Raw genomic sequence first — 52356 nt, forward strand, 5'->3', positions numbered from 1 at the left:
GTGCTGCTGGTGATCGATCCATCCGGCCAGGCACAAACGGCGGCGGCAATCGCGGCGGGCCTTCGCGACTACCGCCCCGGTGTGCGCCTTGCGGGCGTCGTGCTCAATCGCGTTGCGAGCCCGCGCCACGAAGCTCTGGTGCGGCGTGCGCTGCTGGACGCCGGCATCGCCGTGTTCGGCGCGCTGCCGCGCCATGCCGAGATCAGCCTGCCGAAGCGGCATCTCGGGCTGGTCCAGGCCGAGGAGCAGGCGGAGATCGGCAAGCTGATCGACGAGGCCGCGCGCTTCGTCGCCGAGCATGTCGATCTCGATGCGGTGCTGCAATCGGCCGCCACCTGGTCGCCGCAACCTGCCGCAAGCGGCGTCAACGTGACGCCGCCCGGCCAGCGCATTGCGTTGGCCCGCGATGCCGCGTTCTCCTTCGTCTATCCGCATATGCTGGAAGCTTGGCGCGCGGCGGGCGCCGAGATATCGACATTCTCGCCGCTGGCTGACGAAGGCCCTGATCCGGGCGCCGATGTGTGCTGGCTGCCTGGCGGCTATCCCGAACTGCAGGCCGGCAGGATCGCGGCCAATGCGCGCTTCCGCGGCGGATTGCGCGCCTTCGCCGAAACGCGGCCGGTGCACGGCGAATGCGGAGGCTATATGGTGCTGGGCAGCGCTTTGACCGACGCCGACGGCATCAGCCACGAGATGACGGGCCTGCTCGGCCTTGAGACAAGCTTTGCCAAACGCCGCATGCATCTGGGCTATCGTTTGGCCGAGCTTGCCGCGCCGATGCCGGGCCATCAGGCCGGCGCACGCCTGCGTGGCCACGAATTCCACTATTCGACGATCGTCGCGCAGCCCGACATGGCGCTGGCGGTCGTCCACGACGCGACAGGCGCGGTCATCGCCGAGACCGGCTCGCGGCGGGGACAAGCCACCGGCACGTTCTTCCATCTGATCGCGGAGGACCGGTGAGCGGTTTTGTGTCCTTCGTCTCCGCCGGCCCCGGCGATCCCGAGCTCCTCACGCTCAAGGGTGCCGCGCGGCTGCGCGAGGCCGACGTCGTGCTCTATGACGATCTTGCTTCGGGCGCGATCCTCGATCTGGCCCGGCCCGGCGCCAATCTCGTCGCGGTGGGAAAGCGGGCGGGACGGCCCTCGACCAAGCAGCACCACGTCAATCGATTGCTGGTCGACTACGCCGTAACAGGCGCGCGCGTGGTGCGATTGAAGTCCGGCGATGCCGGCATCTTTGGCCGGCTTGAGGAGGAGGTCGAGACCCTGCGTGAAGCCGGCATCGGCTACGAGATCATTCCAGGCGTCACCACGGCCTGCGTGGCTGCGGCTCAGGCCGGCATTCCACTGACCCGGCGTCACACCTCGCGCCGGGTGCAGTTTATTACCGGAGCGGACGTCACCGGCGAGCTGCCGCCAGACCTCAATTGGGTGGCGCTGGCCGATCCCGAGGCGACGACCGTGGTCTATATGGGCCGGCGCACATTTCCGGCGCTCGTCGCAAAATTGATCGAGCACGGGCTCGCCCCGACCACGCCGGCGTTGTTTGCCGAATCGCTCGGCCGTCCCGATGAGCGACTGGTCCGCACCACCATTTCGGAACTTGCCGAGCAGCTTGCGCGGGGCGGAGCGGCATCCACGGCGGCCGTCATCCTGTTCGGCGCGCTGGCGGGGGATTATCCGTCATGACGCTCTCGGCCGCCCTTCGCCCCTTGACGCCCGGCTGGCGAAAGGGGCACACAAGAGAGGCATGGTGCTCGACGCGGCGCAAAGCGCCGGAGCATAATCGGGAATGGGGGTGGGCGGACCAAGTTGCGGCGTCCAAAACCCCAGCCGCCCCCGCGACTGTAAGCGGTGAGGGACTTCGATCAGCCACTGGGCCGCAAGGCCCGGGAAGGCCGGAGACTCCCAGTGAACCGCGAGCCAGGAGACCGGCCGTGCACGTTTTGAGGCCAAGGCCGTCGGGTGTGACGGCAAGAAGGATCTGAGCCATGCATATCGAACCCGGACTAGTCTCGGACGCCAAGCTTGTGCTGAGTTATGCAACCGGCATCGCCGTCGGCGGCGTTGCCTTGAAGCTCGCGGTCGAGACCGTGCGCGAGCAGGGCATCACGTCGTTCGCAGCGCGGACGCTCGCCACCACGGGCCTCGTGTTCGTCTTCTTCGAGATCCTGCCGCACTTCCCGGTCGGCGTCTCCGAAGTGCACTTCATCCTCGGCTCGACCTTGTTCCTGCTGTTTGGAGCGGCGCCTGCGGCCTTCGGCCTCGCGTTCGGCCTGCTGTTCCAGGGCATCTTCTTCGAGCCGCCCGACTTGCCGCAATATGGCATGAACGTCACCACGCTGCTGGTGCCGCTGTTCGGGATCCAGGCAATCGCCACGCGGATCATTTCGCGCAACACGGCCTATGTCGATCTGAAGTACCGCCAGGCGCTGGCGCTTTCGACGACCTATCAGGCCGGCGTCATCGCCTGGGTGGCGTTCTGGGCGCTCTATGGCGCCGGTTTTGCCGCGACCAACCTTGCCAGCATCGCGACCTTCGCGGCGTCCTATGCGCTCGTCATCGTGATCGAGCCGATCGCCGATCTCGGTGTGTTGGCGCTGGCGAAGTCGCTGCGCGGCGTCACCGCGGCCGGCCTCGTCACGCCGCGTTTGCACAACGCGGCCTAGAGACAAGCGAACGGGCGGCTGTTAATGGCCGCCCCTCGCAGGCACGATGCTCACGCTCTCCCTGATAGGCATCGGTTGCGGCGATCGCGGGCAGCTCACGCGCGCCGCCATCGGTGCCATCAACGCGGCCGATCTCGTCCTGATCCCGCGCAAAGGGACGGCCAAGTCCGACCTCGCCGATCTCAGGCGGACGATCTGCGCGGATGTGCTCGCCAGCGACAAGACACGTATCGCCGAGTTCGATCTGCCCGTGCGCGACGCCGCTGAAGCGGACTATCGCAAGGGCGTGGACGATTGGCACGATGCCGTGGCCGCTGTCTGGTCGCAGACGATCGCAGATCATCTCGAAGGCAAAGGCAAGGTCGCGCTGCTGATCTGGGGCGATCCCTCGCTTTATGATTCTTCGCTGCGCATTGCGCGGCGGCTCAATCCCTCGCCAAAGATCGAGGTTGTGCCCGGCATCACCTCGATCCAGGCGCTGTGTGCGGCGCATGCGCTGCCGCTCAACGATATCGGCGAGCCTTTTCTGGTCACGACCGGACGTCGCTTGCGCGAGGGCGGCTGGCCGCGAGGTGTCGATACCGTGGTGGTGATGCTCGACGGCGGCACGGCGTTCCAGTCGCTTGATCCCGCGGACCTGCACATCTGGTGGGGGGCCTATCTCGGCATGCCCGATCAGATTATCATGTCCGGCGCGCTGGCCGAGATCGGCCCGCGTATCGTCGCCGTGCGGCAAGAGGCGCGCGAGCGGCACGGCTGGATCATGGACAGTTACATCCTCAAGCGCAGGCCGTGAGGCAAGCGAGGCAGCATGCTCCCCGAATGGGTCACCCAACAATGCCCGGATATCTCCGCAGTCCACCGCGAGGCGGCGGTGGCGCGGCAGGCGCAACTGACGAAACCGACCGGCGCGCTCGGCCGGCTCGAGCAGCTCGCGATCGAGCTTGCGGGCCTGCAAGCAACGGAGCAACCGCGCGCGGCGCGGGTGCCGATCATCATCTTCGCCGGCGATCACGGCATCGTCGCGCAGGGCGTTTCGGCCTATCCGCAAGAAGTGACCATCGCGATGCTGGCGAATTTTGCCTCCGGCGGCGCCGCGATTTCGGTGCTCGCGCGTGAGCTGGGCTCCAGCCTGGAGGTCGTCGACACCGGCACGCTGGCGCATGAGGAGATGGCTGGAATCGTGACCGACAAGCCGCGCAGCGGCACGCGCGATTTCAGCGTCGAAGCTGCGCTCACCCCCGCAGAGCTGGCATTTGCGTTCGAAGCCGGACGACGTGCGGTGACGCGCGCGCAGGCCGGGCAGCCCGATCTTCTGATCTTCGGCGAGATGGGCATCGGCAACACCACGACATCGGCGGCGATTGCGGCGAGCCTGCTCGGCATGGGTGCCGAGGAGATCGCGGGCAGCGGCACCGGCATCGACGCGGCCGGCCGTGCGCACAAGGCACGGGTGATCGACGCTGCGATTGCACGCCATGGCATTGCGGGCGCTTCGCCCGAAAAGATCCTGTGCGCCGTCGGCGGTCTCGAGATCGCGGCCATCTGCGGTGCTGTTATCGCAGCAGCGCAGCGCCGCATCCCCGTGTTGATCGACGGCTTTATCGTGTCGGTCGCGGCGCTGGCGGCGGCGCGGCTCAACCCGTCGTGCCAGCCGTTCCTGCTGGCCTCGCATCAGTCCGCGGAGCAGGGGCATCGGCTGGTGCTTCGCGCGCTCAACGTGCAGCCGCTGATCAGCCTCGATCTCAGGCTCGGCGAAGGATCGGGCGCGGCCATCGCGCTGCCGCTGGTGCGGTCGGCCTGTGCGCTCCACAACGGCATGGCGACCTTTGCGCAGGCCAATGTGCCAGATCGTCCGGCCTGATCAAATCATCGGCTGATTGACGCAGACCACGCGCCAGCCGGTCGCGAGCCGGTCGATCCGGGTCAGCGACAGCGGATCGATCACAAAGCGCAGGGCCGCTTGTGGCGTCAGATCCAGCGCGATGCACAGCGCCGCGCGGATGGTGCCGGAATGCACGACGAGCGTTGCGGCCCCGGCGCCGATCTTCGACAGACCCAGCCGGACCCGCGCGACTTGATCCTCAAAGCTTTCGCCGCCCGGCGGCCGTCCGCGCGCTGGATCGCTCCAGAACCGTGCATAGGCCTCGCCACCGGTCGCGGCGAGTTCGTCATGCCGACGGCCGGTCCAGTCGCCAAAGCTCTGCTCGCTGAATTCGTCCAGCTGCAGAGGGTCGAGCCCAAGCGCGCGAGCCGTCTCGACCGTGCGCCGCGACGGGCTCGCATAGCTCGCGGCGTCCCGCGGCAGGCGCTGCCGCAGCGCCTCCAGCTGCGCGCGAGCGCCGAGATCGGCCGGCGCGTCGGCTGCATGGATCGTCCCCGTGACGCCATCGACGGGCGCGTGCCGTATCAGCCAGAGGAAGGTCTCGCCTTCCATGCTTATCTCCAAGGAAACTGGTCGTTGTGGCGATAACGCCGCAACTGGCACATTGACTCTGTCTGGATCGTAATCCTAGATGCTCGCGACGGTTTCCCCGAGAGGGGATGAAAAGGGAATGCGGTGCGGGGACGTTGTCCCCAATGCCGTGGCTGCCCCCGCAACTGTAAGCGGCGAATCTTGCGTCACGTGCCACTGGGTGTCTCGGTCCCGGGAAGGCGATGCAAGGTACTGACCCGCGAGCCAGGAGACCTGCCGTCAGCCGTGGTCACACGCGAAGATGTCGGTCGGGGAGTACAGACATTCGGCTTCATCGGAAGGCTTATGAGCCGGAAGATGGGACCTTGGTTCGCTGTGACGTGCCACTGACGTCATACCGAGGTCCAAGACCGTGTCTCCCGTTCGCATTGTACGACCGCGCGCGCTCCTGCTCGCATCCGCGGCGCTGACATCCTCTGTCATTCTTGATCTACCCGCCGCACTGGCGCAGCAGGCCCGCGAACCTCTGCCGCCGGTCGAGGTCACGCCCGCCCAATCCCGCAAGCCGGCCAGGCCCGCCGTACGGGAGGCGCAGGGCCCACGGCGCGCAGCTGCGCGCCGGCCAGCGGCCGGGTCTGTAGCGCCCAAGCCAGTCGTGCCAATCGCGGCAGCATCGACGCCGCTCAATACCAATGCCGTCGCCGAAAGCGCCTCGCGCCTTGGCCTGACCGTGCGCGAAACGCCCGCGACCGTGGAAGTGATCTCGGCCGCAACCATGCGCGAGCAGGGTTATCGCACCGTGTCCGACGTCGCCCAGGGAGCAGTCGGCGTCACCTCCGGCGACAATCCGGCTGAACCCTCGGCTTTCTCGATGCGCGGCTTCACCAACAGCCAGATCAACACGCTCTACAACGGCATCAAGATCGGTCCGCAGAACATGACCTCGCGGATCACCGACACGGCCAATCTTGAGGCTGTCGAATTCCTGAAGGGCCCGGCCTCGCTGATGTCGGGCGAGGGCGCCGCCGGCGGCGCGATCAACTTCGTCACCAAGCAGCCGCACACCGGTCCGATCCGGAACGAGGCCGATTTCTCCTGGGATTCGCTGAACTCGTTCCGGGCGCATTACGGCTCGGGCGGCAGCACCAATGTGCAGGGGCTGGACTATCGCTTCGACGTCAGCCGTTCCTCGCTCAACGGCTTTGCCGACGACACCAACACCAAGACGCTCGACGTGTCGGGCCAGCTCAATTACCGCATCTCCGACAGTCTCAAGGTCTGGGGCGCGATCGAGTACCGCGAGGACCGCTCGAAGGCCTATTGGGGCGCGCCGCTGGTGCCGATTGCCTTCAGTGGCTCGCATGCGACGACGGGGATCGTGTCCGGCAATTACATCTCGAACTACAACAAAACCAATCTCGGTGCGGTCACGATCGATGACCGCACCTTCAACACCAACTACAACGTTCTCGACAATCGCAACGTCGCACAGGAGGTCTGGCTGCGCGGCGGTTTCGAGCTGAAGCTGGCGCCCGACCTGACGCTGAAAAGCCAGGCCTATGGTTACGGCGCAGAGCGCACGTGGTTCAACAATGAGATCGAGGCGTTCAATTCCGGTACGAACCTGGTGGACCGTGAGCGCTTCTATGTCGCGCACAGCCAACGCCTGGTCGGCAACATCACCGACCTGATCTGGGATGCGAATATCGCCGGCTTTGACAACCGCTTGGTCACGACGCTGTCCTCGAGCTATCTTGATTTCGTGAGGCCGGGCGCCGCAAATTTCCCCGGCGATTCCGTTCCACTGGTCGATCCGCCCCGCGGCTACTACGGCCTGCTCACTATTCAGCAGCAGACCGCGCGCATCGACAATGAGGCGCTGTCATTCGAGGACCGGCTGAAGCTCACGCGCAGCTTTGCACTGGTTGGTGGCCTGCGTGTCGAGCATATTGGGCTCGACCGCAATTCGACCGACAAGTTCGGTCTGGAGAAGGCGAACTTCCCGTTCTCGCAATCGTGGGCCCCGACCACCGGCCGTATCGGCTATACGTGGGAAGCCGTTCCGGGCCTGACCTTCTTCAGCCAATATGCGACCGGCGCCGACATCGCAGCCAACAACATCTTCCTGCTCAATCCGACCGATCCGCTCAACCTGACCACCGCGCGCACCTATGAGACCGGCGTCAAGCATCTGTTCTGGGACAACCGGGCGGAGTGGTCGTTCTCGGCCTACGACATCCTGCGCAAGAACGTCTATGCCGCGGCCGGCGGCATGCAGCTCAATCTTGCCGGACGGCAGGAATCGAAGGGCGTCGAGCTTGCCGCGTCCGTGCGTCCGATCGAGCCTCTGCGTCTCTGGGGCAACATCGCCTATGTCGATGCGCGCTACGCCGACTACGATTTTGTCGGCGGCTCGTTCGCCGGCAACACGCCGCCGAACGTGCCGCGCGTCGTCGCCAATGCCGGCGCGTCGTACCGTTTCTTCACGCCCTGGGCGGTCGAGCTCGGCATCACCGGCCGCCATGTCGGCGACCGCTACAACACCGATGCCAACACCGTGACGCTGAAGGCCTACACCGTGGCCGATGTCTACGCCTTCGTCGACATCCCCAAGACCGTGTTCAACGCGGTCGACCAGGCCCGCCTGACCTTCCGGGTGCGCAACATCGCCGACAAGCGTTACGCGATCTGGGGCGATCCGTTCTATCCCGACCAGATCCTGCTGGGCGCGCCTAGGACCTATGAAATTTCGGCCGCGTTCAAGTGGTAGGACGCTGATCGATGATGCGCGCGATCGTCCTGCTGCATCGATGGCTCGGAATCGCGTTCTGCCTGCTGTTCGCGATGTGGTTCGCGACGGGGATCGTGATGCACTTCGTTCCGTTTCCCTCCCTGACGGAATCTGAACGCTTTGCCGGGCTCGTGCCGCTGGCTAGCGCTGAGACCAGGATTGCGGTCGCCGATGCCGTTGCCGCGAGCGGCATCGCGGATGCGACGCGCGTTCGCCTGATCCAGCGCAGCAACGGACCGGTCTATGTCGTCGCGGGGCCGTCGCGCGCGGGCGCAGTCCGCGCCTCCGACGGTGTCGACGCCTCGGTCTCGTCTTCCGAGGTCGCGCTGGCCATCGCGCGAGACCACGCACGCAGCCGTGGGCTGGATGCCGCGCAAGCCGCGATCGTCGCGCGCGCGGACTATGACCAATGGAGCGTGCCAAACGGCTTTGACCGCCATCGGCCCCTGTTTCGAGTTGCCCTGGGCGACGCCGCCGCAACGGAGGTCTATGTCTCCTCGCTCACCGGCGAGATCGTTCTGGATACGACGCGCAGCGAGCGGACCTGGAATCTCGTCGGCAGCGTGCTGCACTGGATCTATCCGACAGTCCTGCGAAGTAATTGGTCGCTGTGGGATCGCGTGGTCTGGACCTTGTCACTGCTGGCCCTGGTCGCAGCATTGTTGGGCGCTGTGCTCGGCCTCGCGCGGATCAAACCTCGAGGCGGTCTGATCGGCTCGCCCTATCGTGGCTGGCATGCGCTGCATCATCTCATCGGCCTCGCGGCGATGGTGTTTGTGCTGACCTGGGTTTTCAGTGGTTGGCTCTCGATGGATCACGGGCGGCTGTTCTCGCGTGGGCAATTGACCTCGGCTGAATCCAGCGTGATGAACGCTTCACCGAGTTGGACGGCTGCCCCATCGCTCGATCGGCAGCCTGTGTCGCCGTTGGCCCGTGAGATCGAATGGTTTGCCTTCAACGGCAATCTCTATCGGCGGGATCGGACGGGCCTTGCCGCTCAGACATTGATCAAGGCGGGGGGCGATGGACCAACGGGATCTCTGGATGTGCACGAAGCTCAGGAGCTGACCGCGCGTCTCGCGGCCGGCTGCGGCGTACCGTCTGTACTTGCCGGCAATGACGACTATCCCGCGCAGTCCACCGTTCCGGGTGCCCCGGTCTACCGCTCGTACTGCGGCGACCTCTGGTTCGACATCGACGGCGCCGACGGCAATTTGCTGCAAAGGCTGGATTCGTCGCGGCGGGTCTATCGCTGGCTCTACGGCGCGCTGCACACGCTGGATTTTCCCGCCCTCGTCGCGCGCCCGTTGCTGCGCGACGGTTTGGTCGTCGGGCTCTGCGCCCTCGGCTTTCTGTTCTCCATCACGGGCATTGCCATCGGCTGGCGCCGCCTCGTCGCGATGCGTTGAGCGGGGCAAAACCACCGCTTACTGATCGTACAATAAAGAGAGGCTGAGCCGACTGGCATGCATAGCTCATAAGCAATCGCATCGGCCGCAGCACCGGTCGATCGCCTGCAAATTAGACAGTACTCGCACCACGCCTGGATAGCAGTGCAGCGGATGTCGCGTTTCGTCCTGGAAAATTCGTGGTGCGCTGCACTTATCCTGGGTGGAACGATCCACACTGACGTGCTCTCCATGCGGGCAGCGCTGCACTAAAAAGTGCCTCGGCGCGTCGCGCCGGTCGCGGGCCGGTCCTGTGCGTTGCGACAACTCCGGCCCTATCCCGAGACCGTCGCTCTGTCGCACGCTCGCAAGCGGTGGCATGACAGGGGGATGATGAGCACTCTCGGTTTGGCATTGAACTTGGCGATGGACGGGAAGCACCCGGCGTCAGGTTCGAATGTCGTCCGCAGCTGACGCCACATGAGCACTGACGAAGATCACTGGGAAGTCGGCACCGATATCGGCGGCACCTTCACCGACATCATCGCGATCCGGCACTCCCCCGCGGAGGCGCGGATCGCGAAAGTACCGTCGCGACCTCAAGCTCCGGTTCAGGCGATGCTGGAGGCGATCGAGGCGGTGGGCCTGCGCAAGAGCGAGGTCAAGCGCTTCGTCCACGGCACCACGCGCGTGACCAACGCCATCGTCGAAGGACGTCTGCCGAAAGTGGCGCTGGTGGCGACCCAAGGCTTTGCCGACGTGCTGGAGATCGCGCGCTATCGCCGCCGCGATCTCTATCGTCTCGACGTCCCGCCGAAATCGCCGCCGCTGGTGCCGCCCGAACGATGTTTTGGCCTCGCCGAGCGCCTCGATCACGAGGGCCGGGTGCTGAAGGCGCTGGATGACGCGGAGATCGAGCGTCTGGTGGCCTGGCTGAAAATGACGGGCGTACAGAGCGTCGCGGTCGCACTGCTGCACGCCTACGCCAATCCCGTCCACGAGAAGATGCTCGGCGAGCGGCTCAAGGGCGTCGTTGCCCACGTCTCGCTGTCGCACGAGGTCAATCCCGAGGCGCGTGAATACGAGCGGACTTCGGCGACCGTGTTCAACGCGGCCGCCATGCCGATTGCGGTCGAATATCTCAGCGAGCTGGAGCAGCGGCTGCCGATCGGCCCCGGCCTGCAGGTGTTTCATTCGGCCGGCGCCATGGTCCCGATCTCGGCCGTGAAGCGGCGGCCGCTGGTGATGGCGATGTCAGGCCCAGCGGCCGGCGTCTCCGCATCCGTCAGCATCGCGCGCCAGCTCGGCACATCGCGGATGCTGACGTTCGACATGGGCGGCACCACGACCGACGTCTGCCTGATCGTTGACGGCCAGGCCGAGATGACAGACGGCCGGATGCTCGGCGACAAGCCGCTGCGCCAGCCGATGCTTGCGGTTCATTCGATCGGGGCGGGCGGCGGATCGATCGTGCGCAATGGTCCCGGTGGCCTGACCGTCGGACCGGAAAGTGCCGGCTCCGAGCCGGGACCGGCCTGCTACGGCCGCGGCGGTATCGAGCCGACCATCACCGACGCCAACGCGGTGCTCGGCTATCTCAATCCCGAAACCAAACTTGGCGACCGGATCGGAATCGACATCCAGGCAGCCAGCGAAGTGATCGCGCCGATCGCGCGCACTCTGGGGCTGAGCCCGACCGAAACCGCGCTCGGCATCATCAAGGTCGCGAATGCGACAATGGCGCGTGCGCTCCGCCGCGTCACGGTCGAGCGGGGCATCGACGGACGCGACTGCACACTTCTCGCTTTCGGCGGCGGCGGGCCGATGCACGCCGCGGGCCTGGCCGATCTCTACGGGATCGCCGAGGTCGTCGTTCCCAGTGCATCGAGCGCGTTTTCGGCGCTGGGTTGTCTCACCGCCGATTTCAGCTTCCTCCAGCAGCAAACCCTGCGCGCGGCGCTCGACGGCATCGACCTCGCCCGTGTGTCCGAGCGGATCCGGGTGCTGATCGACGATGCCTCGGCGCCGCTGATTGCCAACGGCGTTGCCGCGACCGAGATTCAGATCGAGCTGGTGGCCTTGATGCGCTACGCGGCGCAGAACGACGCCATTCCGGTGCCGTTCGCGCGACCGCTCGACGTCATCACGCTGAAGAGGGATTTTCTGGCCCGGCACCACGAGCTGTTCGGCTATGCGACGGGCGAGAGCTGCGTCATCGAATCCGTGCGGGTGCAGGCACGCCGTCCGTCGGCGACCGTCGTGAGCCGGCCGACCGTCGCGGTCAGGACGGTATCAACCGGCGAGCGCATCTGCTCGTTCGACGGCTTTCACGACATCGCGACAAGCATCATCGACCGCGCGTCGCTGACCGAAATCGTCAGCGGCCCGGCCATCATTGAAGACGCATGGTCGACCGTGGTGGTCCCGCCCGGCTGGCAGGCAAGGCCGGATGTTTCAGGCAATTTGTTCCTGACGCGGGGGGCGGCATGAAGCTCGATCCGTTCGTCGTCGAAGTCATCAGGCACGGGCTCTCGGCCGCGGCCGAGGAGATGAGCCTGGTGATGACGCGCTCGGCGCGCTCGCCGCTGCTGCGCGAGGCCGGCGACCTGTCGTCGGCGATCACGGACGGCCGCGGCGACCTGGTCGGACAGGGTCGCGACATTCCGATCCATCTCGGCGCAATGGCCTATACGGTCCTCGAATTGCTGAAGGTGGTGCCGCGGGACGGCCTAAGAGACGGCGACGCACTGATCTACAATGTCGGCCCGCTCGGCGGCAACCATCTCAACGACGTCAAGGTCGTGCGGCCCGTCTTCGTCGATGGCGAGATCGTCGCGTTCGCGGTCAGCCTCGCGCATTGGCCCGATATCGGCGGCACCTGGCCCGGCAGCTATTTTGCGAAAGCCATCGACACCTTCCAGGAGGCGATGCGCATTCCGCCGGTTCTGATCGCCACGGCAGCGGGCGTCAATACGCCGATCGTGCAGCTGCTCAAGGCCAATGTTCGCGATCCCGACTCCTGCGAGGGCGATCTTCTCGCCCAGATCGCCGCAACAAAAGCCGGCGAGAAGCGCATCGTCGAGCTTTGCCGCGAGCACGGCAAGGCCGTCTTCACGGCGGTGCAGTCGCGCCTGCACGATCTCTCCGAAATCGAGATGCGCGAGGCGCTGCGCGATCTGCCTGACGGCGTCTACGAGGGCGAGGATTATCTGGACGACGGCGGCGTCGACGACGCGCCTGCGCGCATTCATGTCAAGATCACCATTGCCGGCGACGAAGCGACCTTCGACCTCTCGGGAAGCTGCGACCGCGTCTCGAATTTCTGCAACACGACGCCGTTCATGGCGCGCTCGGCGGTGGCCTATGCCGCGCGCATCATGAGCGGGCGCGACATGAACCAGAACGCGGGCGCGCTGCGGCCGCTGACCATCATCACGCGCCCGGGCTCGATCCTGGAGCCGGGGTGGAATGCCTCGGTTGCGGCCGGCAACCACGAGACCTCGATGCGCATCGTCGATGCGATTTTTCGCGCGATGCAGAATACCATTCCGGAGCGCCTGTCTGCGGGCGGGGCGACCACGGCGGGCGTCCTCTTCTTCGCCGAACCTCGACAGAACGGTTCGTGGAAGATGCTCTACGAGGTCCACGGCGGTGGCGAGGGCGCGCGGCCTGATCGGGACGGCATCTCCGCGACGCGGGTGCACCTGTCCAACACCTCGAACACGCCGGTCGAGGTGATCGAGGCGAATTACGCGATCCAAGTGGAGCAGCAGGCCATTCGCCGGCAGTCCGGCGGCGCCGGAGCGCATCGCGGCGGGGACGGCGTCATCCGTACCTATCGTATCCTGGCGCCGTCGATGCATCTGACCACCTGCATCGAGCGCATGGTGATCGCGCCGTTCGGCATGCAGGGCGGCGAACCCGGCAAGACCTGCCGCATCTCGCTGATCAGGCAGGACGCGAGCGTCGCGATCGACGGCAAGTCGAACCTGGTGCTGCAGCAAGGCGATCTCGTCACGATCGAGACCTGCGGCGGCGGTGGCTACGGCGTCGAGGCTGCGGAATGAAGGGATTGCAATGAGCAGATTGTTGCGAACCGGGCTGAATGCCGGCGACTGCGCGCCCATGGCCGTGGTCGGTGGCGAGGGCGTCTATTTTCATCTGTCGGACGGCCGCAAGCTCATCGACGGCAGCAACACCGGCGGCGGCCTCGGACATCGTCATCCCGCCATGGTGGAGGCGATCCGCCGCGCCGCGGATACGCCCGTCGTGAACGAGGGGTGGACCTGGGTCGGCCGCGAGCAGGCGGCTGACGATTTGATGGCCACCGCGTTCCGTGGCGAAGAGGATTGGGTCGGCGCGGTGCGCTTCTGCATCAGCGGCAGCGAGGCCAACGACATGGCGCTGTCGCTGTGTCAGGCGCTGACGCAGCGGTCCGCGCTGGCGACGCGCGAGCGCGCCTATCACGGCATCACCGGCCTGTCGCGCAGCATGACGGTGCAGCCGCAATGGCATGGCGGTCTTGCGGTCCACTCGGGCGGCTCGAAGCTGCCGGCGCCGATGGCGCCGGTGCGGATATTGCCGGCGCCGGACGGCGCGATCTATGGCGCGCCAGCCAACAATGTTCCTCCCAGCGAATATCTTGCCGACGCCACGGGCCTGCTTTCGGATACCGCAGCGACGATCATCGACTACACGCAGGGCGGCATCTACTACGACGGCGCCTATCAGGACGAGGTGGCGCGGTGCGCGCGGCAGGCTGGCTCATACTGGATCGCCGACGAAGTGGTGACTGGTGCGGGTCGTGCCGGGCGCTGGTTCGCGTTCCAGGGTGCCGAAAGCCGCCCTGACATCGTGACGCTCGGAAAATCGCTCGGCGGCGGCGCGGCGGCGGTTGCCGCGGTGGTGGTGTCGAAAGATATCGTCGAACGGCTCAAGGGCACGAGCTGGCAGAATTACGGCACGTTGCGCGGGCATCCTATCGGCATGGCCGCCGTTAGCGCCTATCTCAAGGTCGTCAGCGAAGAGAAGATTCTTGAGCACGTGAAGAACCTCGAAAAGCTGTTCACCCGCCGCCTGCTCGTCATCGCGCAAAAGCATCCGAGCGTGCAGCGCGTGGCCGGGCAGGGGCTGCACTGGACCGTGGAGCTGCACGGGCCGGACTGGCGCTCCTGGCACGCTGACACTATCGAGGTGCCGATCGCCTCGCGCGTCGCGGAGCGGGCCCTGGAGGCAGGCGCCGTGATCGGCACCAGCGGTGAGCAGACCTCGCTGTTCCTCGCACCGCCGCTCGTGATCTCCGAGCATGAGGCCGGACAGCTTCTGGACGCGCTGGACCACGGCCTCGATGTTGCGGATGAGGAGCAGACATGAGGGTGCATCGTGCAACGCACGCTATGCCCGAGCCGCAGGGAGCGGCTGGAAAGTCCGGATGATGCTGCGTTATGCTGCCGCGCGCCGGCACATTATTTGAAATTCTAGCCTAGCCCAAGACACCACCAGGAAATCGCTGATGCGTATCGTCAATGTTGCCGCCGCCCAGATGGGCCCGATCCAGAAAGCCGACAGCCGCGAGGCGGTCGTCAAGCGCATGATTGCGCTGATGGACGAGGCCAAAAGCAAGGGCGCCGACCTGATCGTCTATCCGGAACTGGCGCTCACGACCTTCTTTCCGCGTTGGTACGTGGAGGACCGGGCCGAGTTCGACAATTGGTTTGAGCGCGAGATGCCCAATGCGGCGACCCGGCCGTTGTTCGAGCGCGCGGCGCAGCACCAGATGGCGATGAATTTCGGCTATGCGGAGCTGACGCCCGACGGGCATCATTTCAACACTGCTGTTCTCACCGACAAATCCGGCAAGATCGTCGGAAAATATCGCAAGATCCATTTGCCCGGCCATGTGGAATACGACACCAAACGCTCGCACCAGCATCTGGAGAAGCGCTATTTCGAGCCGGGCGATCTCGGCTTCAACGTCTGGCGCGAGCTGGGCGGCATCATCGGCATGGCGATCTGCAACGACCGGCGCTGGCCCGAGACCTATCGCGTCATGGGCTTGCAAGGCGTCGAGATGGTGCTGATCGGCTACAACACGCCGTCCGTGAATGCGGAGAGGAGCGACGAGGGCATCGAGAAACGCCTGTTTCACAACCGCCTCTCCGCGCAGGCCGGCGCCTATCAGAACGCGACCTGGGTCGTCGCGGTGGCCAAGGCCGGCAACGAGGACGGACACCCGCTGTTCGGCGGCAGCCTCATCGTTGATCCCAATGGCGAAATCGTCGCCGAAGCGAAGACGGAGGACGACGAGCTGCTGGCCCACGCCTGCGACCTCGACGCCACCACCTTCGGCAAGACCACGATCTTCAATTTCGCGCAGCATCGCCGTATCGAGCATTACGGGCTGATCACCAGCCGAACGGGCGCAGTGCCGCCGCCGGAGAAGTGACGTCGATGGCGGACAAGGGCACATCAGGTATTCCCCTGCGCGAGCTCGATCCACGCGATCGCTACAAACTGCTTTGCGGCGTGGTGGTGCCACGGCCGATTGCGCTGGTGACGACGCTCGATGCGAACGGGGCGGTCAACGCCGCGCCCTTCAGCTTCTTCAACGTGTTCTCGGAGAGCCCGGCGCTGATCGTGCTCGGTCTCCAGCACAAGCCGGATCACAGCCCGAAGGACACCACCCGCAACATCCATCGCGACGGCGAGTTCGTCGTTCACATGGTGGACGAGGCGTTGTCGGTGGCAATGAACGACTGCGCGGTCGATTTTCCGTCCGGTGACAGCGAGGTCGCCGCTGCAGGACTCGCGACCCTTCCCTCAGTCGACGTGAAGGTGCCGCGCCTCGCCGCCGCTCCCTTTGCGCTCGAATGCCGGCGCCATGTCGCGCTGAATTTTTCGCCCGATCGCGAACTGCTGGTCGGCGAGGTGCTCCGGATTCATGCCCGCGAGGGCCTCGTCGACGAGGCCAATATGTATGTCGATCTCGACGCCTACCGGCCGATTGGCCGCATGTTCGGCAATCTCTACACGACGCAGCGGGATACGTTCGCGCTTGTCCGCGAGAGCCACGCGCAATGGCTCGCGCGGCAGGACGCCAAAGAGCTGAAGGACGCCTAGTGATTCGAGAACTGCACCGTACCCAGCGCCATGGTGACAGCCGCCTGTGTCGGGTCGATCACGGCAACGCCGAGCGCGTCTTCGAGGGGACGGCGATGGCGCGCCATGCCGGCGCAGCCCATCACGATGGCGCGGGCGCCGTCCTCGTCGCGCAGCGCGCGGCCGATTTCGATCATCCTGGCCAGCGTGCCTTCGCCCGAGGCGGTTTCGGCAACGCTCATGTTGAGCGGCCGCTCGCCGGCAAGGCGTTCGGTCAGTCCCATCTGCCTGAGATAGCGCATGTGACGCGGGATCGAGCGCTGGGCGATCGCGATGACGCCAAAGGTTTCGGCGCGGGCCAGCGCGGTCAGCACGCCGCACTCGGCGATGCCAAACACGGGGCGATCGGTGCCTTCGCGGCAGACCTGAAGCCCGGGATCGCTGTAGCAGGCGATGACAAAGGCGGCCGAGCTGTTGTCGCCCTCGACCAGCCGGCGCAGCGGCATGGTGACGCCATCGACATCGGCCTGGCTTTCAATGCCGAACGGTCCCTCGGCCAGCGTCTGGCAGACCAGCTCTGGGCCGCCCTCGAAACCGAGCGGCTTCAGCGCGTCCTCCAGCCCCTGCGTGACCGCAGGGTTGGAATTCGGATTGATGACGAGAATGCGCGGTCGGGACATGCTGGTCTTCCTGCAAAATTTCGATCACTTGCCCTAAGCCTATCATGGAGTGCCTCATGACTGAACCCGCTTACGACCTGATCATTCGCGGTGGGCGCGTCGCGACGACGACCGACGTCTTTGAAGCCGATGTCGCCATCTCCGGTGAGACCATCGCCGCTATCGGGCGTGGGCTTCCGTCCGCGAAGCGCGAGATCGACGCGCGCGGGAAGCTCGTTCTGCCCGGCGGCGTCGACAGCCACGCCCATATCGAGCAGCTGTCCGCGGCCGGCATCATGAACGCCGACACGTTCGAGAGCGCGACCGTCTCCGCCGCTTTTGGCGGCACCACCACGGTGATCCCGTTTGCCGCACAGCATGTCGGCATGAAGCTGCCGCAGGTGGTCGAGGATTATCACGCGCTCGCGAAGAAGGGCGCCGTGATCGACTACGCCTTTCACATGATCATTGCGGATGCGACCAGGGAAACGGTCGAGGAGCATATTCCGGCGTTGGTGAAGCAGGGCCATGCCTCGATCAAGATCTTCATGACTTATGATCGGCTCAAGGTCGACGACGAGCCGTTGCTGGACATCCTTCTCGCCGCGCGCCAGTCCGGCGCGATGTTGTGCGCCCATGCCGAAAACCACGGCATCATCGCCTGGATGGTGAAGCGCCTGCTCGCGCGCGGCTACACGTTGCCGAAATACCACGCCGTCAGCCACGCCCGCGTGTCGGAGGCCGAAGCCTTTACCCGGCTGATCGGCATGGCGGCACTGATCGACCAGCCCATCATGATCTTCCATGTCTCGACCGCCGAGGGCGCCAAGGTGATCCGCGATGCGCGCGGGCAGGGGCTGAAGGTGTTTGCCGAAACCTGTCCGCAATACCTCTTCCTCACCGCTGCCGATCTCGACAAGCCCGGGGCGGAAGGCGCTAAGTGGATGTGCAGCCCGCCGCCGCGGACGCATGCCGACCAGGAGGCGCTGTGGCAGGCGCTGTCGCTGGGCGATCTCCAGACCATCTCGTCGGATCACGCGCCTTATCGTTACGACGAGACCGGCAAGCTGCGTGCCGGACCCAATCCCAACTTCAAGCAGGTCGCGAATGGCCTGCCGGGACTGGAGCTGCGCCTGCCGCTGCTGTTCGACGCGATGGTGTCGAAAGGGCGGCTCGGCCTGGAGAAGTTCGTCGAGCTGACCTCGACCGCGCCAGCCAAGATCTACAATCTGCATCCGCGCAAGGGTTCGATCGCGGTCGGTGCCGATGCCGATATCGCGATCTGGGATCCCGATCGCGAGACCGTGATCGCCGACGAGATGATGCACGACCTCGCTGGCTACACGCCGTTTGCGGGACGAAAGCTGAAGGGCTGGCCGGTGTCGGTGCTGTCGCGCGGGCGCGTCATCATCGACGGCAACAAGTGCGTCGCGAGCGCAGGCAGCGGCCTGTTCCTGGCACGCAGCGGCGGCGAGGCGGCCAAGCCGACGGGCCGGCTCGTCGCCGACATGGATCCGGAACGGAATTTCGGGGCGAAACTGCTGTGATGGTGGATCGCGCGCGATGAAGATCGTCATCTTCGGCGGCACCGGGTTTGTCGGCCTTAACGTTGCGGAGGTGCTGCTCGCGCGCGGGCATGACGTGACGCTGTATGACCGCGCAGAGTTGCCACCATCCGCGCGGCGATCTCTTGCCGACTACGGCGCCCGGCTCAAGGCGGTGCAGGGCGATATCACCGATGCAGATGCCGTCGATGCCCTCATCGCTGAAGGCGTCGATGCGATCGTGCTGGGCGCGGCGATCACCGCCGGTGATGAACTGGAGAGAGCGTCGACCGCACGCGTTCTCGAGATCAACGTGATGGCGCAGATCCCGATCCTGCTCGCCGCGATCCGTCATGGTGTCCGCCGCGTCGTCAATCTCTCGTCGGCATCGGCCTACGGCGCCGCGGGGGCGCGAGTCGAGATTCTCGACGAGGAAACGCCTTGCGATCCGGTCTCGTTCTACGCCATCAGCAAGTTCACCTCGGAGCGCTCTGTCGCGCGCCATGCCGAACTCTTCGGCGGCGATTTCCTGAGCGTGCGGCTGAGCGCCCTGTTCGGACCGTGGGAGCGACCGAGCTCCGTACGCGACACGCCAAGCCTCCAGTTCCAGATCTTGGCCGCGTTCGCCCGCGGCGAGCCGGCGATCATGCCTGAAGCGGGCATGAGGGACTGGATCTACGCGCCGGATGCGGCCGAGGCCGTGGCGATCCTGATCGAAGCTGACCGGCCGCGCCACCGGCTCTACAACATCTCCCGCGGAGGGCCTTGGCCTGCGCTGCAATGGGGCGAGGCCTACGCTGCGTTGCATCCCGGCCTGGAGTGCCGGCTCGCGGCGCCCGGCGAGAAAACCGTCATCAAGCTGCATGGGGCCTATCGCGCGCCGCTGTCGGTGAACCGGATGGCGGATGAATTCGGCTGGCGCGCGCGGTTCGGCTGCGCCGAGTCGGCGGCCGCGATGAGCGCCTGGTTGACGCAGCATAAGGACTGGATCTGACATGCGGCTGCAAGGGCGCACGGCCATCATCACGGGAGCGGGTTCGGGTATCGGCCGCGCCAGCGCCAAGCTCTTCGCGGAAGAGGGCGCGCATCTCGCTCTAGTCGATCGCGATGCCGCAGGACTTCAGGAGACCCTGAGCCTGGTCGGCGAAGCAACGACGCATGTCGGCGACGTCGGCGATGCCGGTTTCGCCGAGACCGTCGTCGGCGATGTCGTGGCGCGACACGGTCGGCTCGACATCCTGATGACCGCCGCGGGGTTTTCCTGCGGCGGCACGGTGCTGACAACGAGCCCGGCCGATTGGGATGCGGTGTTCCGCACCAATGTCGGCGGCACCTGGCTGTGGGCGCGGGCGGCCGTGCCGCAGATGCAGCGGCAGAACAGCGGTTCGATCATCACGCTGGCGTCGCAGCTTGCGATTGCTGGCGGCAAGGGCAACAGCGCCTATATCGCCGCCAAGGGCGCGATCGTCAGCCTGACCCGGACGATGGCGGTGGATTTCGCAACCGACGGCATTCGCGTCAACGCGATTGCGCCCGGTGCGATCGACACGCCGATGCTTCGCCGCAGCTTTGCCCGTCATACCAATTCAGAAGAGGTGCGCGAAACCTCCCGCAACCGCCACGCCATGAAGCGGTTCGGCTAGGCCGATGAGGTCGCGCAAGCGGCGCTGCATCTCGCAAGCAATGCGTCCTCGTTTACGACCGGCACCGTGATGGTGGTCGACGGAGGCTGGCTCGCGGCATGAGCGATGCGCTGACAGAGCTCGAAGTGAGCGTTCACGCCGATCTCGTACGGATCGCGCATCCCGGTGCCGCCTGGCTCGAACCGAAGACGGGACCGGACGGCAAGCCGGCGCTGGATGTGCTCGTGATCGGCGCCGGCCAATCGGGCATCGCCATCGGCTTCGGCCTGATGCGCTCCCGCGTCAGCAACATCCTGCTGCTCGACAAGGCCGAGGAGGGGATGGAAGGCCCGTGGCTCACCTATGCCCGCATGCCGACGCTGCGCAGCCCGAAGGACTATACCGGTCCTGACCTCGACATTCCGAGCCTGACCTATCAATCTTGGCATGAAGCCCGCTTCGGTAAGGAAAGCTGGCAGACGCTGAACCTAATCCTGAGGGAGCATTGGGCTGAGTATTTGCTCTGGCTGCGACGTACGATCGCATTGCCGGTGCGCAACGGCTGCGAGCTTCTGGAAATCCGGCCGACGGCGGATGGTTTGTTGGCCGCACGCGTGAAACGTGGCGATGGACTCGAGACGCTCCATGCGCGCAAGATCGTGCTGGCGACCGGGCAGGAGGGAATGGGGGACTGGATGATCCCGGAGCCGCTGAGCCATCTGCCCGAGAGCTCGGTCGCAACGGTCGCCGATGATATCGATTTCGAGAACCTCCGCGGCAAGCGCGTCGCCGTGATCGGCGCCGGCGCATCGGCGTTCGACAATGCGGCAACCGCGCTGGAAGCGGGCGCAGCGGAGGTGCATCTGCTGTGTCGTCGCGCGCAGATCCAGGTGGTCCAGCCCTATCGCTGGCTGACCTTCCGCGGCTTCTTGCGCCATCTCAGCGATCTCGACGATGCCTGGCGCTGGCGCTTCATGCGCACCATCCTCGAGATGCGCGAAGGCTTTCCGCAACCAACTTACGATCGCTGCGCAAATCATGCCAATTTCACATTGCACGAGAGCGCGCCGATCGAGGCAGCCCGCGAGACCGATGACGGCCTGGAATTGCAGACGCCGCACGGCGCCATACCTGCGGATTTCGTCATCTGCGGCACCGGCATCGACATGAACTTTGCCGGACGTGGCGAGCTGCGCGCATTTGCCGGCAATATCGCAACCTGGGCCGACCGCTATAGGCCTCCCGAGAGCGAGCGCAACGTGCGGCTCGGCCGCTTTCCCTATCTCGCCGACGATTACGCCTTCACCGAACGTGTTGCGGGCGAGACGCCGTGGATCTCGAACATCCATCTCTTCGCCATCGCCTCCACCATGAGTTTTGGTCCGTCGGGATCGTCGATCAACGCGATGACGACTGCGGTGCCGAAGCTGGTGAATGGCCTGACGCGCGGCCTGTTCCGCGCCGATGTCGAACGACACTGGGCCTCGCTTCGCGCCTACGACGTGCCGCAGGCCGTGGTCACGCGGCCGGCGCGAAACATGGAGGAACCGCGATGATCGTCCATGCGCCACCGCGACAAAGCGTCCACAAGAGCGCATCATGAGACTGGCGCGCAACTTGCTTCTTTCTTGACCTGTCCTGCTGGCGTTCCTGTCGAAAATATTGGGGAAAACGAATGCGTTTTGTATCTTTCAGGCTGGCATCCTCCGTGCTCGCCACCACCGCGTTGTTGCTCGTCGCCACCGCGCCCTCGCAAGCGCAAACCAGGGCCGAGACGTTGCGCTATGTCACTGGCGCATCCGTCAACACGCTGGATCCCAACATTCCGGGCTCGACGCGCGAATCCTTCGCGCTGAGCATGAGCACATACGACCGCCTGGTGGCGTTCGGCCGCAAGCAGCTCAACGGCAAATGGGTGTTCGATCTCGACAAGATCACCGGTGAGCTCGCCGAATCCTACGACGTCAGCCCGGACGGACTGAAGCTGACATTCCGTCTGCGCAAGGATGCCAAGTTCCAGGACGGCTCGCCCGTGACCGCCGAGGACGTGAAATGGTCGCTAGATCGCTGCGTCACCGCGCCGATCCTCGGCAAGGCACAATTGCTGACGGGATCGTTGACGTCGGCCGACCAGTTCAAGGTGATCGATCCCCTCACGATCGAAGTGACGCTGCCAAAGCCCGACAAGCTCGCGCTGCCGAATCTCGCGACGGTCTACCCGTTGATCATCAACTCGAAGGTCGCCAAGGAGCATGCGACCCCGGACGATCCCTGGGCCACGGCCTGGCTGAAGGAGCATACCGCCGGCAGCGGTGCTTACGTGATCGAGAGCTTCAAGCCCGGCGAGCAGGTGATCATCAAGCGCAACGAGGCCTGGAACCGCGGCTCGCCCGACAAGCCGGCCTTTTTCAAGCGCGTGATCGTGCAGTCCGTGCCGGAGCCCGCGACCCGCGCCAATCTGGTCGAGCGCGGCGACGCCGATCTCGTCGTCGATCTCCAGGCCAGCGACGTGCAGTCGCTCGAGGCCAAGGGCAAGCTCAAGGTGGTCTCGACGCCGCAATACAATTCGATCACCTTCGTCTCGATGAACAACCAGATCCCGCCTTTCGATAACGTCAATGTCCGCCGCGCCATCGCCTTCGCGCTGCCCTATGAGGATATGTTCAAGGCTGCCTTGTTCGGCCGCGGAGCGCCGCTGTTCGGTGCGAATTGGCCTGATGGCAAGCCGCTGAACGGCATCTATCCGTTCCAGGCACCGGTGAAGACCGATCTCGACAAGGCGAGGGAATATCTGAAGGCCGCAGGACTCCCCGAGGGTTTTTCGACCACCTTCAGCTTCAACGTAGGCCAGGCCTCGACCGCGGAGCCGATGGCTGCTCTCGTGAAGGAATCCCTTGCCAAGATCGGGATCAAGGTCGACATCCAGAAGCTGCCGGATGCGCAGATGTCGACGCAGATCAACGAAAAGAAGCTGCCCTTGTTCACGGAAGGCATCGTCGCCTGGCTGCCGTCGACCGATTACTTCTACCGCAACTTCTACACCGGCAATCAGCGCTGGAATTACAGCTCGATCAACAATTCCGAGCTGGCCGCGATCGCGCAGGAAGCACGCTTCGAGCCCGACAAGGCCAAGTACGAGGAGGATGGCCGCAAGCTCAACGCGATCCATTTCAGCGAGATGCCGCAGATCCCGCTGTGGCAGCCGAATCAGGACGCCGTGATGGCCTCGTCGATCGAGGGCTATACCTACGAGTTCCATCGTCAGGTGGACTATCGCGACGTCAGCCGCAAGTAATTTGAGTAAAAAGTGGCTTCCGCAAGCTAGAGGCTCTGAAAGGTGATGACCGGTCTTGGTGCGACGGTGGCGCGGGCGGGGAGGCGGCTTCTGTCGTCGCTGCCGGCGTTGTTCGGCGTGCTGGTCTTCACCTTTCTCCTGATGCGGGTCCTCCCCGGAGATCCCGCGGTGTTCTTTGCCTCGGGACCCAATGCCGGCAAGGAGGAGATCGAGCAGATCCGCAAACAGATGGGGCTCGACAAGTCGGTGCCGGAGCAGCTCGTGTTCTATCTGTCCGATATCGGCCGCGGCAATCTGGGCCGCTCAATGATGACGGGGCAGCCGGTGCTCAAGGATTTGCGCGAGCGTTTGCCGGCCTCGCTGGAGTTGACCTTCACGGCGCTCCTGATCGCGCTGATCGCGGCGGTGCCGCTCGGCGTGGTCGCAGCCTTGAAACCGGGATCGCTGGTCGATCACGGCGTGCGGCTGTTCTGCGCGCTCGGCGTCTGCGTGCCGACCTTCGTGTCGGGCTTGCTACTGATCTATGTCTTCTACTATCTGCTCGGTCTTGCGCCTGATCCGACCGGGCGGATCGACGTCTTCACCTCGCTGCCGCCGCAGCGCACCGGGTTCCTGTCGATTGATTTCCTGCTCGCGGGAGACATCGAGGGCTGGTGGGCGGCCTGCAAGCAATTGATCCTGCCGGCGCTGAGCATGGCCCTGTTCGTCATCGCGCCACTGGCGCGGATCACGCGTGCGTCGATGCTGGTCTCGCTCGGCAGCGATTTCGTGCGCACCGCGCGCTCGGTCGGATTGTCCTGGCAGAAGGTCGTCGTCACCTATGCGCTGCGCAATGCGATCCTTCCTGTCATCACCATTGCCGGCATCGTGTTCTCGACCATGCTTGGCGCGAATGTCCTGGTGGAGAAGGTGTTCTCCTGGCCGGGCGTTGCCTCCTACGCGCTCGATGCGCTGCTGTCGTCCGACTATGCGCCGGTCCAGGGTTTCGTGCTGCTGATGGCTGGCATCTTCGTGCTGGTCAATCTCGTGGTCGACGTCTGCTATGGCATCGCCGATCCCAGGGTGTCGATCGGATGACCAGCGCAACCCTCCGCCATTCGGTCTGGATCTTGCGCGGCAATCCGCTGACTGGTGTCGCCGCGGCGGGTGTCCTGCTGTTCGTCCTGGTCGCGATCTTCGGACCGTGGCTGGTGCCCTACGATCCCGTCGTCTCCAATGTCTCGGAGGCCCTGCAGCCGCCGAGCGCGGCGCACCTCGCCGGCACCGACCAGCTCGGGCGCGACGTGTTCAGTCGCCTTGTCGTTGCGGCACGGCTCGATCTTGCCATCGCGGTCTCGGCGGTCGGCATCTCCTTCGTGATCGGCGCCGTCGTCGGCTCTTTTTGCGGCTATGCCGGCGGCAGGCTCGACCGCTCGGTCGGGCGTTTCGTCGACGTCATGATGGCCTTTCCGCTGTTCGTGCTGGCGATGGCGATGGTTGCGGCGCTCGGCAACCGGATCGAGAACATCGTGATCGCGACCGCGATCATCAATCTTCCGTTCTACATCCGCTTCGCGCGCGCCGAGGTCAACGTCCGGCGCAATGTTGGCTGGGTGGAGGCGGCGCGTTCCTGCGGCGAGAGTCATTTCTCGGTGGTGCTGCGCTTCCTGCTGCCGAACATCCTGCCGGCGATGGCGGTGCAGATCTCGCTCAATCTCGGCTGGGCGATCCTGAACGCCGCCGGCCTCTCTTTCATCGGTCTTGGGGTCAAGCCGCCGACGCCGGAATGGGGCATCATGGTCGCGGAGGGCGCCCGCTTCATCTCGACGGGGCGGTGGTGGCTGGTGGCCTTTCCGGGCCTCGCGTTGATGATGGCCGTGCTGTGCTTCAATCTTCTCGGTGACGGGATGCGGGACATTCTCGATCCGCGCATGCGCACATGAGCGAGGACTTGCTCAGGATCGACGATCTCCACGTCGCATTCTCGACGCGACGCGGGACGGTCGAGGCCGTGCGCGGCGTGACGCTTAAGGTCGAAGCCGGCGAGATGCTCGGCCTCGTCGGCGAGAGCGGCTCGGGCAAGTCGGTGACTGGTTTTGCGACGACGCGGCTCCTGGATTCAGCCGGGCGCGTCACCGCAGGCAAGATAGTGTTTCGCGGCCAGGACGTCACAAAACTCAGGGGCGATGATCTTCGGCAGCTCCAGGGCGCCGCGATGTCGATGATCTTCCAGAACCCGCGGGCGGCGCTCAATCCGATCCGCGCGATCGGCCTGCAGATTGCCGACGCGATCCTCACTCACAAGCGGATATCGAAGGACGCCGCCCGCGCCGAGGCGCTGGAGCTGTTGCGCGCCGTCCAGATCCGCGAGCCGGAAGCGCGGATGAACGCCTATCCGCACGAGCTCTCCGGCGGCATGTGCCAGCGCGTCATGATCGCGATTGCGATTTCCTGCAATCCAGCGCTCTTGATTGCCGATGAGCCGACGACCGGCCTTGATGTCACCACGCAGAAAGTGGTGATGGACCTCCTGGCGGAGATTGCCGCCGCGCGCGGCATGGCGACGATCCTGATCACGCACGATCTCGGACTTGCGGCGCGATATTGTCGCCGTATCGCGGTGATGGAGCGCGGCCGCATCGTCGAAGAGGCAAGCCCCAGGACGCTGTTCGGCGCGCCACAGCACGCCTATACCAGGCGTCTGGTGGCGGCATCGCCGACTGCAACCTCCCAAATCGAAGACCTCGTGACGGAAGAGGAGCGGGAAGGCTACGCGGCTGTCGTCAGCAGGCCCAGACAGGAGCTCGCCCACGGGACTCCACCGCTGCTGGAAGTGCGCAAGCTCGCAAAACGCTTCGACGAGGGCGCTGCGGCGGTGGCGGACTTCTCGATGACGATGGCCGGCGGCGAGAGCGTCGGCCTTGTCGGCGAATCCGGCTCCGGCAAGAGCACGACATCGCGGATGATCTGCCGCCTGATCGATCCGAGCGAGGGCGAGATCGTGTTCGACGGGCAGTCGATCGGCCATGTGGCGTCGCGCGACTTTCACCGCTCGCGCTTCCGCAAAGACATCCAGATGGTGTTCCAGGACCCGAACGAGAGCCTCAATCCGCGCTTCACCGCCTTCGATTGCATCGCCCATCCCCTGATGCGGCTCGACGGCATGCGGGGGGGCGATGCGCTGCGCAAGCGGGTGGAAGACTGCGCCGATCGTGTGGGGCTGCCGCTGGATCTGTTGCCGCGCTTTCCGCATCAGCTCTCCGGCGGCCAGAAGGCGCGCGTCGGTATCGCCCGCGCCATCGCCTGCCGGCCGCGGCTCCTGGTGCTGGACGAGCCGACCGCCGCGCTCGACGTCTCCGTGCAGGCCGTCGTGCTGCAACTGCTCGACCGTCTGCGGCGCGAGAACGACATCGCGCTGCTGTTCGTCAGCCACGATCTCAACGTGGTGCGCATGCTTTGCGACCGCACCATCGTGCTGCGCAATGGCGGTATCGTGGAGCAGGGCGAGAGTCGGGCGCTGTTCGACAATCCCACGACCGATTACACGCGCAAGCTGGTCGAGGCGATCCCGCATATCGAGACCGGCCCGGTACTGGCGGCCGCGCTTTGAGATCTCGACCGGCCCAGATGGTGCGGATATCCGGCTGGCGAAGGCCCGGTTAGTGGCACACCATTTGCACGCCAACGAGCTCTGGTTTCACCTGTTCTTGGCCAACGATGGCCGGCATCACGGCACTATTGGGAGGATTTCATGGATCGCAGGACCGTATTGAAGGGACTGGCCGGCGCGGGCGGTCTGGCATTGAGCGGCCTCTCGGCCCCGGCGATCGCACAAGGCGCCTCCGCGCGCACCCTGCGCTTCGTGCCGCAAGCAAACCTCGCCAATTTCGACCCGATCTGGGGCACGCAATATGTCGTGCGCAATGCCGCCGCGCTGGTCTGGGATACGCTCTACGGCGTCGATTCCGCGCTCCAGCCGCAGCGGCAGATGGTCGAGTCCGAGGAGGTGACCGACGATGGCACCACCTGGACGTTCAAATTGCGGCCGGGCCTCAAATTCCACGATGGCGAGCCGGTGCGGAGCAAGGACGTCGTTGCGAGCCTGACGCGCTGGGCGGCGCGCGATCCGATGGGGCTGATGCTCAAGGCGCTGCAGCAGGAGCTCACCGCTGTCGACGATCGCACCTTCAAATGGGTGCTGAAGCAGCCGTTCCCGAAGATGCTCTATGCGCTCGGCAAGAACAATTCGCCTTGCGCCTTCATCATGCCGGAGCGCATCGCGCAGACCGACCCGTTCAAGCAGATCGGCGATTATGTCGGCTCGGGGCCGATGAAGTTCGCCAAGGGTGAGTGGGTCCCCGGTGCGAAAGCCGTGTTCGAAAAATTCGCCGACTATGTGCCGCGGCAGGAGAAGGCGTCGTGGCTCGCCGGCGGCAAGCAGATGCTGCTCGACCGCGTCGAATGGATCGTGATGCCCGATCCGGCGACCGCCGCGGCAGCTCTGCAAAACGGCGAGATCGATTGGTGGGAGAACCCGATCGCGGACCTCGTCCCGATCCTGAAGAAGAACAAGAACATCAGCGTCGACATCGGCGATCCCCTCGGCAATGTCGGCTCGTTCCGCATGAATTTCCTGTATCCGCCCTTCAACGACGTGCGGGCGCGGCGCGCGGTGCTGATGGCGATGAGCCAGGAAGACTATATGCGTGCGCTCGTCGGCGACGACAATTCGCTGTGGAAGCCGCTGCCCGGCTTCTTCACGCCCGATACGCCGCTCTACACCGAGGCGGGCGGCGAGGTCCTGAAGGGCAAGCGCGATCTCGACGCCGCCAAGAAGCTGCTCGCCGAGAGCGGCTATTCCGGCCAGCCGGTGACGTGCCTCGTGGCGCAGGACCAGCCGATCACCAAGGCGTTCGGCGATGTAACCGCCGATCTCCTGAAGAAGCTCGGCATGAATGTCGACTTCGTCGCGACCGATTGGGGTACGGTCGGCTCCCGCCGCGCACAGAAGACGCCGCCAGGGCAGGGCGGCTGGAACATGTTCCACACCTGGCATGCGGGTTCGGACTGCATCAATCCGGCGCCCTACACCGCCATCCGCGCCAACGGCGACAAGGCCTGGTTCGGCTGGCCGAACAGCCCGGGCACCGAGAAGGAGGTCACGTCCTGGTTCGAGGCCAAGAACCTCGACGAGGAGAAGGCCGCGGTCGCTCGCCTCAACAAGGTCGCGCTTGAGGACGTCGTCTACGCGCCGACCGGCTTCTTCCTCAGCTACACGGCTTGGCGCAAGAACGTCTCCGGCATCACGAAAGGGCCGCTGCCGTTCTTCTGGGGCGTGTCGAAATCCGCATGACCCTGCGCTGAAGCCAGATGCTCTCCTACATCCTCCGGCGTATCGCCTCGACCTTGCCAGTGATGGCGATCGTCGCGCTGTTCGTGTTCAGCCTGCTCTACATCGCGCCGGGGGATCCCGCCGTGGTGATCGCGGGCGATCAGGCAAGTCCGGAGGATGTGGAGCGCATCCGTCAGAGCCTCGGCCTCGACCGACCCTTCCTGATCCAGTTCGGCAGCTGGGTCTGGCGCATTCTGCACGGCGATCTCGGCACCTCGATCTTCACCAATCTGCCGGTCTCGACCATGATCGGGCAGCGTCTCGGGCCGACGCTGTCGCTGATGATGGTCACGCTCCTGCTCACGATCGTGATCGCGGTGCCGCTCGGGGTGCTGGCGGCCTGGAAGGCGGGAAGCCTGATCGACCGGGCCATCATGGCCTTTGCCGTGTTCGGCTTCTCCCTGCCGGTCTTCGTCGTCGGCTATGTCCTCGCCTACATCTTCGCGCTGGAGCTCGAATGGCTTCCCGTGCAGGGCTATACGCCGCTCGCCCAGGGCCTCTGGCCCTGGCTGCAAAATCTGATCCTGCCGGCGATCGCGCTCGGCTGTGTCTACATCGCACTGATCGCGCGTATCACGCGGGCCACCATGCTCGAAGTGTTGCAGCAGGACTATATCCGCACCGCGCGCGCCAAGGGCCTCGGGCAGGGCGGCATCCTGTTCGTCCACGCGCTGAAGAACGCGGCGGTGCCGATCGTCACGGTGATCGGGATCGGCATCGCGCTCCTGATCGGCGGCGCAGTTGTCACGGAAAGCGTGTTCGCGATTCCCGGCCTCGGCCGGCTCACGATCGACGCCATCCTGCGCCGCGATTATCCCGTCATCCAGGGCATCGTGCTGCTGTTCAGCTTCGTCTACGTCCTCGTCAATCTGATGATCGACGTCATTTATACGCTCGTTGACCCGAGGATCCGCTATTGACCGACACGACCGTGAATCCGCAGGCGCTGCCGGCGGGCTTCGTCCTCGCGCCGCAACTGCCTGAGATCCTCCGGCCGGTCACAATCCGGCGCGGCTTCATCGGGCTGCTGCGCGGCCATCCCACCGTTGCCATCGGCGGCACGTTGCTGCTGTTGCTCGTCCTGATCGCGATCTTTGCGCCTTATCTTGGAACGGTGGATCCGACCGCACTTGCACCGGCCAAGCGCACCCGCGCACCGTCGGCGCTTTACTGGTTTGGCACCGACGTCCTCGGCCGCGACATCTATTCACGCGTGCTGTTCGGCGCGCGCGTCTCGCTCACGGTCGGCTTGTCCGTTGCGATCTTCGCCTCCGCGGCCGGTCTCGCCATCGGCATCGTCTCCGGTTTCATCCGCTGGGCCGACGGCATCTTGATGCGCTTCATGGACGGCCTGATGTCGATTCCGCCGATCCTGCTGGCGATCGCGCTGATGGCGCTGACACGCGGCAGCGTCGGCAACGTCATTCTGGCGATTACCGTTGCCGAGATACCGCGGGTTTCCCGTCTTGTCCGTAGTGTGGTGCTGTCGCTGCGCGAGCAGCCTTACGTGGATGCGGCGGTGGCCTGCGGCACGCGCACGCCGATGATCATCCTGCGCCACATCCTGCCGAACACGCTGGCGCCGATGCTGATCCAGGCGACTTACATTTGCGCCAGTGCGATGATCACGGAGGCGATCCTGTCCTTCATCGGCGCGGGAACGCCGCCGACCATTCCGTCCTGGGGCAACATCATGGCCGAGGGGCGGGCGCTGTGGCAGGTCAAGCCCTACATCGTGTTCTTTCCGGCGGCCTTCCTGTCCGTCACCGTGCTCGCCGTCAACCTGCTCGGCGATGGCCTTCGCGATGCGCTCGATCCACGCATGGCCAAGAGCCTCTGATGGCGAGGGGCTGATCGCGATGGCACTGCTCGAAGTCGAGAATTTGCAAACCCACTTCCGCACGCCCAGCGGCATCAACCGCGCGGTGGAAGGCGTATCGTTCCATGTCAACGAGGGCGAGACACTCGCCATCGTCGGCGAGTCCGGCTGCGGCAAGTCGGTAACCTCGATGTCGCTGATGCGGCTGATCCCGGAACCGCCGGGCAGGATCGCCGGCAGCATCCGCTTCGCGGGCAAGGACCTGCTGCAAATGTCCGATCGCGAGATGCGCGCGATCCGCGGCAACGACATCTCGATGATCTTCCAGGAGCCGATGACCAGCCTCAACCCGGTGCTGACCGTCGGCCGCCAGATCCGCGAAACGCTGATGATCCACCAGGGCCTGGACAAGCAGGCCGCCGAGGCGCACGCCATCGAGATGTTGATTCTGGTCGGCATTCCCGAGCCGAAGCGTCGCGTGCGCGAATATCCGCACCAGCTCTCCGGCGGCATGCGCCAGCGCGTCATGATCGCCATTGCGCTTGCCTGCAATCCGAAGCTTCTCATCGCCGACGAGCCGACCACAGCCCTCGACGTGACCATTCAGGCGCAGATCCTGAAATTGATGCTGGATCTCAAGCACCGGGTTGGCGCAGCGATCATCCTGATCACCCACGATCTCGGCGTCGTCGCCGAAATCGCCGAGCGCGTCATGGTCATGTATGCCGGCCGCAAGGTCGAGGAAGCGCCGGTGGCGGACCTGTTCCGTTCGCCGCGTCATCCCTATACGCAGGGCCTGCTCGGCGCAGTGCCGCGGCTCGGCTCGTCGCTGACCGGCAGCGCGAGGCGGCTTGCAGAGATTCCGGGGCAGGTGCCTGATCTTCGCAAGCCCATCGTCGGCTGCGTCTTCGCCGGGCGTTGCGCGCTCGCGACCGATCTCTGCCGGCAGTATGCGCCGGGGCTCGAAGAGAAGGGGCCACGTCACGTCGCGGCCTGCCACTATGCGGCCAAGGGAGCGGTCGCGGCATGAGTCCCCCGCTGCTCCAGGTCAACGACCTCAAGAAGCACTTCCCGGTCAAAAAGGGCCTGTTCAGCCGCAAGTCCGAATGGGTCTATGCAGTGGACGGCGTGTCGTTCGAGATCGCGCGCGGCGAGACGCTGTCGCTGGTCGGCGAGTCCGGCTGCGGCAAATCGACGGTCGGCCGCGCGATCCTGCGCCTGTTCGACATCACGGCAGGGCAGGTCATCCTCGACGGCCAACGTATCGATGACGCCCATCCGAGCACGATGCGCCAGATGCGCCGCCGCGTGCAGGTAGTGTTCCAGGACCCGTTCTCGAGCCTCAATCCGCGCATGCGCGTGCGCGACATCCTGGCCGAGCCGATCCGCAATTTCGGCCTCGCCAAATCTGCGATCGATCTCGAAACCCGCGTGACGGCGCTGATGGACACCGTGCGTCTGCCGCGCGAGGCGCTGAACCGCAGGCCGCACGAATTCTCCGGCGGCCAGCGCCAGCGCATCGGCATCGCGCGGGCGCTCGCCGCCGAGCCCGACCTGATCGTCTGCGACGAGGCCGTGTCGGCGCTCGACGTCTCGGTCAAGGCACAGATCGTCAATCTGCTGCAGGATCTGCAGCGCGAGTTCGGCCTGGCGTTGCTGTTCATCAGCCACGATCTCGCGATCGTCGAGCACATGACCCATCGCGTCGCGGTGATGTATCTCGGCAAGATCGTCGAGGTGGCGCCGCGCTACGAGATCTTCGCCGCGCCCAAGCATCCTTACACCAAGGCGCTGCTCTCGGCGGTGCCGCTGCCGGAGCCTGGCGCCCAGCGCAATCCGATCATCCTCAAGGGCGACGTGCCAAGCCCGATCAACCCGCCGAGCGGGTGCCGCTTCCACACCCGTTGCCCGCTCGTGTTCGATCGCTGCCGGACCGAGGAGCCGACATTGCGCGCGGGTGGACCCGAGCAGTGGGTGGCCTGTCATCTCGAAGATAGTGCAGCGGTGGCGAGCGGCTAGCCGTTGGGCCGGCGGCAATCCTCTGGATCGAGGCGTAGGCGCGACAATCGGGCAAGGATGGCACTCTGCTCCTGTTTTGCCCGACGAGTCAAAAACGTTTGCGATGAAAATTCATGTGTAAAAACAACCTCATTCTACTGTGCATGGGGTTGTTTTCGCGTTTTTTGTTGAGCCGCCTTCAACCTTGGCGGCGTAGGAAGCCGGTGATCGTGACCTTATCCCAGATGCCGGCCGCCGCAAACGGATCGGCTCGGTTGAAGGCTTCGACGTCGCTGCGGCCGGGCGCCTCGATCAGGAACAGGCTGCCGATCATCCTCTCGCCGTCGTCGGAGACCAGCGGCCCCGACATCACGATCTTGACGCCGAAGCGCGAGGTGTCGCTCAGGAAAGCCTTGTGGGCATCGTAATGGGCGAGCCGGGTCGGCAGCGCGCCGTCGCGGTCGAGGGCGTGAATGGCGAACAGCATGATGGTCTCCGTTTATATCCGTTTTCTTGGGACGGCCGCGGTAGCGGCCGTCCGGGTTTGTCGTGATGGTGTGTTGACTTACTTGCCGCCGAGCTTGCTGGCTTCCTCGAAAGTCGGGCAGCTCCGTTGCTCCAGCGGCACGTCGAACGGCTGGTAATTGTCCTTGGTGATGACGGTCGGCTTCAGCACGATCTCGGCGATGACAGGCTGGTTGCGCAGGGATCGGATCGCCATCATGGTGCCGAGGCAGCCTTGAAAAAATCCGTTGTAGTCGCCGCTCGCGAGCAGCTTGCCGGACTTGATCGCGTCGATCGCTTCCTTGGTGCCGTTGATGCCGATCACCTGCGCCTTGCGATTGGCGCCGTCGAGCGCCTCGATCGCGCCGACGGCCATGGCGTCGTTGGCCGCGAGCACGCCGTCGATCTGCGCGTTCGACTGCATCAGATTCTCCATCACCTGGAGTGCCTGGAGCCGCTGGTAATTGCCGGGCTGCGAGGCCAGCAGTTTTGCACTGGCATTCTCCTTCAGCGCGTCGTTGAAGCCGCGGACGCGGTCGACATTGGTCAGCGAACCCTTGACGCCCTCGATGATGACGATGTTGCCCTTGCCGCCCAGCGTCTTGAGCAGGAAGCGCGCGGTCTCGAGCCCGAGGCTGTAATCGTCCGCGCCGACGAAGGACAGGAACTTGCCGCCGGCCGAGCGGTCGGTGATGTTGACGACCGGGATCTTGGCCTCGTTGATCTTCTCGACACCCGGCACCATCGCCTTGTAGTCGACCGGCGTGAAGACGATGGCGCTCGGCTTCTTCACCACGACGTCCTCGATTTGGCTGAGCTGCTCCGGAATGCTGTCGGGCTTGGTCGGGATGTACTGCAGCGTCTTGGCGTTCAGCGTTTTCGCCATGTTGTCCGCGCCGACCCGCACCGTCTGGAAGAACGGGTTGGTCTGGTTCTTGGTGAAGACGGCGATGGTTTCGCCGTCGGCTCGCGCTTGCGTGGTGAATACGGCCGCCATCAGCAGCGGCAGCGTCAAATAACCCAGTTTCTGTTTCATGTTGCCTCCATCCCTCGTTTTGCTTGTTGGTCGTTCAAGAACTCATTGCGCGCGGCGGCGGGTCTTCATGTCGAGCCAGACCGCGAGAATGACGATGATGCCGGTGACCAGCGGCTGCCAGTTGGCGCTGACCGACAAGAGGTTCATGCCGTTCAGCACCAGTGTCAGGATCAGCGCGCCGATGAAAGTGCCGAACACGGTGCCGACGCCGCCGAACAGCGATGTGCCGCCGATCAGCACGGCGGCGATCGCGGGCAGCGTCAGGCTTTCGCCGATGTCGGCCTCAGCCGAATTCAGCCGCGACAGGAAGATGATCGAGGCGAGCCCCGCCATGGTGCCTGATACGGCGTAGACCAGCAGCAGGCGGCGCGCGACCGGAATGCCGGAGAGCCGTGCCGCGACCGGATTGGCGCCGATCGCATAGATCTCCTGGCCCCAGATCGTTCGCTGCGCAAACAGCGTTCCGATGCCGAGGAACACCAGCAGCAGATAAACCGGGATCGGCAGGCCGAACAGATAGCCGCTGCCGATCTGGCGGAAGCCGGCCGGAAAGCCGTGGAGGGTTTCGCCCGCCATGTACCAATAGGTGAGGCCGTTCAGCACCCAGAGCATGCCGTAGGTGGCGATGAAGGAGGGGATGCGCAGCGCGGTGACCATGACGCCGTTGAGGAGCCCAACGAGGCCGCCGCAGGCAAGCCCGGTGAGGATGCCGAGCGCCGGCGAGCCGGTCTTGTGGATCACGGTTCCGGCGATGCAGGCGGACAGCGCGACATTGGCGCCGACGGAGAGATCGAGGCCCGCGGTCAGCACCACCAGGGTCAGGCCGGAGGCGATGAAGAAGGTCAGGCTCGCCTGCCTGAGCACATTGAGGATGTTGCCGAGGCTCAGGAAGGAATCGCTGAGCACGGCGAGCACCGCACAGATCAGCAGCGCCGCGAGCAGCCGATAGAACACCTGGATCGCATCCTGCGACAGGAACGAGCGGGGCGGCGCGATGGCGTCTTTGCTGATGTCGGTCATGCGCGGCTCCGCAGGCCGTCAAGAAAGAGGGCAATGATGACGAGGACGCCCACGCTCGCGACCTGCACCGAGGATGGCAGCGAGATCAGGTTCAGCCCGTTGCGCAGCACGCCGACCGAGAGCACGCCGAGCAGCGTGCCGAGCAGCCAGCCATTGCCGCGCTCGAACGACGTGCCGCCGACGGCGACGGCCGCAATCGCATCGAATTCGAGACCGAGGCCGGCGGTCGGGTGACCTGAATTCATCCGCGCCGTCATCAGCAGGCCGGCGATGCCGGCCATGGCGCCGCCGATCGCATAGACCGCGATCAGCAGCCGGTTGGGTGACAGGCCGGCATAGCGCAGTGCCTCGCGGTTGCCGCCGAGCGCGAAGATATAGGTGCCGAAGCGGGTATGATAGAGCAGGCCGTGAAAGGCCGCATAGGTGACGAGTGCCATCACGATCGGCACGGGCACGCCGAGAAGCGTCGCCGAATAGATGTCGCGCACGCTGTGGGGGATGCCGACCACGCTCTGACCGTCGCTGACGATTAGCGACAGGCCTTGCGCCATGCCGAGCGTGCCCAAGGTCGCAACGAAGGGCGGGATCCCCACGATGGCAACCAGCCAGCCGTTGGCGAAACCGAAGGCCGCGCCGACGAGGAGCCCGGCACCGAGGCCGAGCAACATCGAGTGGGTGGTGAGCGAGACGATCGCGACGCAGAGCGAGGTCAGCGTCAGCACCGCGCCCATCGACAGGTCCAGCCCCTCGGTCATGATGATCAAGGTCATCGGCAGCGCAAGCATGGTCAGGATCGTCGACTGCACCAGCACGTTGGAGAGGTTGGCGACCGACAGGAAGCCGGGCGCGATCGTGCTGAACAGCGCGATCAGCAGCACCAGCACGATGGCAACGCCGGGAATGCGTTGCAGCGGATTGGGTTGAGAGACGACCGCGGCCTCACGCATGATGCATCCCCAGTCGCACGATGTTCTCCTCTGTCAGCTCGTTGCGCGTGAGGTGCCCGGCGATGCGCCCCTCGCGCATCACATAGGCGCGATCGCAGACGTGGCAGATCTCGACCTGTTCGGATGAGATCATCAACGCCGCCGCGCCTTCTGCGACAAGGCGGTCGATGAGGGCGAAGATTTCGGCCTTGGCACCGATGTCGATGCCCCGGGTCGGCTCGTCGAAGATGAAAAGTTTCGAGCCGGCGGCGAGCCACTTGCCGATCACGACCTTCTGCTGATTGCCGCCGGAAAGCAGGCCGACGGTCTGGCGCGCGCTGGGCGTCGCAATGCGCAACTGACGGATCAGTCCGTCGGACGTGCGCTGTGCCCGGCGCTGGTCGAACAGACCGCTCGGGAACAGCTTTCGCAGCGCCGACACCACCAGATTGTCCCCCACCGATCGCAACAGCGCGAGGCCCTCGCTCTTGCGGCTCTCCGGGATCAGCGCAATGCCGCGGCGGGCGGCGAGGTCGGGTTCGCCGGAGATAGTCTTGCCGTCGAAGATGATCTCGCCTGATGTCACGGGATCGGCGCCGAAGATCGCGCGCGCGACCTCGCTGCGACCGGAGCCGACCAGCCCACACAGGCCGACGATCTCGCCGCGGCGCACCTCGATGTTGATGTCCGAGATTCCGGTGGTGGCGCTCAGGCCCTTGACCTCCAGCAGCACTTCGCCGGGCTTGTCGGCAAAATTGCGCGGATAGGTCATGTCGACGTTGCGACCGACCATCATGCGGACGAGCTGGTCCGGCGTGACGTCGGCGGGTTTGACGCCGTCGATGCGGCGGCCGTCACGCAGCACCGTGATGCGGTCGCCGAGCGCGAACACCTCCGCCATGCGGTGCGAGATGTAGACGATGGAGACGCCGTCGGCCTTCAGCCGCGCGATCAGCGCGAACAGCAGCTCGGTCTCGCGATCGGACAGCGCCGCGGTCGGCTCGTCCATCACGAGGATCCGGGCGTTCTGGCTGATCGCTTTCGCGATCTCGACCATCTGCTGCTGCGCCACCCCCAGCTTGTCGACGATGGTGGAGGGATCGATCTCGAAGCCGATCGTACCGAGCACGCGCGCGGCGTCGGCCAAAATCCTGCGGCGGTCGATCGTGCCGGGGATGCGGCCCTTCGGCTCGCGGCCAAGGAAGATGTTCTGGGCGATATCGAGATGAGGGACGAGGGAGAATTCCTGGAAGATCACGGCAATGCCGAGCTTCTGCGCGTCCGCGGCCGAATTGATAGCGACCTTCTCGCCCTTGAGGTAGAACTCGCCGGCATCGGCGCGGTAGGCCCCGCACAGCACCTTCATCAGGCTCGACTTGCCGGCGCCGTTCTCCCCTAATAGCATGTGGACTTCGCCGGGGAAGACGGCAAAGGACACGTCATCCAACGCCTTGACGCCGGGAAACTCCTTGCTGATGCTGCGCAGCTCAAGGAGCGGGACAGGCGAGGAGGGCTCGACGGCCAGTGCGGCGGTGCTCATGCCTGCGCTCCGCTTGCAAAGATCTTTCCGGGATTCATCAGTCCGTCTGGGTCGAGCGCGGTCTTGATCGATCGCATCACATCGACGGCCTCGCCGAGCTCATCGGTGAGATAGTCAATCTTGCCGAGCCCGATGCCGTGCTCGCCGGTGCAGGTGCCGTCCAGGGCAATCGCGCGGGCGACCATGCGGGCCTGGAGCGCCTGGGCACCTTCGGCTTCCTCGGGTCTTGCCGGATCAATCAGGATCAGCATGTGGAAATTGCCGTCCCCGACATGGCCGACGATAGGGGCGATAAAGCCATGCTCGTCTGCGTCGCGCCGGGTCTCCGTGAGGCATTCCGCCAGCCGCGAGATCGGCACGCAGACATCGGTGATCACGGCGCGCGCGCCGGGGCGCAGGCCCAGGCCCGCATAGAGCGTGTTGTCGCGGGCGTGCCAGAGTCGGCTGCGGTCCTCCGGCGCCTTGGCCCATGCAAAGCCATCTCCGCCATGGTCGGCGGCAATGGCCTGTGCGGCTTCGGCCTGCTCGGCGACGGAGGTCTCGGAACCATGGAATTCGAAGAACAGGGTCGGGGCTTCGCGATAGCCGAGCTTCGCATAGGCGTTGATGCCGCGCATCATGACGTCGTCGAGCAGCTCGATACGCGCCACGGGGATCGCGGACTGGATCATGGATATCGCGCTGTCTACGGCGTTGTGCAGGGTGTCGAAGCTGCAAACCGCGGCCGAGATCGCCTGCGGCACGGGATGCACTTTCAGCGTGACCTCGGTGATCAGTCCGAGGGTGCCCTCGGCACCGACGAACATCCGCGTCAGGTCGTAGCCGGCGGCTGACTTGCGCGCGCGCCGGGCGGTCCGGATCACGCGGCCGTCGGCCAGTACCACCTCCAGCGCCATGACATTGTCCTTCATGGTGCCGTAGCGCACCGCCATGGTGCCGGAAGCACGCGTGGACGTCATGCCGCCGATCGAAGCGTCGGCGCCGGGATCGATCGGAAAGAAAAGTCCGGTGCCGCGCAGCTCCGCATTGAGCTGCTTTCGCGTGATGCCGGGCTGCACGACGACGTCCATGTCGCTCTCGTGCACCATCAGCACCTTGTTCATGCGTGCGAAGTCGAAGCAGACGCCGCCCGCGACCGCGGCCGCATTGCCTTCGAGCGAGGTCCCGGCGCCGAACGGCACGATGGGCATATTCGCGCCCGCGCACAGCTTGACGATCTCCGCGACTTCCTGCGTGGTTTCAGGGAAGACGACGATGTCGGGCGGCAGGTTGCGATAATGCGACTCGCTCTGCCCATGCTGATCGAGCACGCCACGCGCGACGCTCGCGCGCGGGCCGATCATGCCTGCGAGGCGATCGGCCAATATGCTCGTGCTGACCCGCGGTCCCATCCTTGCTCCCTGTCTGCCTTGTTGTCGGACCCTTGTCTGGTCCGCCGTCGTTCAGCTTAAGCGGCTCGTGCGCTGCTAGCGACCTGCTTCAGGCCGAAATCATAGTTGAGGTGAAAATACTCGCTGTCCACCATGCGACCATCGGGCGCACGGCCGGGCGGGCACCGCACAAATTCTCGGATCAGGCTGTCCTTGACGCCGAACACCACGTCGCTGTCGAGATACTGGTCGCCGGCCACGAACACATGGGTCACGAGTTGCTCGAAGCCGGGCGCCGAGATCATGAAATGCACGTGCGCCGGGCGCCAGGGATGGCGGCCCTGGACCTCCAGCATGTCGCCGACCGTGCCGTCATGCGGGATCGGATAGGCAGCCGGCTTGATCGACCAGAAATTGAAGCGGCCATTCTGGTCGGTGTGGAAGCGCGCCCGCATCGCAAGGTCGCCGATCTTGTCGAGCTGCTGCACGTCGTAATAGCCGTCATCGTCGGAATGCCAGACGTCCACGACGGCGCCGGCAAGCGGTCGTCCGTCGACGGTCGACACCGAGCCGGTGACGAGCATCGGATCGCCTTCCATGGGACCGGAGATGTCCTCGCCGTTGCTCTTCTCGGGCGACGCCTGCACGAAGAACGGACCGAGCACCGTGGTTTCGGTCGCGCCTTCCGGCACCGGATGGTTGATCGCGTCGACCAGCATGGATACGCCGAGCGCGTCCGACAGCAAGATGAACTCCTGGCGCTTGTCGTCGCACATGTGGCCGGTGCGGGTCAGGAAGTCGATGCCGTATTCCCATTCCTTCTGGGTCGGTCGCACCTCGCGGACGAAGGCATGAAGGTGGCGCACCAGCGCTTCGCTGACCTGCTTGATCCGCGGATCGGTCGCGCCCGCGATCCGCTGCAGCACCGCGTCGGTGATCGTGTTCTCGTTGAAATTGCGCATGGATGCCTCCGTGACTCAGAGTTTGGGCTCGCCGAGGCCGGACAGCCGCTCGATGTGCTTGACGGTCGCGATGAAGTCGGCGTCGCCGTCGCCCTGCGCGACCAGCGAGCCATAGGTCTCGCGCACTTGGGCGGCGAGCTGAAGCGGCACGCCGACGGCGTGGCCGGCGCCGAGGATCAAGTCGAGATCCTTGGCCATCTGCCTGCAGGAGAAGGTCGAGTCGAAATCGCGGTTACGCAGCGGCGCGGTTTTGTATTTCACCATCGGTGAGGCGACCGCGCTGTCATCGAGAACTTTCAGAATATCCTGCCAGTCGATGCCACCCTTGCGCGCCAGCGCCAGGCTCTCCGCCATCATCGCGGCCGACACCGCGATCATCAGATTGACCGCGAGCTTGGCATATCGCGCTTCCTCACTGGGCCCCAGATAGGTCTGGGCGCGGGTGAAGGCGGCGAGCAGCGGCTTTGCGTTTTCGTAGGCGTCCTTCGGGCCCGAGATGAAGCAGCTCAGCGCGCCGGTGTGGACGATGCTGGCATTGCCCGAGACCGGCGCACGCAGGTAGAAGACACCGCGCGCCTGTGCTGTGGCGTCGACCTCTGCGGAAGCCTCGACGCTCACGGTGCTGGTCTCGATCAGGACAGATCCGGCAGCCATCGCGGCGATGAGGCCGGTGGGACCGAGCAATGCGCTGCGCAAGGCAGCGTCATCGGGCAAGGACGTGACAATCGCGGCCTTGCCGCCCACGGCCTCGGCCGGCGAAGCGGCAGTCGAAATGCCTTGCGCGCGCGCCTCGTCGAGCCGTGCGGCGCTCCGGTCGAACGCGGTCACGGCGTAACCGGCTTTGGCGATGAGTCCCGACATCGGCAGGCCCATCTTGCCGATCCCGATGAAGGCGATGTTTTTAGGAGCGTCTGTCATTGTTGTTGTCCTTGACGCCCTTAGGCGGCTTGTCCCTGTCGTTCGATGTCGTGCACCAGCCGCCGGCCGGATTGCACGAGCAGTTGCTTTTTCGCCTCCAGGCCGTCGGCCAGCAGCCGACCATTCCGCTTCTTCCACACGCCGCCGATCATCACGGCCTCGATATTGGCAAGGCTCGTCTGCATCACTACGGTGGAAACGGGATCGTGCACCGGGACGAGGTTGAGATCGGAGCAATCGATGATGACGAGGTCGGCGAGCTTGCCCGGTGTCAGCGAGCCGATCTGGTCCTCGCGACCGAGCATGCGGGCGCCTTCCGTCGTGATCCAGCGCAGCGCCTCGCGGACGGGGATCGTGGTCGTGGCCGGAATGGTGCCGCTGGCCTTGCGCGACTCGGTGTTGTCGAGTGCCCGCTGCATCGAGAGCGCAACGCGCGCGGCGGAGAAGAGGTCGCCGGCCAGCACGGATTCCAGATCGATGCCGATGGTCGGCCGCACGCCGCGCTTGAGCAGCCGTCCGGTGATCGGAAAGCCGTGGCCCTGGATCATCTCGTTCTCCGGCGTCACCGAGAAGGAGACGCCGAGATCAACCATCCGGTCCAGCAGATCGTCCGGCAGATCGTTGCCATGGACGATGTTGGTGCCCGCGCCGACGAGGCCGGCCCCGATCAGCTTCTCCCAGCCACCGGGCGTCTTGGCGGGACCACCGCCCTGATGCATCGATGCGATCAGCTTGAACTCGCGCGCCATGCGGAAATCGTGCATGGCGACATCGAGCGTCGAATAGTGCGGGCCGAGGATGGCGAGCCCAAGCGTGACGAGGCCGTCGCGGTCGGCGAGGGGCCCCGCCAGCAGTCGCTCGACCTCATGGCGTGGATGCGGGATCTCCGAGAAATGTGGCTCGCCCGGTTTCGGCTCGGGCTTGGGCGAGCCGTGGAAGAAGGCCGCGCGGATACCGCTCTCGATCAGGCCGCGCACGGCGGCGTCGGTATGATCGGGCGTCGGATTGTTGTGGCACCAGTCGACCAGCGTGGTGGTACCTTGGTTGATCTGGTTCAGCGCGCCCACCAAGCTCGCGATATAGATGTCCTCGGGCCGGAACACCGTTGCGAACCCGGCATGCATGCGGCGGAAATATTCCAGCAGCGTCCAGTTGGCGGCATAGCCGCGCAAGCCCGTCTGCCAGGTGTGCATATGGGCGTTGATCAGGCCGGGGATGACGATGCGGCCGGCGCCGTCGACGATCTCGGTCTCAGTCGCGCCGCCGCCGATGTCGATCGATGGACGCAAATCAACGATGCGGCTCCCCTCGATCAGCACGTCGCCGCGAGGTAAATCGCCGATCGCGTCATCCATGCTGATGATGAGCGCGGATTTGATCAGCGTGCGCCGCATCGAATCAAGCCACCGCTTTGGTGACGCCGGGCGGCTCGCCGGCCCAGGCGCGCGCGATCAGATCGCGGATGGCGTCGCGTTCGAGCGGGCGCGGGTTCCAGTAGGCGTTGGTGACGGCGAGGTCGGCAGCTTTGTCGATGCCGCCTTCGGGCATGCCGATGTCGCGCAATGCGACCTTCGCACCCAGGCGCTTGGCGAACTCGAAAAGTCCTTGCGATGCATCGGCGGCGCCGATTGCACGCGAGATCCGCGCCATCGCGTCGGGCACGGCCGGGGCGTTGTAGGCCAGCGCGTGCGGCAGCACGATGGTGTGGGTCTCGGCATGGGGCAAGTCGAAGGTGCCGCCGAGCGTGTGGCAGAGCTTGTGATGCAGCGCCATGCCGACGGTGCCGAGGCAGACGCCGCACAGCCAGGCACCATACAGCGCTTCGGTGCGGGCCTCACGATCATCGCTTTTCGCGGCAATCGCGGGCAGGGCACGTGCCAAAGCGCGAATGCCCTCTTCTGCCATCAGCGACGTGACAGGATTGGTGTCGCGCGCGTAGAGCGCTTCGGCCGCATGCGCGATCGCGTTGATGCCGGAGGTCGCGGCCAGGCTCGCCGGCAGCGTCAAAGTGAGATCGACATCGTAGATCACCGTCTCGGGCAGGATGGCGGCGTCGCGTACCGTGGTCTTTAGTCCGTTCTCGGTCTGGCCGAGGATCGGCGTCATCTCCGAGCCGGCATAGGTGGTGGGAATGCAGAGCTGGTTGATCCCGGTGCGCAAGGCCAGTGCCTTGCCGAGCCCGGTGGTCGAGCCGCCGCCGAGGGAAATGACGCAGTCGGCCTCGCACGCCTTCATCGCCGCGAGCGCCCGCTCCGTGACCTCGACCGGCGTGTGCATGGTCGCGCCCGGAAAAATGCCGGCGTAGAGCGGACCGAGTGCCGCGCCCAGGCTTTTGCCTTGCGTCTCCTGCTGCGGCGTCGTCAGCACCAGCGCGCGCTTGCCGCCGAGCCGCTCGACTTCGGCCTTGGCCGAGGCAAGCGTTCCGCTGCCGAACACGACGCGGCAGGGCAGGTTTTCAAAGGTGAATGTACCGATCATGCGCCGGTCTCTTTGATGGGATAATCGACCTGGAAGCGTCCGATCCGCAAGTCGCCCAGCGCCTCGCGCACGCGCAAATGTTCCGGGTGGGTGGCGTAGGCCTGGAGCGCAGCGTGGTCCGTGAATTCGGAGAACAGAACGACGTCGCAGGCGTAGTCGACATCGCTGACATCGAGGCCGACCTCGATATGGGTGAGGCCGTCGATCCGGCCGCGCAGCCCCTCAAACAGGGACTTGACCTTGACCCGGGCGGCGGAACGCTCCGCGAGCGTCTCCCCGCGCAGCCGCCACATCACGATGTGCCTGATCGGGCCCGACATTTCCCTGTTTCCTCGCCTGCCATCTTGCTTGTGTTTGGGCTATCTTGACTTGCGGGATACGGAAATAAAGCTCAATAATCGTAAGTCTCTTTTCCTGTTTGCGAAAAAATGGACCGCCTGCTCCAGTTGGAAGTGTTCGCCAAGACGGCCGAGCTCGGCAGCCTGTCCAAAGCTGCCGAAGCCCTGCGCATGTCGAATGCTGCCGCGAGCCGCCATCTCAGCGCGCTCGAGGAGCGTCTTGCGGTGCGGCTGATCGAGCGCAACACTCGTCGGCTGTGGTTGACGGAGGCGGGGCAGGAACTGCTGGAGCGCTCCAGTCGCGTCTTGAGCGAATTGGCGGAGGCCGAGGACATCGTCAGTGATCGCGCGCTGTCGCCGCAGGGCATGCTGCGGGTGACGAGCTCGCTGTCCTTTGCGGTGATCTATCTGGCGCCGATGCTGCCCGCCTTCCGCGCGCGCTATCCGAAGCTCAATATGCAGATCACCACCGCCAACCGGTACTCCGATTTCATCGAGGCCGGCATCGACGTGGCGATCAGGACGCGCGAGCAGGAGCCGGATTCGAACATCATCGTCCGCCGCATCGGCCAGATGCGGCGGGTGCTCGCTGCTTCGCCGTCATATCTCGCAAGCTGCGGCGAGCCGGAGCAGCCGGTCGATCTCGCGCGTCACAACATGCTGGTCTACAATCTCGCCAACGATCCCTATTCGCTGCGCCTGCGCAAAGGCAACGGCGCGCAGACTGTTCGCATCACGCCGACGCTCGACAGCAATGACGGCCAGGTCATCCGCGGCGCTGCACTGGCGGGGCTCGGCATTCTCATCCAGCCGCTCTACATCGTGCAAAGCGATATCGCGGCGGGCCGTCTCGTCCCGGTCCTGTCGGAGTGGGAGCTGCCGCTGCTCACGATGAACATCGCCTACCAGAACCGTGCCGGACTGCCGGCCAAGATCAGGGTCTTTTCCGACTTCCTGGTCACCCATATCCGCGAGCATTCGCTGCCGGGGATCTGGATCGACGCGGCGAAGTGAGCGACATTTTCGAATTCAGCCATCCGCGCTAGCTGGCGGTAGAGGGACTGGTTCGCGGCGACAAAACGGCCGATGGAAATTTGCCTCCGAAAGCACGTGTCTTGGGTTGGACACGCGATCCGTCGATCACCTCGAGCCGGCCGCAGCGGTTCAAGGTGTGCAACTTCCTGCCGGGCCATGCCGGTCCGGGCCGCAGGGAGTGACGGACGATCTGCTTGAACGTCGTCGGTGACAGTTCGACGATTTCCGCCAGGGCGAGCGCTGCGCCGTATCCCTCGGCACAATCCTGGACCGGTCGCCACAATCGCTCATTGATGGTGACGAAATTCCCTGCCGGCCGCGCGCTCGCGCGGTCGATCAGGACCGGGTTGCTGGCATGCGGCAACCACGGGCCCATGAGGTGCTCTGCGTAATAGATCGCCAGCGAATCCGAATAGCCGCCGGTGCCGTCGCGCCAGGCTCCGAACAGATAATTCAGGCCGTTGTGTCGCGTGATCGTGGCATCGGCCAGCTCGACGCCCGAAAGCAGCGTCGCGTGCCGCTCCCATTTGTCCGGAAACCGAACGCATTTGTAGATGGCGACGTCCCCATTGGTCGAGCTCTCCGGGATCATCCACAACGCGCCGTCGTCCTCGATCAGGAACGGATAGGAGAGGTGCCAGGGCTCCTCCAGAACGGGGACGACAGCTCCAACCGGGCCCGCGCCATCGAACTCGATCGCGGAAATGATTCCTTTCCCAACCCGGTGATCGAGATCTTCAAAGAAGACAAATGCTCTTCCCTGCCACGTGATGGGGAAAGGATCGGCGTAGAAGTGGTTTCCGGGATCGGCAAGGACGTTCCAGCGGGGCCCTGACAGATCTCCGGTCTGCCAGACGCCGGCACCATCATTGAAACGCCATCCGACATGCCAATGCGGGGCATAGCAGCAGAGGCGATAGATCTCCTTGGCGATCGATATCGCGAGGCCGCGCGCAACGTACGCCGCCGGCGGGCGGCCGTTGCCGGCTCGGGTGGGGCGTGCCAGCTGCGGCACGATGCGCGGCCGTCCCGACAGGATGGCCGCCACCATGGTCAGGGTTCGGGCCATGACCGTCTCGAGCGCGCCGCTCAGACCGGCCGCGATTTCCGCGGAGGGGTGGCCGCGATCGAGGACTGCGCCGTCGACCTCGTCGACGATTTCGATCACCGGCAGATCGCCGGCGAGGATGGCGGCAAGGGCTGCGTTTTCGCCTGCGGCTCCATTGAACAGCGGACGGAGATACTGCCGGGCCGAGCAGTTCGGATCCCGCGCGGCACCTGTGAAATCGACGATCACGTCTGGCGTGCCGGCGCGAGCCTGCATCCGGTCCCGACTGACGTTCAGCCTGTCGGTGCCGCTGTGCTTGCCCTTGTGCAACACCAAACGTTCCAGCTCGAACAGCATGTCGAGACCCGTCGGCCGCGGCTCCGCCGTTGCCGTCCATGCGATCTGGACCGGGACATCCCGGTCGTCGATCGACAGCGTCTCGCGGCCCATCCACCGCCGCGCATGCTCAATTTCACAGCGAAACTCGATGGTCATGCCGAGCCGATCCGTTTCAATGCGTCCCGATCAAATGACCTGGCCGAGAATCCGAACGTATTCCTCCACCATGGCGTCCACTGAATAGCGCAGCTTCAGACCTTTGGCGTTTTGTCGCAGCTCGTCGCTCAGTCGTTGGTCCGTCAGGAGCCTGGAGACGGCGGCCGACAGCTTGGCATGATCGGAGGCATCGACGAACAGCGCTGTCGGTTTTCCTTCGACGGACAAGACCTCGCGCAAGACCGGGAGATCGGTGACGACCGAGGGAACGCCGGCGTTTGCGGCCTCGACAGCGGCCAGGCCGAAGGTCTCCGCCTGCGTCGGAAATACGAACACGTCGAGAGCGGCGAGAAACTCCGCCATCTGGCGCGGGGTGATTTCGCCGAGCAGATGCAGCCTGTCCGATACTTTCAGTTCATCCGCCAACTGCCGCAGCCGGGCCTCGTCGGCTCCCTGGCCGGCCAGTGCGAGGTGCCAGGAGGGTTGATCCGGCAACAGACGTATCGCCGCGTCGAGCCGCTTGTGCGGGTGCAATCTTGCTGCGCAGCCGAGCAGGGTGCGATCCGGCGGCAGGTTGAATTTCTGTCGCGCGGCTTGCTTCGTCAGGGTGAGGGCCTTGTCGTCGAAGCCGTGCGGGACGTGCACCATGCGCGCGCGATAGGCCCTGGGGTAGCGCGAATACTCGCGCTGCATGTCCAGCGAGTTGAGCGTGATGCGGTCGAAGAAGCCGAGGCTGCCCATGACGATGTCGGCCATCCGGACCGGCCAGCTCATCGACAGCGCGGATGAAACCTGATTGGCGATGACAGGCGCGCGGCAGATCAGGCGCGCCACGCCGGCGCCGATGACATTGCCGAAGTGCTGAAACGTCAGAACGGCGTCGGGCCTGGTGGCCCTGATATGGCCGCCGAGCGTCCACAGCATTTGCAGCAGCGCCAGCGGATTTCCCGGCCGGCTCGACGCGCAATAGATCGTGTCGGGCGGCTCATCGAAGGAATCCGACTTGCGGAAAAAGAACAGATTGGTGACGCGATAACCGCGGGCGGTCAGCCCGGCGCCAAGCAGGCGCGAGATCTCCTGCGCACCGGCGTTCTCGGCCTGGGTCTGCACGAGAAGCACGTGCAGCTTTGGTCCGCTACCGTTGGGCGGCGGGAGTGCCGTCGCAGTCGTCTCGCCCAACGCCTTGCTTGGCTGATAATGGAGCACGGATCCCGACCCACTAGAGAAACGAATTTTTCACCTTCTTAACTCCGTATCTACCATGCGGGCATCGCGCGGACACCGACTAGCAAGAAACGGAGTTAATGCGTGCCCTGCCGCAAGGGCGTCGTTCACGAGGGAATTCCGCTCGTTTCCGACGGAGTGAAGAGGACGCGGGTAGCCGCCGATTAACCATCGATATTTGGGTTGGAGCGGGCCCACTGAGAGCGTGCGAAAGCGACTCTGCCGGTGCGCTGACGGCTGCCGGTGCGCTCTCCTTCATGCGGGACACGGGCGACATGTCCTGACGCTCTATTCGCCGGAGTCAGCACCACGGACCGCGTAGGCGCTAGGCTTGGATGCCGAGAAGCGCAAGAGGCCCAGAATCGAAGGATCGACCCCGGTTCGCCGGCGACAGAGGATGTTGAGGGCGATGGTCGCGAGCGCCAGCGACACAGTGGCCGAGATCGCGGCGCCAAGAACGCCGAGCCAGGGAATGAGGACGAGAAATCCCACCAGCCGCAGCGCTACGTTCCCGGCGATCACGGGGACATACTCGCGCTCATAGCCGGTCAGCTGCAAGATCGCCGCAGACGGACCGCCCGCCGCCTGGAACGCCGTTCCGATCGCGAGCACGATCAAGACCCAGTGCTGCGCAGCGAAATGCGGCCCGAACAGGTTGAGCAGATGGGGACCTCCAACCCAGATCAGGAGAAGTCCGCTGACCACGCACACCGCGGTCACTTCCGCCATGAGCCGCAACGTTCGCTCGAATTCCCGGTGATTCTTGCTGAAGTACAGCGACGGGAGCCGACGTGCGCCAAAACTGTACAGTGCGGCCGACAGCATGGCGAAGATGTTGGCCAGGCGCGAAGCGGCAAAGTAAATTCCGGCGGTCGCCGGGTCCAGCATCCAGTAGACCAGAATGACGTCGAAATACTGGTTCGCGGCTTCGAGGATGGATGCGGCCCAGAAATGAAGCGCGCTCGATCTCCAGCGCGACGTCTCGGACCCCGCCGCCGTGCCGCGGAAATCCGGCAGAACTCGCGCAATCGCGATGATCTGTGCAATCAGTCCGACCGACATGGCGATCGTCATCACAGCGATCAATTCGGCGGGATCGAGCTGGCGATGGCCGAACATGATTGCGAGCAGGAACAGCACGACGCTGACGCGCCAGAAGAACTCCCTGTTTCCTTCGCCCATGAGAATGCTGACCAGAGAGCGTGCGATCTGGCTGCCAAGCATCAGTCCCGCATTCACGGCAGTGTAGGCCGACACCGCGAGAACCAGCAGCCACGAGGCGCCTTTGATGTTCGCGCCGATCGCGATTGCGCCGATCGCAATCAACATCGCGACGGAGGAAATTTTGAGGCTCGACAGCAGCACGCCTTTGGTGAGATCGGGCTGATTTCCCACCCGATACTCGTTCAGGAATCGCACCAGCAGCGATTCCTGGCCCACCAGTCCGACGACCGCCGCCATCTGGGCTACCGAAAGCCAGGTCGCAAAGATGCCGAACCCATCGGGCGACATCGTTCGTGCCGCAAGCGAGAACAATGCGAACGCAAGCGCGCCGCTGCCAACCTTGAGAAGGATGGTTCCGGCAACACCGCGCGTCACGTCGCGCCGCATGAACTGGACGATGGATTCGATCATGAAAACTTAACGAGGCAACTTTCCCTGAAGAGACACTTTCCGATTACCTGCGACAGCCTAGCATGCCGAAAAACCGCGAGTGTTAATGGACGGCCTCCATGATCCTGCCGGCCGCGGCGACCTCGCGGCCATGCCTGTTGCTTCACTATGGAACAGCGCTGACCCCATTGTCCCAGATAGAGCAAAGTGCGGCCCGATCGCGTGGCGGCATGGCGCCGCATCGACGGCCAATGAGGCGAGACGGGCCGCTGGAATGCGGATTGGCTCGCCGGGATTGGTCATCCCGAGCAAGGCGCGTGCCGGATCTCATCGGGCCGGGCAGGTCTCCGCTGCATTAACCGAGATATCGAGAAATGATCGCGTTTGGTCCCGCGATGCGGGATCAGGCGAGAGAATTGCACGGGTAATCATCGTTGACCGTGGGAGCCTGGACCATGACGGCGGATAGCAACGTGACCGAGCCGATTGCCGCAGCCGGCCCTTTGACGATCGTCGCCGACATCGCGATCGTTGGCGGCGGCCTCGCGGGCTCGCTCGCGGCGGCCGTGCTCGCGCGGTCGGGGCATCGTGTCGCTCTCGTCGACAAGCGCGCGATCCATCCGGACGAGTTCCGGGTCGAGAAAATCGGCGGCCATCAGCTGGAGATGTTGCGCAAGCTGGGCTTCCTCGACGCGCTCGACAAGGTAGCCTGCAGATATGACCAGGTGCTCAATATCAGGGAAGGCAAGGTGGTCGATGTCAGCGTCGGCCGGGCTTACGGACTTCCATATGCGGATCTCGTCGCCATGGCGCGCAGTCAATTGCCTGATCCGTCGAGCCTGATCGTCGACGAGGTCACGGCCGTCAAATGCAGCGACGATGCTCAGCATGTCGAGCTTGCGTCCGGACGGCGTATAACTGCGCGCCTCGTCGTGCTGGCCACGGGCATGGCGGGCGTTCTCGGCTACAAGCTCGGCATCAAGCGGCGCGTGCTGGCGGAGCGCCATTCGGTCTCGTTCGGCTTCACGATCGCCCGCCGGGATGATGCGCCGTTCGACTTCGAGGCGTTGACCTGTTACGGCGAGCGCACGGCGGATGGCATCGATTATCTCAGCCTGTTTCCCGTGCGTGCCGGCATGCGGGCAAATCTCTTCATGTTCCGCGACCCGACCGATCCGATCATGCGCGAGCTGCGTCGCGAACCGGAAGCGACGGTTCTGCGCCTGCTGCCCGGATTGCGGCCTTACCTCGGCGACTTCCACGTGACCGACCGGGTGCAGAATTGGGTGATGGACCTGTCGGTCGTGGAAGGACATCTCCAGCCCGGCGTCGTTCTCATCGGCGATGCGTTCCAGACCAATTGCCCTGCCGCCGGCACGGGCGTTGCCCGCCTGCTGGTCGACGTCGACCGCCTCTGCACCGAATATGCGCCGCGTTGGCTAGTGACCGAGGGCATGAGCCGGGACAAGATTTCGGAATTCTATTCTGATCCCGACAAGGTCGCGGCGGACCAGCAATCACTGAAGATGGCGCACTTCCGGCAGGCCCTGACGTCCCGCAACGATATCGGCTGGGACGTGCGGCGGCGGCTGCACTTCCTGCGACGCAGGATCACCCACCGGGTCGATCAGATGCGGCCGGGCTGGCTTGCACATGTTCGAAGCGCGCTACGCGCCTGAGAGTCGCACCTGTCGGCGCCTCGCACCGGTCAGCGCGTGGGCGTTGAAGTTCGGGTCGGCAGGAACCTGAATTCCGACATTCGCTTGGCGGCCAGTTTGAGCCAGGGAGCCTGTTTCAGCGCGAACAAGGAAATGGCGCCCACGGTGCTGCCGGCCTGCGTGACCGTCCACATCGGCGAAGGCTGCGCGCCGAACTGCTTCTTGTAGGGCTCGTCGCCGATGGTGAAATCGAGCATCCGATCCCCGCGCTCGATGCAATCCTTCGCCACCTGCTCGAACATCAGTGCGCCCAAGGACTGGCTTTTGTATCCGGCAATGTCGAAGGCGCCCATGATCACGAGGAAGCTGCCTTGATGGCAGAGTCCGAGCACGGCCGCGATTACCTCGCCGTTCATCTTCATCGCATAGAGCCGGACAAAGGAGCCGAGGCCGCGGTGCGCCACGTCAGAATAGAAGCCGTAATATTCGGCGCGCTGGAGCAGATCGCCGTCGCCATGTGCCTGAAAGCGCGGCCCGCGAAATTTCCTCATGACATCCAGCACCTCGATGACGGAGGCGCTGTCGCTGCAGGATGAAAAACTCAAGTCCCCCTTCTTCTGGAGCTGCCGGGCTTTCTTTGCGAGCTCCTTCTGGTAGGAACGATCCAACGCACTGGCGCGCCATTGCTCGAACGGCGCGACGAGAACGGTGGCGTAGGCATTGGTCTCCATCGCTATGCGGCGGGGCGCAGCCAGAAGGTTCTCGATCGGAAGCCGTCCGTCCGGCAGCTTGGTCATCCGGAGCAGATCGAACGGGCGGACGAGGCACCGGAGCTCTGCGCACGCACTCTCGTCCTTGAGCAGCTCGGAAAATACCTGCGGGCTGCACACCGGCGCCAGATAGTCGGAAACGCGGAGGTCGGCGAATTCGACGGTCCGTATCGGGCCGCGCCGGATCCGCAGCAAGGGCAGCACCATCGCAAGGGCGCCCGTCGCGCGGTGGCGGACCACGACAACCAGAGGAGTTGCGCCCGCATGAGACGCGAGCCTGGTGTAGAGGGTGTCGAGCCAGAGCGGATGCTGGAACGCGGTGGCCGCCGAGTTGTCAAAGAGCTCTGCGTAGTCCGGCGACAGGAAGTCGAATCCCTGCTCGATGGCGATGTCGAATGTGTTGCTAGGTCTGTTCATACGCAACCAAGAAAACAGATGGCTCGGGATGGTCGATGGAGCCGGATCTACGCTCTATAGCAGGGTCGTTACGGCGGAGACACCGGCGGCGTGTGATTTGCATTAATCCTTCGAGCAAGGCTCGTATGGTTACCAAACCGTAAAATTCCTGATCGAGGGGCCTCGCGGCCGAAACAGCCACGACGGCGTCAACCCCTCTTGTCAAAAATATTCCCCTTTACCGAAATTCGGAAATGGCGTATATGTCGCCCATTCCGGCTCATCCTTGAGGGGCGATCTTGTGGTCGTCACGTTCGCGAGCCGGGCTTGCGGTGGACGCGGCAGCGTTCGG

General features: G+C 64.9%; 43 protein-coding genes, 1 pseudogene and 2 riboswitches (1 of these 46 cut by a window edge). Of the genes and pseudogenes, 27 read left to right on the forward strand and 17 right to left on the reverse strand.

From position 1 onward, the window contains the following. From AC0L2F_RS20905 to cobT, 5 genes are all read left to right on the forward strand, one after another. Positions 1–963: the 3' portion of a cobyrinate a,c-diamide synthase gene (locus tag AC0L2F_RS20905; protein ID WP_473249686.1), read on the forward strand. Its footprint begins 348 nt before the window's first position; only the last 963 of its 1311 coding nucleotides appear in the window; its start codon lies beyond the left edge, outside the window; the stop codon is at positions 961–963. Further along, positions 960–1691 (forward strand): uroporphyrinogen-III C-methyltransferase, encoded by a 732-nt coding sequence (gene cobA, locus AC0L2F_RS20910; RefSeq protein WP_473249687.1) that lies wholly within the window; start codon positions 960–962, stop codon positions 1689–1691. Before AC0L2F_RS20905 ends, cobA begins: the two co-directional genes overlap by 4 nt. Positions 1692–1736: 45 nt before the next feature. Beyond that, positions 1737–1956, forward strand: a riboswitch (cobalamin riboswitch). A gap of 37 nt (positions 1957–1993) precedes the next feature. Continuing rightward, positions 1994–2671 carry an energy-coupling factor ABC transporter permease gene (locus AC0L2F_RS20915; protein WP_473249688.1) on the forward strand — a complete coding sequence of 226 codons (678 nt, stop codon included), beginning with the start codon at positions 1994–1996 and terminating at the stop codon, positions 2669–2671. A 46-nt stretch (positions 2672–2717) separates the two neighbouring features. Further along, the gene (gene cobF / locus AC0L2F_RS20920; protein ID WP_473249689.1) at positions 2718–3467 is read left to right on the forward strand and encodes a precorrin-6A synthase (deacetylating); all 750 of its coding nucleotides are present in this window, start codon (positions 2718–2720) and stop codon (positions 3465–3467) included. A 15-nt stretch (positions 3468–3482) separates the two neighbouring features. Beyond that, positions 3483–4535, forward strand: coding sequence for a nicotinate-nucleotide--dimethylbenzimidazole phosphoribosyltransferase (cobT, locus tag AC0L2F_RS20925; RefSeq protein WP_473249690.1), 1053 nt, complete (start codon positions 3483–3485; stop codon positions 4533–4535). On the opposite strand, the gene AC0L2F_RS20930 is transcribed toward cobT, so the two are convergent. Beyond that, a complete protein-coding gene (locus tag AC0L2F_RS20930) occupies positions 4536–5108 on the reverse strand; it encodes a histidine phosphatase family protein (RefSeq protein WP_473249691.1) in 573 nt (190 codons plus the stop codon). A 72-nt stretch (positions 5109–5180) separates the two neighbouring features. Next, positions 5181–5382, forward strand: a riboswitch (cobalamin riboswitch). Positions 5383–5499: 117 nt separating this feature from the next. Between AC0L2F_RS20930 and AC0L2F_RS20935 the strand changes: the two genes are divergently transcribed. From AC0L2F_RS20935 to AC0L2F_RS20965, 7 genes are all read left to right on the forward strand, one after another. Continuing rightward, complete coding sequence (locus AC0L2F_RS20935; protein ID WP_473249692.1) at positions 5500–7857, forward strand: TonB-dependent receptor; 2358 nt, start codon at positions 5500–5502, stop codon at positions 7855–7857. Positions 7858–7868: 11 nt separating this feature from the next. Beyond that, a complete protein-coding gene (locus tag AC0L2F_RS20940; protein ID WP_473249693.1) occupies positions 7869–9287 on the forward strand; it encodes a PepSY domain-containing protein in 1419 nt (472 codons plus the stop codon). 459 nt (positions 9288–9746) lie between these two features. Continuing rightward, positions 9747–11756, forward strand: a complete 2010-nt coding sequence (locus AC0L2F_RS20945) for a hydantoinase/oxoprolinase family protein (RefSeq protein WP_473249694.1) — start codon at positions 9747–9749, stop codon at positions 11754–11756. Beyond that, a complete protein-coding gene (locus tag AC0L2F_RS20950) occupies positions 11753–13333 on the forward strand; it encodes a hydantoinase B/oxoprolinase family protein (protein ID WP_473249695.1) in 1581 nt (526 codons plus the stop codon). Before AC0L2F_RS20945 ends, AC0L2F_RS20950 begins: the two co-directional genes overlap by 4 nt. Before the next feature lie 10 nt (positions 13334–13343). Next, a complete protein-coding gene (locus AC0L2F_RS20955) occupies positions 13344–14639 on the forward strand; it encodes an aminotransferase class III-fold pyridoxal phosphate-dependent enzyme (RefSeq protein WP_473249696.1) in 1296 nt (431 codons plus the stop codon). Between the two features lie 139 nt (positions 14640–14778). Further along, complete coding sequence (locus AC0L2F_RS20960; protein WP_473249697.1) at positions 14779–15711, forward strand: N-carbamoyl-D-amino-acid hydrolase; 933 nt, start codon at positions 14779–14781, stop codon at positions 15709–15711. A gap of 5 nt (positions 15712–15716) precedes the next feature. After that, positions 15717–16385 carry a flavin reductase family protein gene (locus tag AC0L2F_RS20965; RefSeq protein ID WP_473249698.1) on the forward strand — a complete coding sequence of 223 codons (669 nt, stop codon included), beginning with the start codon at positions 15717–15719 and terminating at the stop codon, positions 16383–16385. Here AC0L2F_RS20965 and AC0L2F_RS20970 read toward each other — a convergent pair. Beyond that, positions 16382–17044, reverse strand: coding sequence for an aspartate/glutamate racemase family protein (locus AC0L2F_RS20970; RefSeq protein ID WP_473249699.1), 663 nt, complete (start codon positions 17042–17044; stop codon positions 16382–16384). The genes AC0L2F_RS20965 and AC0L2F_RS20970 overlap by 4 nt on opposite strands. Positions 17045–17100: 56 nt before the next feature. On the opposite strand from AC0L2F_RS20970, the gene hydA reads away from it, so the two are divergent. The 13 genes and pseudogenes from hydA to AC0L2F_RS21035 all read left to right on the forward strand — a co-directional run bounded on the left by hydA (position 17101) and on the right by AC0L2F_RS21035 (position 32693). Beyond that, a complete protein-coding gene (hydA, locus tag AC0L2F_RS20975; protein ID WP_473249700.1) occupies positions 17101–18570 on the forward strand; it encodes a dihydropyrimidinase in 1470 nt (489 codons plus the stop codon). Positions 18571–18586: 16 nt separating this feature from the next. Further along, complete coding sequence (locus tag AC0L2F_RS20980) at positions 18587–19561, forward strand: NAD-dependent epimerase/dehydratase family protein (protein WP_473249701.1); 975 nt, start codon at positions 18587–18589, stop codon at positions 19559–19561. A 1-nt stretch (position 19562) separates the two neighbouring features. Next, positions 19563–20312: pseudogene (locus AC0L2F_RS20985) on the forward strand (SDR family oxidoreductase). After that, positions 20309–21745, forward strand: a complete 1437-nt coding sequence (locus AC0L2F_RS20990; RefSeq protein ID WP_473249702.1) for an NAD(P)-binding domain-containing protein — start codon at positions 20309–20311, stop codon at positions 21743–21745. The pseudogene AC0L2F_RS20985 and the gene AC0L2F_RS20990 overlap by 4 nt, the downstream one beginning before the upstream one ends. Positions 21746–21864: 119 nt before the next feature. Then, entirely contained in the window at positions 21865–23484 is a 1620-nt protein-coding gene (locus tag AC0L2F_RS20995; protein WP_063992957.1) for an ABC transporter substrate-binding protein, read from the forward strand. A 42-nt stretch (positions 23485–23526) separates the two neighbouring features. Further along, positions 23527–24561, forward strand: coding sequence for an ABC transporter permease (locus AC0L2F_RS21000; RefSeq protein ID WP_007608567.1), 1035 nt, complete (start codon positions 23527–23529; stop codon positions 24559–24561). Continuing rightward, positions 24558–25406 (forward strand): ABC transporter permease, encoded by an 849-nt coding sequence (locus AC0L2F_RS21005; RefSeq protein WP_007608569.1) that lies wholly within the window; start codon positions 24558–24560, stop codon positions 25404–25406. Before AC0L2F_RS21000 ends, AC0L2F_RS21005 begins: the two co-directional genes overlap by 4 nt. Continuing rightward, positions 25403–27073, forward strand: a complete 1671-nt coding sequence (gene nikE, locus AC0L2F_RS21010) for a nickel ABC transporter ATP-binding protein NikE (RefSeq protein ID WP_473249703.1) — start codon at positions 25403–25405, stop codon at positions 27071–27073. Before AC0L2F_RS21005 ends, nikE begins: the two co-directional genes overlap by 4 nt. A gap of 141 nt (positions 27074–27214) precedes the next feature. Continuing rightward, positions 27215–28816, forward strand: a complete 1602-nt coding sequence (locus AC0L2F_RS21015; RefSeq protein WP_007608572.1) for an ABC transporter substrate-binding protein — start codon at positions 27215–27217, stop codon at positions 28814–28816. 17 nt (positions 28817–28833) lie between these two features. Next, on the forward strand, positions 28834–29775 hold the full coding sequence (locus AC0L2F_RS21020) for an ABC transporter permease (RefSeq protein ID WP_007608573.1): 942 nt from the start codon (positions 28834–28836) through the stop codon (positions 29773–29775). Further along, complete coding sequence (locus AC0L2F_RS21025) at positions 29772–30695, forward strand: ABC transporter permease (protein ID WP_007608574.1); 924 nt, start codon at positions 29772–29774, stop codon at positions 30693–30695. Before AC0L2F_RS21020 ends, AC0L2F_RS21025 begins: the two co-directional genes overlap by 4 nt. A gap of 19 nt (positions 30696–30714) precedes the next feature. Next, positions 30715–31704, forward strand: a complete 990-nt coding sequence (locus AC0L2F_RS21030) for an ABC transporter ATP-binding protein (RefSeq protein ID WP_007608575.1) — start codon at positions 30715–30717, stop codon at positions 31702–31704. Further along, positions 31701–32693 carry an ABC transporter ATP-binding protein gene (locus tag AC0L2F_RS21035; RefSeq protein ID WP_473249704.1) on the forward strand — a complete coding sequence of 331 codons (993 nt, stop codon included), beginning with the start codon at positions 31701–31703 and terminating at the stop codon, positions 32691–32693. Before AC0L2F_RS21030 ends, AC0L2F_RS21035 begins: the two co-directional genes overlap by 4 nt. Before the next feature lie 178 nt (positions 32694–32871). Here the strand turns inward: AC0L2F_RS21035 and AC0L2F_RS21040 are convergent, their stop codons facing one another. The 11 genes from AC0L2F_RS21040 to AC0L2F_RS21090 form a co-directional block, all read right to left on the reverse strand. Continuing rightward, positions 32872–33159, reverse strand: a complete 288-nt coding sequence (locus AC0L2F_RS21040) for a YciI family protein (protein WP_007608578.1) — start codon at positions 33157–33159, stop codon at positions 32872–32874. A gap of 78 nt (positions 33160–33237) precedes the next feature. Next, positions 33238–34212: a sugar ABC transporter substrate-binding protein gene (locus AC0L2F_RS21045; protein ID WP_473249705.1), complete on the reverse strand. Its 975-nt coding sequence runs from the start codon at positions 34210–34212 to the stop codon at positions 33238–33240. A gap of 42 nt (positions 34213–34254) precedes the next feature. Beyond that, a complete protein-coding gene (locus AC0L2F_RS21050; RefSeq protein WP_473249706.1) occupies positions 34255–35232 on the reverse strand; it encodes an ABC transporter permease in 978 nt (325 codons plus the stop codon). Further along, on the reverse strand, positions 35229–36179 hold the full coding sequence (locus tag AC0L2F_RS21055; protein WP_473249707.1) for an ABC transporter permease: 951 nt from the start codon (positions 36177–36179) through the stop codon (positions 35229–35231). Before AC0L2F_RS21055 ends, AC0L2F_RS21050 begins: the two co-directional genes overlap by 4 nt. Continuing rightward, positions 36172–37698 carry a sugar ABC transporter ATP-binding protein gene (locus tag AC0L2F_RS21060; RefSeq protein ID WP_473249708.1) on the reverse strand — a complete coding sequence of 509 codons (1527 nt, stop codon included), beginning with the start codon at positions 37696–37698 and terminating at the stop codon, positions 36172–36174. The genes AC0L2F_RS21055 and AC0L2F_RS21060 overlap by 8 nt, the downstream gene beginning before the upstream one ends. Beyond that, positions 37695–39089 (reverse strand): FAD-linked oxidase C-terminal domain-containing protein, encoded by a 1395-nt coding sequence (locus AC0L2F_RS21065; protein WP_473249709.1) that lies wholly within the window; start codon positions 39087–39089, stop codon positions 37695–37697. The genes AC0L2F_RS21060 and AC0L2F_RS21065 overlap by 4 nt, the downstream gene beginning before the upstream one ends. Positions 39090–39145: 56 nt before the next feature. Beyond that, entirely contained in the window at positions 39146–40030 is an 885-nt protein-coding gene (locus AC0L2F_RS21070) for an intradiol ring-cleavage dioxygenase (RefSeq protein WP_473249710.1), read from the reverse strand. A gap of 15 nt (positions 40031–40045) precedes the next feature. Next, on the reverse strand, positions 40046–40948 hold the full coding sequence (locus tag AC0L2F_RS21075) for an NAD(P)-dependent oxidoreductase (RefSeq protein ID WP_473249711.1): 903 nt from the start codon (positions 40946–40948) through the stop codon (positions 40046–40048). Between the two features lie 20 nt (positions 40949–40968). After that, a complete protein-coding gene (locus AC0L2F_RS21080; RefSeq protein WP_473249712.1) occupies positions 40969–42342 on the reverse strand; it encodes an amidohydrolase family protein in 1374 nt (457 codons plus the stop codon). A gap of 4 nt (positions 42343–42346) precedes the next feature. After that, positions 42347–43426, reverse strand: a complete 1080-nt coding sequence (locus AC0L2F_RS21085) for a maleylacetate reductase (RefSeq protein WP_473249713.1) — start codon at positions 43424–43426, stop codon at positions 42347–42349. Further along, on the reverse strand, positions 43423–43746 hold the full coding sequence (locus AC0L2F_RS21090; protein WP_063992943.1) for a Dabb family protein: 324 nt from the start codon (positions 43744–43746) through the stop codon (positions 43423–43425). Before AC0L2F_RS21090 ends, AC0L2F_RS21085 begins: the two co-directional genes overlap by 4 nt. A 108-nt stretch (positions 43747–43854) precedes the next feature. Between AC0L2F_RS21090 and AC0L2F_RS21095 the strand changes: the two genes are divergently transcribed. Then, positions 43855–44778 carry a LysR substrate-binding domain-containing protein gene (locus AC0L2F_RS21095; protein WP_473249714.1) on the forward strand — a complete coding sequence of 308 codons (924 nt, stop codon included), beginning with the start codon at positions 43855–43857 and terminating at the stop codon, positions 44776–44778. Between the two features lie 28 nt (positions 44779–44806). Here AC0L2F_RS21095 and AC0L2F_RS21100 read toward each other — a convergent pair whose 3' ends face one another. The 3 genes from AC0L2F_RS21100 to AC0L2F_RS21110 form a co-directional block, all read right to left on the reverse strand. Beyond that, positions 44807–46342, reverse strand: coding sequence for a glucosamine inositolphosphorylceramide transferase family protein (locus AC0L2F_RS21100; protein WP_473249715.1), 1536 nt, complete (start codon positions 46340–46342; stop codon positions 44807–44809). Between the two features lie 30 nt (positions 46343–46372). Then, positions 46373–47548, reverse strand: a complete 1176-nt coding sequence (locus tag AC0L2F_RS21105) for a glycosyltransferase family 4 protein (protein WP_473249716.1) — start codon at positions 47546–47548, stop codon at positions 46373–46375. A 306-nt stretch (positions 47549–47854) separates the two neighbouring features. Next, positions 47855–49201 carry a lipopolysaccharide biosynthesis protein gene (locus AC0L2F_RS21110; RefSeq protein WP_007608608.1) on the reverse strand — a complete coding sequence of 449 codons (1347 nt, stop codon included), beginning with the start codon at positions 49199–49201 and terminating at the stop codon, positions 47855–47857. Between the two features lie 434 nt (positions 49202–49635). On the opposite strand from AC0L2F_RS21110, the gene AC0L2F_RS21115 reads away from it, so the two are divergent. Next, entirely contained in the window at positions 49636–50859 is a 1224-nt protein-coding gene (locus tag AC0L2F_RS21115; RefSeq protein WP_063992940.1) for an FAD-dependent oxidoreductase, read from the forward strand. A 29-nt stretch (positions 50860–50888) separates the two neighbouring features. On the opposite strand, the gene AC0L2F_RS21120 is transcribed toward AC0L2F_RS21115, so the two are convergent. Next, positions 50889–52025 carry a GNAT family N-acetyltransferase gene (locus tag AC0L2F_RS21120; protein ID WP_007608616.1) on the reverse strand — a complete coding sequence of 379 codons (1137 nt, stop codon included), beginning with the start codon at positions 52023–52025 and terminating at the stop codon, positions 50889–50891. Positions 52026–52356: the final 331 nt, after the last annotated feature.

Source organism: Bradyrhizobium sp. Ken64 (assembly GCF_055807555.1).

Excerpts from the sequence above, each read along its gene's own strand:
- AC0L2F_RS20915 (WP_473249688.1), top strand. The coding sequence starts at position 1,994 with ATGCATATCGAACCCGGACTAGTCTCGGACGCCAAGCTTGTGCTGAGT.
- cobF (WP_473249689.1), top strand. The coding sequence starts at position 2,718 with ATGCTCACGCTCTCCCTGATAGGCATCGGTTGCGGCGATCGCGGGCAG.
- cobT (WP_473249690.1), top strand. The coding sequence starts at position 3,483 with ATGCTCCCCGAATGGGTCACCCAACAATGCCCGGATATCTCCGCAGTC.
- AC0L2F_RS20930 (WP_473249691.1), bottom strand. The coding sequence starts at position 5,108 with ATGGAAGGCGAGACCTTCCTCTGGCTGATACGGCACGCGCCCGTCGAT.
- AC0L2F_RS20940 (WP_473249693.1), top strand. The coding sequence starts at position 7,869 with ATGATGCGCGCGATCGTCCTGCTGCATCGATGGCTCGGAATCGCGTTC.
- AC0L2F_RS20945 (WP_473249694.1), top strand. The coding sequence starts at position 9,747 with ATGAGCACTGACGAAGATCACTGGGAAGTCGGCACCGATATCGGCGGC.
- AC0L2F_RS20950 (WP_473249695.1), top strand. The coding sequence starts at position 11,753 with ATGAAGCTCGATCCGTTCGTCGTCGAAGTCATCAGGCACGGGCTCTCG.
- AC0L2F_RS20955 (WP_473249696.1), top strand. The coding sequence starts at position 13,344 with ATGAGCAGATTGTTGCGAACCGGGCTGAATGCCGGCGACTGCGCGCCC.
- AC0L2F_RS20960 (WP_473249697.1), top strand. The coding sequence starts at position 14,779 with ATGCGTATCGTCAATGTTGCCGCCGCCCAGATGGGCCCGATCCAGAAA.
- AC0L2F_RS20965 (WP_473249698.1), top strand. The coding sequence starts at position 15,717 with ATGGCGGACAAGGGCACATCAGGTATTCCCCTGCGCGAGCTCGATCCA.
- AC0L2F_RS20970 (WP_473249699.1), bottom strand. The coding sequence starts at position 17,044 with ATGTCCCGACCGCGCATTCTCGTCATCAATCCGAATTCCAACCCTGCG.
- hydA (WP_473249700.1), top strand. The coding sequence starts at position 17,101 with ATGACTGAACCCGCTTACGACCTGATCATTCGCGGTGGGCGCGTCGCG.
- AC0L2F_RS20980 (WP_473249701.1), top strand. The coding sequence starts at position 18,587 with ATGAAGATCGTCATCTTCGGCGGCACCGGGTTTGTCGGCCTTAACGTT.
- AC0L2F_RS20990 (WP_473249702.1), top strand. The coding sequence starts at position 20,309 with ATGAGCGATGCGCTGACAGAGCTCGAAGTGAGCGTTCACGCCGATCTC.
- AC0L2F_RS20995 (WP_063992957.1), top strand. The coding sequence starts at position 21,865 with ATGCGTTTTGTATCTTTCAGGCTGGCATCCTCCGTGCTCGCCACCACC.
- AC0L2F_RS21005 (WP_007608569.1), top strand. The coding sequence starts at position 24,558 with ATGACCAGCGCAACCCTCCGCCATTCGGTCTGGATCTTGCGCGGCAAT.
- nikE (WP_473249703.1), top strand. The coding sequence starts at position 25,403 with ATGAGCGAGGACTTGCTCAGGATCGACGATCTCCACGTCGCATTCTCG.
- AC0L2F_RS21015 (WP_007608572.1), top strand. The coding sequence starts at position 27,215 with ATGGATCGCAGGACCGTATTGAAGGGACTGGCCGGCGCGGGCGGTCTG.
- AC0L2F_RS21020 (WP_007608573.1), top strand. The coding sequence starts at position 28,834 with ATGCTCTCCTACATCCTCCGGCGTATCGCCTCGACCTTGCCAGTGATG.
- AC0L2F_RS21030 (WP_007608575.1), top strand. The coding sequence starts at position 30,715 with ATGGCACTGCTCGAAGTCGAGAATTTGCAAACCCACTTCCGCACGCCC.
- AC0L2F_RS21035 (WP_473249704.1), top strand. The coding sequence starts at position 31,701 with ATGAGTCCCCCGCTGCTCCAGGTCAACGACCTCAAGAAGCACTTCCCG.
- AC0L2F_RS21040 (WP_007608578.1), bottom strand. The coding sequence starts at position 33,159 with ATGCTGTTCGCCATTCACGCCCTCGACCGCGACGGCGCGCTGCCGACC.
- AC0L2F_RS21045 (WP_473249705.1), bottom strand. The coding sequence starts at position 34,212 with ATGAAACAGAAACTGGGTTATTTGACGCTGCCGCTGCTGATGGCGGCC.
- AC0L2F_RS21050 (WP_473249706.1), bottom strand. The coding sequence starts at position 35,232 with ATGACCGACATCAGCAAAGACGCCATCGCGCCGCCCCGCTCGTTCCTG.
- AC0L2F_RS21055 (WP_473249707.1), bottom strand. The coding sequence starts at position 36,179 with ATGCGTGAGGCCGCGGTCGTCTCTCAACCCAATCCGCTGCAACGCATT.
- AC0L2F_RS21060 (WP_473249708.1), bottom strand. The coding sequence starts at position 37,698 with ATGAGCACCGCCGCACTGGCCGTCGAGCCCTCCTCGCCTGTCCCGCTC.
- AC0L2F_RS21065 (WP_473249709.1), bottom strand. The coding sequence starts at position 39,089 with ATGGGACCGCGGGTCAGCACGAGCATATTGGCCGATCGCCTCGCAGGC.
- AC0L2F_RS21070 (WP_473249710.1), bottom strand. The coding sequence starts at position 40,030 with ATGCGCAATTTCAACGAGAACACGATCACCGACGCGGTGCTGCAGCGG.
- AC0L2F_RS21075 (WP_473249711.1), bottom strand. The coding sequence starts at position 40,948 with ATGACAGACGCTCCTAAAAACATCGCCTTCATCGGGATCGGCAAGATG.
- AC0L2F_RS21080 (WP_473249712.1), bottom strand. The coding sequence starts at position 42,342 with ATGCGGCGCACGCTGATCAAATCCGCGCTCATCATCAGCATGGATGAC.
- AC0L2F_RS21085 (WP_473249713.1), bottom strand. The coding sequence starts at position 43,426 with ATGATCGGTACATTCACCTTTGAAAACCTGCCCTGCCGCGTCGTGTTC.
- AC0L2F_RS21090 (WP_063992943.1), bottom strand. The coding sequence starts at position 43,746 with ATGTCGGGCCCGATCAGGCACATCGTGATGTGGCGGCTGCGCGGGGAG.
- AC0L2F_RS21095 (WP_473249714.1), top strand. The coding sequence starts at position 43,855 with ATGGACCGCCTGCTCCAGTTGGAAGTGTTCGCCAAGACGGCCGAGCTC.
- AC0L2F_RS21100 (WP_473249715.1), bottom strand. The coding sequence starts at position 46,342 with ATGACCATCGAGTTTCGCTGTGAAATTGAGCATGCGCGGCGGTGGATG.
- AC0L2F_RS21110 (WP_007608608.1), bottom strand. The coding sequence starts at position 49,201 with ATGATCGAATCCATCGTCCAGTTCATGCGGCGCGACGTGACGCGCGGT.
- AC0L2F_RS21115 (WP_063992940.1), top strand. The coding sequence starts at position 49,636 with ATGACGGCGGATAGCAACGTGACCGAGCCGATTGCCGCAGCCGGCCCT.
- AC0L2F_RS21120 (WP_007608616.1), bottom strand. The coding sequence starts at position 52,025 with ATGAACAGACCTAGCAACACATTCGACATCGCCATCGAGCAGGGATTC.